This window comes from Kribbella sp. NPDC055110, assembly GCF_053607525.1.
This window is the reverse complement of sequence record NZ_JBSGTS010000011.1, coordinates 193603-250624: the sequence shown is the minus strand read 5'-3', so window position 1 is coordinate 250624 and position 57022 is coordinate 193603. Positions and strand designations below refer to the sequence as shown.

Sequence of the window (57022 nt, the reverse complement as noted above, 5' to 3'; positions counted from 1 at the left end):
AAGTACGCCGCGGAGTACGTCAAAGTCGGATCGAGGAACTCCGCGAACATCGGGTTGCTCAGGTCGTAGTGCCGGCTGATGTTCTCGCGGGCGCCGGCCCGGTCGTTCTCCTGCTCGCCCGGCTGCGACCGGGTGACCAGCCAGCGCAGCGACTGCGCCCACTTCGGCAGCAGGTGCCGGGTCTCTTCGTTGCTGAACCGCTCGGCGAACGGGACCAGCAGGTCGGCCAGGTCGGTACCCGGCTCCGGGTCCCAGTCGCCGGCCAGGTACGCCTCGCCGAACCCGGACCCGGCGTCCTGACCGAGCCGGTCCAGGAACGCCGACGTCCGGTGCACCCGCATGGCGGGGCCGCCGAGGCCGAAGGAGCGGTTGCGGTCCAGGTGGATCGTGGCCGGGAGATCCTTGGCGATCAGCCGGATCGCGGTCGCAGCGCCGTACCGACGGACCGGGTTCGACCGTGGCCGGGCCAGCGTCGGCCAGGTCTCGGTCTCCGGCGCGTGCACGGGATGCTGCACACGCGGCATCACATCCGTCATCTCTACCCCTGTATCGATCCGTCCTGGTCGCACCTTAAGGCCAACCAGCCACCCCACAGCGCGACACGGAGGCACACACGTGCCACGTCACGACAGATCAACTGCCTGAGCGGCCACCGGGTTACCGGTGTCTCACTCAGAGATACCCCCACCAGCTGCTCAGCGGCCCCGCATCGCCTGCCGGGCGCCCTTGAGACTCGTCGGCACCGGGCCCTTCGGCATCGGGATCTGCGGCCGGACCGCATCCAGCGCCTTCAGCCGCTGCAGCAGGTCGGTGATCTCGGACGGCTGCATGACGGCCGGCAGCTTCATCACGTACTTGGTCAGCTTCCGGATGTCGATCTCGCCCTCGCCCTTGCCGGCGATGATCTGGGTCACCGGCGCACCGCCGGCGACCCGGTTGTGCTTCTTGGCTTCGGCGGCGAGCAGGTTCTTCACCCGGCTCGGCTGCCCCTCGCCGACCAGGACGATGCCGGGCTTGCCGACCACCCGGTGGACGATGTCGGAGTTCTTGGTGACGGCGACCGCGGGGTCGACGTTCCAGCCGCGGCGCAGCGTCTGCAGCGCGGACGCGGCCGCACCGGCCTGGCCCTCGATCTGGCTGTACGCCGCCTTCTCGACCTTGCGGCCGAACACGATCGTGGCGGCCAGGAAGCCGAGCGCGACGCCGAGCGGGATCCACACCAGCAGCGGCCCCACCAGGAATCCGCCGAGCACGGCCAGCCCGACGATGCCGAGGAAGATCCCGGCGAGCACCAGGCCGACCAGCGGCTCGGACTTCTGGGTCAGCTTGTACGCCGAAACGATCTGCTTGAGCCTGCTGGTCTTCTCTTCGGGCGCGTCGTTCTTGGCCATCTCTACCTGTCCTGGTTGTTCAAACGTGACTCAACGGCCTGACGGTACAGCCGTCCGGCGCGGTACGAGGACCGTACCAGCGGACCGGACATGACTCCGGCGAAACCGATCTCCTGTGCCTCGGCGTCCAGCTCGACGAACTCCTCGGGCCGCACCCAGCGCTCGACCGGGTGGTGCCGCACCGAGGGCCGCAGGTACTGCGTGATCGTGATGATCTCGCAGCCGGCCGCGTGCAGGTCCTTCAGCGCCTGGCTGACCTCGTCGCGGGTCTCGCCCATGCCGAGGATCAGGTTCGACTTGGTGACCAGCCCGTAGTCGCGGGCCTGGGTGATGACGTCCAGCGAGCGCTCGTAGCGGAAACCGGGCCGGATCCGGCGGAAGATCCGCGGCACCGTCTCGACGTTGTGCGCGAACACCTCCGGCCGCGACGAGAACACCTCGGCGAGTTGCTCGGGTACGGCGTTGAAGTCCGGCGCGAGCATCTCGACACCGGTGCCCGGGTTCAGCTCGTGGATCTGGCGGATCGTCTCGGCGTACAGCCAGGCGCCGCCGTCGTCCAGGTCGTCGCGGGCGACACCGGTCACGGTCGCGTACCGCAGGCCCATGGTGCGGACCGACTCGGCGACGCGACGCGGCTCGTCGCGGTCCAGCGCCTCCGGTTTGCCGGTGTCGATCTGGCAGAAGTCACAGCGCCGGGTGCACTGGTCGCCACCGATGAGGAACGTGGCCTCACGGTCCTCCCAGCACTCGAAGATGTTCGGGCAGCCGGCTTCCTGGCACACCGTGTGCAGTCCCTCGGATTTCACGAGTTTCTGCAGTGCCTGGTATTCCGGGCCCATCTTGGCGCGGGTCTTGATCCACTCGGGTTTGCGCTCGATCGGGGTCTCCGCGTTGCGCACCTCGAGCCTGAGCAGTTTCCGTCCTTCTGGGGCGATCGTCACGCCCCCAAGGGTACGCGGCCTGACGTGGGGCTCAGGCGGGCGGGCCGTCGTCCGTCCGGAGGTAGCCGCCGTGGCGGTGGACGATCCGCCACTCACCGCGTTCGCGCCGGTAGATGTAGGTGACACGGAGCGTGTAGTCGTCGGCGGAGCCGGGGTCGAACGTCGTGTGTTCGTAGCCGACGGTGTAAGCCAGGTCACCAGCGACGCCCGCCGCGATGACGTCGTACCCGAACGAGCGGCACGGAATGATCGTCGAGACCGCCCAGCGGAAGGCCCGGGCGATCCCGTCGGCGCCGCTCGCGCATCTCCCGCCCGCGCCGAACAGGGTCACCGGATCCCGCACCGACCAGATGCCCAGCCGGGCGTCGAGGTCGCCGTGGTGCCACGCCGTTTCCCGCTCGATCTGGGCGGGCAGCGTCCGGGTCACGAAGGCGTCTAGCTCGCTCATGACCGGGCCGTCGCCGCCGGCGGGCTCTGATCGGCCGGCGTGCTCTGGTCGACCGGCGGAACGTCCCCGTGCCGGTGGACGATCTTCCACTCGCCGTCCTCACGCCGGTAGACGTGCGTTACCCGCAGCGTCGCGTCCTCGGGCGCGCCGCCTGCCCATGACCGGGTGCAGTGTTCGTAGCCAACCGTGTAGGCCAGGTCGCCGCTGACGCCGGCCGCGACGAGTTCGAAGTCGTACGCGCGGCAGTCGGAGAACTTCGACGCGACCCAGCGCGAGACCCGGGTGACGTCCTCCGTTCCGATCTTGGCCAGGCCTGATGCCGCGCCCAACAAGGTCACCGGATCCTTCGTCGACCACATGGCCAACCGCGGTGCTACGTCTCCGTTGTGGATCGCCGTCTCCGCCTTGATCTGCCTGGGCAGGGTTTCAGCGAGGAAGTCGTCGAGCTCACTCATTTCGGTCTCCTCCCGTGGTATTTCCGTCAGCGTCGGGCATGCCCTGGTTCTCCGCATCCGGCGAAGTACGCATCGGAGTACTCAATCGCCGCTACGCAAGCTCCAGGTGGCGATCTGGCTGCGGGTGGCGAACCCGAGCTTTCGAAGGATGTGCTGCACGTGGTTCTCCGCGGTGCGGTCGGAGATGACCAGGCGGTCGGCGATCTGCCGGTTGGTGAGGCCATCCGCCACCAGCCTGGCGACCTCGACCTCGCGTGGGCTCAGGCCGCCCGGCTGGACACGCTGCGCGGCCCGATCGAGGTGGGCGACCAGGTCGGCGGTCCGGGTCAGGTAGGTGCCCATGCCCAGCGTGCGGGCCTGCTGGTGGGCGTCGCGGGCGACCACACCGGCGCGGGCTCGATCACCCGGATCATCGCGGGTCAGCAGAGTGGTCGCCAGGTGGAACCGCGCCTCGGCGGCGAAGCCTGGTGCGCCCGCCCGGTCGGCCTGGTCGGCGGCGTCGGCCAGGAGTTCGATCGCCCGGTCCGACTTGCCCTGCGCCGCAGCGCCCCGCCCGAGAGTGAGATCGGCCGGACCCAGGTAGACGACGCCGTTGCCGCCGGTCACCTGTGCGCCGTTGAACTGTCCCAGGCGGTCCAGTAGGTAGGTGAGGTCGTCGGGGCGGCCGAGCTCCGCGGCGGCGAGTGAGCCGTAGACATACCCAGGCAGGGCGAACAGCGCGGGCAACCTCCAGGCTTCCGGCGGACCCGCCTGCTGGTACACGGCTCCGGCCTCGTCGGCTCGCCCGGCCCGGAGCAGCAAGAACGTCAGGTGCAGCCGGTTCATCGTCGCGAAGTGTCCGGTCGGCGGATCCCACGGGTGAATCAGGAATTCCGCCGCGGTGTCGGTCACACCGATGTGCATCGCGAGCGCGCACTCCAGCGCGAGATACCTGCCGGTGGACGACACAGGCTCGACCGTGCGCATCCGCTCGAACCCGCGTCGGCCCGCGTGCTCGGCGTCGGCGAACCGGCCCTGGGCCTGGGCCACGCAGGCAGTAACCCGGTCGAAATGCCAGCCGCCGACCGGCCCGCCGACCTGCTCGCAGACGGAACGCAAAGGGACCAGTTCCGCCGCCGCCTCGGCCAGCCGGCCGACTTGGAGCAGCGCGCCGATCCGCCAGATCTCACCCCACATCTCGGTGCGGGGGCTGTCCGTACGGCGGGCGACCGCGATCACCTCGGCCGCCAGCCGAAGCCGTTCGGGCGCGCCCGCCGGTCCCGGGCAGGCCTCCTCCCGGGCGAGCAACGCCTCGGCGAGTGCGCGGTCGTCCCCCGCCGTACGGGCGAGTTCGAGCGCTGCGCTGCTCAACGACTCGGTGCTGTCCTGCTCGCCTTCGACGAACGCGACCCGGCTGCGCTGAGCCAGCAGCCGCGCCCGCAAGCCGATCGCCCCTGTGTCGCCCAAGGCCGCGAGTGCCTCGTCGCACAGCCGTCCCGCGGCGGCGTAGAGGTCGGGTGCCGCTTCGACCACCAGCGCGGCCTCGGCCATCCGCACCGGCTGGCCTGCCCGGCGGGCCAGTTCCATCGCTGCGGACGCTGCGTCAGCGCAGGCGTTCGGGTCGCCGGCGAGATAGGCGGCGCGGCCGAGGGCGGTCAGCAGTCGGTAGCGCTCGTCGCCGGACAGCGTCGGTGGGTCGAGCGCGAGAGCGCTGCGATACAGCCGTACGCCGTCCTCGTAGGCAAGGCTCCGTACCGCGTCATCGGCCGCCCGGACTGCCCAGCTCCGAGCAGTCGCGGCGTCGCCGTACGGCGCGACCACCGCCCAGTGCCGGGCGATCTCGACGAGGTGCTCGGCCAGGTCGCCCGCGTAGTGCGCCTCGGCGGCAAGCGCCACGGCACGATGCATGGCGGCCAGGTCGGCCGTGGTCAGGGAGGCCTCGACGGCGTCCCTGGTGAGGGCGTGCACGAACCGGTGGCCGGCGCCGGTACGGGCGACCAGGCCGTACCGGATCGCCTCGTCGACGAGCGGCAGACACCCGGCGACGGGCTCGCCAAGCACAGCCGCGACGAGCCCGAGCGGGAAGTCACGGCCCACAACGGCGGCGGCCTCCAGCATCCGCCGACAACCTGCGGACACGGCGGTGAGGCGCTCTGCGACGATGTCGAGCACGGTCCGCGACGGCTGGTCCGCACGCCAGGTACCGCTCGCCATGGCCCGGGCCACCTCGCGAACGAACAGCGGATTGCCGCCGGTGATGTCGAGAACCGCGCGGGTATCGGCGGCCGCGTCCGCGGCGAGGACCCTGGCCAGCTGCTCCCGGACCTCTGCCAGGTCGAAACCGCGCAGGTCCAGGCGTTCGACCGTCGCACGCGACCGCAGTAGGCCGGGCAACACGCGGTGCAGACTGTCGGCGGGTTCGGCGTCGCGGAACGCGGCGAGCACCAGCAGGTATGACCCGTCGAGCCGGTCGGCGAGGTGGCGCAGGACAAGCAATGATCCGTCGTCGGCCCAATGGATGTCGTCGAGCACGACGAGGAGGCCACCCTGCTGTGCAGCCACTCCGCACACCGCCTCGGCGACGTCCTCGAAGATCCGGAACCGTTCCTCCAGCGACGCGATCCGTCCGGTGAGCACCTGGTCGGCGTCGATGCCGATATCGCGCAGCACCTGGCGCCACGGCCAGAACCCTGGCGCGCCCTCGGCCTCCGCACATCGCCCCCAGGCGACGGCGACGCCCGCGGCCGAGGCAGTCCCGGCCAGCTCCTGGGCGAGCCGGGTCTTACCGATACCGGGGTCGCCGGCACAGCACACCAGCCGTCCGGCTCCGGCGCGGGCCGCGTCGAGCCATCGCCGCAACGCGTCGAGCTCACGACGCCGTCCGACGATCGGTTCGACTGTCATGCCCGCGGGCGTGGTCACGCGAGCAGAGTAATCCCGCGGCTACCCTTATGGGCTATGTCCGCGAGTACCTGGATCCGGCCCGCGCCGACCCGGCGCGAGCAGCGGTACGACGTACTCCTCGGGCTCGGGATGGCGCTGGCGTCCCTGCTCGGCACCGAACTCGCCCGCGGCGGCTCGCCGACCCACGTCGGCCTCGGCATCGGCGGTGTCGAGCCGTACGTGCTCAGCGCGGCGATCGCGCTGCCGCTGTGCTTCCGGCGCCGGTGGCCGATCCCGGTGGTGCTGGTGGTCGCGGTGCTGTTCGTGCTGAACGGCGAGCGGGCGCTGTTCGGGTTCGGCGGCAACCTGGTCACCCAGGCGACGATGTTCATGGCGATCTACGCGGCGGTGGCGTGGTCCCGCGACCGGCGGCTGATGAAGGCAGCGGTCGCGGTCGTGTTCCTGGTGATGTTCGGCTGGCTGACGATCAACTTCGTCAAGGCGCTGCAGAACAACTCGATCGAAGGACCGAACCACGCGCTGTTCTCGCCGTACGTCTCGAATGTGGTGCTTGCCGTCGCGTTGAACGTCCTCTACTTCTTCGGTGCGTACTTCTGGGGCCGCACCGCGTGGGCGACCGCGCGGCAGCGGTTCGAGCTCGAACAGCAGGCGACCGAGCTGGCGGCGCAGCAGGAGGCGAACTCGCGGCGCGCGGTGATCGACGAGCGGCTGCGGATCTCCCGCGAGCTGCACGACGTCGTCGCCCACCACATCAGCAGCATCGGCATCCAGGCCGGCGGCGCCCGGCGGGTGATGGACACCGACCCGGAAGCGGCGAAGAACGCGCTGAACGTGATCGAGGAGTCCAGCCGGAGCGCGGTGAACGAGATGCGCCAGCTGCTCGGCATGCTCCGCTCGGCGGACCCCGACCTCGACGTCGGTACGCCGGATCCGAAAGAGCCGCAGGCCGGCGCGGACCGGCTGCCGGCGCTGATCGCGGAGGCGAACAGCCTGGGTCTCGAGGTCGGCTTCCACCAGATCGGATCGCCGGCCGAGCTGCCCAAGACCGTGTCGGTGTCGGTCTACCGGATCGCGCAGGAGGCGCTCGCGAACGTCCGCAAGCACTCGACGGCCCGCAGCGCCCATGTCACACTGCGTTATCTCGGCGACGCGGTCGAGCTCGAGGTACTCGACGACGGCCGCCCGAAACACGCTCCGGTGGGTAGCCGGCTCGGCCATGTCGGGATCCGCGAACGGGTCGGCCTGCTCGGCGGCGAGAGCGAGATCGGCCCGCGTCCCGTGGGAGGATTCCGCGTCCGGGTCCGGATCCCGCTGAACAATCCAATGGGAGTTGCTGGTGATTGACCCCATGCGGGTTCTGCTGGTGGACGATCAGGACCTGGTGCGCGCCGGGTTCCGGATGATCCTGTCGGTCGAGCCGGAGATCGAGGTGGTCGGCGAGGCCGCGGACGGCGAGAAGGCGATCGAGCTGGCGCTGGCGTTGCGGCCGGACGTCGTACTGATGGATGTCCAGATGCCCGGTATGGACGGGATCAGCGCGACCCAGCGGATCGTCGCGGAGGACGCCGGGAAGGTCGTCATCCTCACCACGTTCGACCGTGACGACTACCTCTTCGAGTCGCTCGGGGCCGGCGCGAGCGGCTTCCTGCTCAAGAACACCGCGCCCGAGGACCTGGTGGAGGCGATCCAGGTCGTGCACTCCGGCCACGCGCTGCTCGCGCCCGAGGTGACCCGGCGGGTGATCAAGCGGTTCGCCGGCAAGGGCGAGCGGGTGTACCGGCCGGACCTGCTCGCGGAGCTGACCGAGCGCGAACGCGAGGTGCTCGGGCTGATCGCCCGCGGCCTGACCAACACCGAGATCGCCAACCAGCTGTACGTCGGCGAGGCAACGGTCAAGACCCACGTGTCGCGCGTACTCCTGAAGCTCGGCCTCCGCGACCGCGTCCAGGCGGTCGTCTTCGCCTACGAATGCGGCCTCGTCACCCCAGGAGACGACCCCACCGCCTGACCGCAGACGCTTACGTCCGAAGAACTGTGCCTCCCACGCCACAGATCTTCGGACGCAACGGGTCCGCCGTGCGGATGACGTGGGTGATCAGCCGTGCGGGCGACGTGTGGGTAGGGCGCTTCTCGTTAGCGTTGTCAGGGTCGGGCGAACGCCCGGCCGGGGGCTGGAAGCTGATGGGAACGGTGACACATGCTGAGGGTGGCTGGGCTCACCCGGCGGTTCGGTGATCATCTGGCGCTGGACGACGTGACCTTCGACGTCGTACCGGGACGGATGACCGGATTCGTCGGGGCCAACGGGGCCGGGAAGACGACGACGATGCGGATCATCCTCGGCGTCCTGGCCGCGACGGCCGGCGAGGTGCGGTGGCAGGACCAGCCGCTGACGCAGGACGTACGCCGGGACTTCGGCTACATGCCCGAGGAACGCGGGCTGTACCCGAAGATGAAGATCCGCGACCAGCTGGTGTTCTTCGGCCGGTTGCACGGGCTCGACCCGGAGCGCGCCGCCGCGCGGACCGACAAGATCCTCGGGCGGCTCGGACTCGCCGAGCGCGCTACCGACGTACTCGAGACGCTGTCGCTGGGCAACCAGCAGCGCGTGCAGATCGCGGCCGCGCTGGTGCACGAGCCGATCGCGCTCGTGCTCGACGAGCCGTTCAGCGGCCTCGATCCGCTCGCCGTCGATGCGATGGTCGACCTGCTCCGCGAGGAGGTGACGCCCGAGGTGCCGGTGCTGTTCTCCAGCCATCAGCTCGACCTGGTCGAGCGCCTGTGCGACGACCTCGTCGTATTGTCCCGGGGCAAGGTCGTTGCCGCGGGCGCCGTGTCCGAGTTGGCGGCCGGGCCCACGTCGACGTACCGCTTGGTCGTGGACGGCGACGCCGGGTGGCTGCGTGATGTGCGAGGGATCCAGGTGCGCGATGTGGCCGGCGGTACGGCGCTGTTCGACGTACTCGACGGTGCGGTGGAGCAGAAGATCCTGCAGGAGGCGATCAGCCGCGGACCGGTGCTCGAGTTCGGGCCGGAGCGGGTGGCGCTGAGCGACGTCTTCCGGGAGGCGACCCGATGAAGACCCTGGACAGGCCGTGGGTGCTGATCGCGGAGCGCGAGATCACCACGAAGCTGCGGGACAAGACGTTCATCGGCTCGACGCTGGTGATGCTGCTGATCGTGATGGTTGCGGTGATCCTGCCCGCGATCCTCGCCGGCCAGGGCGGCCCGGACAAGATCGCGGTCATCGACGACGCAAGCCAGAAGGTCGTTCAGACGGCATCGGCGACGGCGGGCGGCGACGGGTACGAAGCGACGCGATTCGCCGACCGGCCGGCCGCCGAGAAGGCCGTCACCGACGGCAAGGTGAAGGCGGCGCTGCTGCCGGACACGGACGGGTACGTCGTACTCGGCAAGGACCGCGTCGACACTGGTGTCGAAGGCGCCCTGCGTGAGGCGGCCGCCGCGGTCGGGATGGAAACGAACGCCGGGAAGGCGGGACTGACCCCGGCGGAGCTGCACGCCGGTACGAAGGTCTCGTTGCAGCTGCTGAAACCGGGCCCGTTGCCGGATCTGGTCTCGGACTTCGTGAACATCGGGCTGGCGCTGGTCTTCTACATGACAGCGCTCGGATTCGGGATGATGATCGCGCAGAGCGTCGTACAGGAGAAGGAGAGCCGGGTCGTCGAGATCCTCGCCGCCGCGGTGCCGATCCGGTCGCTGCTGTGGGGGAAGGTGCTGGGCAACACGGTGCTGGCGCTGTCCCAGATCGTGGTGATCGCGGGTGCGTCGCTGATCGGGCTGCTCGCCACCGACCAGGCCGACATCCTCGAAGTGGTCGCGCCGGTCGCCGGGTGGTTCGTGGTGTTCTTCGTGCTCGGGTTCGTCGCGCTGGCCGGGCTGTGGGCGGTCGCCGGTTCGCTGGCGACGCGGCAGGAGGACCTCGGGTCGACCACGCTGCCGGGGCAGATGATCCTGATGATCCCGTTCTTCTTCTCGGTGTTCGCGGGGTCGTCGGCCAAGACCGTGGCGTCGTTCGTCCCGATCGCGTCGTCGATGTCGATGCCGGGCCGGATGCTCACCGAGGACGTGCCGATCTGGCAGCCGCTGGTCGCCATCGCGCTGCTGCTGGCCGCCACCGTGCTGATCGTCCGGATGGGCGCGCGGCTGTACGAGCGCACGCTGCTGCAGACCGGCCGTCGCCTCGGATACCGCGAGGCGCTTGCGCTCGAAGCGAAGTAGCTAATCGTCATGGCCGGGTCCGGCGTTACAGGTTTGGACCCGGCTGTGACGAAACCGCAATGTAGGGTCGCTGTGTGCTGTGTGTAGACCTCGACTACGGTCTCAACGCATGAACGTTGAGCTGCGCCACCTGCGGGTGGTGGTCCTGGTGGCAGAAGCGGGGTCCGTCGGTCGGGCCGCCCGTTGGCTCAAGGTCAGCCAGCCGAGCCTGACCGCGCAGCTGAAGCGGATCGAGGCAGCGTTCGGCGGTGAGCTGTTCGAACGTTCCCGTACCGGTGTGAAGCCGACACCGCTCGGCCGGTACGCCGTCGATCGCGCGCGGGCCATCCTGGTCGACGTCGACCACCTGTCGGCGACCGTGTCCGCGATGACCGCGGTCGAGTCGTCGGCGGTCCGCCTCGGCGGGTTCCCGACCGCGCCGATGTCCGGGATCGCGTCCCGGCTCCGCGCTCACGGCGAGATCGAGCAGGTCAGCATCGAGGTCGAGTGGTCCACCAGCGTGCTCCTGCAGCAGCTGGAGAGCGGGCGGCTGGACTTCGCGCTATTGCGGGAGTTTCCCGGGTTCGAGCTGCGGCTGCCGGCCGGGGTCGAATCCATCACGGTCGTCGAGTCCGAGTCGGCGTACGTCGCCTTGTCGGCGGATCACCCGGTGGCGGAGGCGACGCGGGCGCGGGGTGAGGTCGACCTGGCGTTGCTGTCGGGCGAGGAGTGGATCGGTGAGCCGCCGGACGACAGCGGGTTCCATGTGCTGTTCCGGGCGGCGTGTGAGGCGGCTGGGTTCCAGCCTCGGGTGGAGCATCATTCGGTCGACACGTCGGTGCTGATGGGGTTCGTGACCAGCGGTCAGGGCGTGGCGCTCATCTCGCCCACGTCGTACCGGATGCTTTCCGCTGACGTCACCACGCGCACTCTCGTGGGTGATCCGATTCATCGGAAGTTGGTGCTCGCTTGGAGCACTGACTCACCGCGGGCCCAGATGGCGGGCGACGTGCTCCAGATGGCGAGTGCGGCGTACGACGAGGCCATCACCGAGCATGCGCGCCGGGACCAGCACCAGCAGCGCATGCACGTCGCCTGACCCGCTCTAGGCGGGCTTGACCACCGGGCTCTCGAACGCGAGGTGGAACTCCCCGGTGTCCTCCGGGTCCTCCATCCGCTCCCGATACTGAGACCCCACCTGCTCCCGAGGCAAAACCCGCCGCTCAGCCTGCTTCTCGACAGGCCGCGTCTCCTCAACTGGTGCAGCCGCCTGGGGCTTGGGCTCGACCGGCTTGGTCTCCTCGACCGGGGTCACCGCCTCGGGCGTCGCCTGCATCGGCTGGGTCTCCTCAACCGGCGCGGCCGCCTGCGGCTCAGGCTCCACCGGCTGAGTCACCTCAACGGGCGCAACCGCCTCGGGCTTGGCCTCAGCTGGTTTGGGCTCCTCGACCGGTGCAGCCGCGGGCTCCGCCTTCACCGGCTCCATGGGCTGTGTCGCCTCCACCGGCGCGGCCGCCTCGAGCGCTTCCACCGGCTGTGTCGGCTCGTTCACCTCGGCTGCCGGGGGTGCCTGCTCTACGGCCGGCTCCTCGGCTGCTGGAGGCGGTGCGATGACCGTCTCCTCGCCGGGGTTGTTGCTTTCGGCATCTGCCTCGGGGAACTGCCGGGTGTGGTCGAACTCCTCCGCCTCGCCGACCGGGAACTGCCGCGTCTGGTCGTCGGCCTGGTTCCGCGGTTGCGCCACCTCGGGCTCGTCGAACAGGTCGTCGTACCGCGTGTGACTCTCGTACGCCGCCGGCGCCTGATAGGTGCCTCCGGCAACCGGATACACGGCCGCGACGTCCGCCTCCTGCTGCGCCTGCGCGGCTTCCTGCTCGCGCTGCAGCCGCTCGGCGTCGGCCCGCTCCCGCCGCCGGCGCTGGACGCCGCGGACGATCAGCTGGACCGCGTACACCAGCGAGATCACCCCGAGGATCGGCACCACGCCGTTCAGCGTGTACTGCTTCGACCCGTCGATCATCCCGTTGGTGACGCCGGGGACGTCGTTCAGGAAGTTCGTGGTCCGGTTCGGGATCCAGAGCCAGCAGTAGATCAGGGCGCCGAAGGAGAGGAACGCCCCCAGCGCGCCGGCACCGGAGAAGTACGACACCACGGCCCAGAAGACCAGCGCGCCGATGCCGAAGGCAAGCGCCATCCCCTTCGCGTTCAGCTCGATACCACCCGGCGCCGCAAGGACTCCGAACACGGCCGGTCCGGCCAGAGCAACGGCTACGCCGAGCAAGAACCCAAGAAATTTGGACACACCCCCAAGGTAGCGACGAACTGCGGCTACACCCCGCAGACACTTCGGCACACGCGGACAGGCAACCGTTTGCCCTACCTGAGATCCGTGGAACGCCGGCCGGCCAGTGGCCGAGGGCATCGAACAACCCCGCCCGGCCTGTAACTGCTGGGGATATCCGTTGCAGTTGTGGGTTCTCTGCTCGTACACGAGGGGAGAACCCTCAACAGCAGGGGAGAACCCCTGCGATGGTGTCCAGACGGTGGAATCGGGCCTGCCGATCGCGCCGCTGGCCGACTCGACCAGTTCGCGGGGGAGGCCACCGGCTCGCGGGTGCTTGAACAGGTTATTGCCTGTTCGAGCCCACCACTTCCTGTTCAACCACCCACGACCTGTCCGGTGAGACGGCTCTGGTGCGGCGGCTGGATGCTGAGCTGAGATTGCTGCTGGACCCTGACGCGACCGATGTCCGTGCGAAAGTCGGACCAGGCCGCGCGCCTTTCGAGAGGATGAGCTGTTGCCCACTCCGAACATTCTGCTGATCGTTTCCGACGACCACGGGTACGCCGACCGCGGTGGACTCGGGGTGCACGCCGACGTACGCACTCCGGCTCTGGACCGGCTTGCCGCGGAGGGGGTGAGCTGCACCGACGCCTACGTGACCGCGCCGATCTGCAGCCCGTCACGGGCGTCGATCATCTCCGGGCGGTACCAGCAGCGGTGGGGCGGCCAATGGTTCGACTCGGCCGCGTTCCCGCCGGACGACGTACCGACGCTTGCGGAGATCCTGCGCGACCAGGGGCACCGGACGGGGTACTTCGGCAAGGTGCACTACGGGAAAGAGGACGTGGGGGACAGGGCGTGTCCGCCGCACCACGGGTTCGAGGAGACGCTCTACGGGCTGGCAGGGCAGTCCTTCGGGCGGCTGAACTACCTGCATCACTCTGACGAGTCAGTCGAGTCGTACGGTCAGCCGGCCGCGCACCACATGGCTGTGCAGCCTCTGCTGTCAGGGGATGAGCCGGTTGAGCACGAGGGCTTCCTGACCGCCGAGTTCGGTCGCCGCGCGGCTGAGTTCATGGATGCGGATGACGAGCGGCCGTACTTCTGCATGGTGGCGTTCAACGCCGTCCACAACTTCTGCTGGCAGCTGCCGGACTCCGAACTGGAAGCACGCGGGCTCCCGGCCTTCCGCGACTGGTCACCTGACTCGGATGGCCCCTTTATGGAGTGGTACGACGACGTGATCGTGCCGAATCTGCCGCACGGGCGGGAGTACTACCTCGCCCAGCTGGAGCTGATGGACGCGGAGATCGGACGGCTGCTCGACCTGGCAGGTGACGACACGATCGTCGTGTACGTGACGGACAACGGCGGGTCGACCTGCAATTTCGGCGACAACGCGCCGCTGCGTGGGACGAAGTACACGCTGTGGGACGGCGGCATCCGCATCCCGATGCTCTGGCGCTGGCCGGACCAGCTGCCGGCAGGACGTCGTACGGACGCACTTGTCAGCACGATGGACCTGGTCCCCACGCTGGCCGCAGCGGCGGGCGCGACCGTGGCTGGTGCCGACGGCGTCGACATCCTGCCCGTACTCGCAGGGACCGCCGAGGTAGCGCACCAGAACCTGCATTGGGACTGCGGGTTCCAGTGGGCGGTGCGGTCGGGGGAGTGGAAGCTCAGCTGGGTGGCCGACGACGCCAACACCAGGCATCTGCGCGACTACGAACACGCGCCGATGGGGGAGGGCTGGTTCCTCGCGAACCTGGCCGACGACATCGGCGAGCAGACCAACCACCTGTCAGTGCAGCCGGAGATCGCCGATCGGTTGCGCTCGTTGCACGCCGAATGGCGCGCGGAGGTAGGTCTGGAGCCTCAGACGGTCAACCCGTAGGTGATCGCGGTCGGCGGTTCCTCGTGGTGGTCGATGTCCGGGCTGCGCTCGTACTCGTTCCACGCGAGGAACTCGTCGAGGTGCCGGCGTACGGCGTCGAGGACCTCGGTGGTCGTGACCTCGCGGCCGAGCTCCTTGGAGAGCGTGGTCACGTCGGCGTCCGAGATACCGCACGGGACGATCCGGTCGAACCACGCCAGGTCGTTGTTGCAGTTCAGCGCGAAGCCGTGCATGGTCACGCCCTGCGCGACCCGGATGCCGATCGCGGCGATCTTCCGCTCCCGGCCGCGGTCGTCGGCCGCGACCCAGACGCCGCTGCGGCCCTTGACCCGGCCGGTCTTCACACCGAGCTCGGCGCAGACGCCGATCAGCGCCTCCTCGAGCCGCCGGACGTAGTCCACGACGTACACGTGTGAGGCGAGCTTCACGATCGGATACCCGACCAGTTGCCCAGGGCCGTGCCAGGTGATCTTGCCGCCACGGTCCACGTCGACCACCGGCGTACCGTCGAACGGCCGCTCCTCCGGCTGAGTGCGCTTGCCCGCCGTATAGACCGGTGGGTGCTCGAGCAGGATCACCGTGTCCGAGCCGGTGCCCTCGGCAACCTCCGCGTGCAGTCGTCGCTGTTCGGCCCACGCGGTCTCGTAGTCCACCGCGTCGGCGCCGAATCCGGCTTCCACGTACCTGATAGCCCTCACGCCTTCGAGTGTAGGCGGCGCCTGGTCGGGGCCGGCGCCCTGGGCTGTGGATAACTTCGACGGGCGAGGTCGCGATCGGTGCATCCTCTTGGACATGGACCTCGCAGACCTCACCGGCTACAGCCTGCGCCGCGAGCTCGGGTCCGGACCGGCCGGCACCGTCTGGCAGGTCCGGGACCGCGCCTCGGGCCGCAACGCCGTGCTCAAACACCTCCCACACAGCGCGTACGCCGACAGCGGGCGGCTCCGCGAGGACTTCAGCATGCTGTCCCGCTTCCGGCACCCGCATGTCGCGCAACTACTCGAGTACCGCGAGACCGAGACCGGCTGGATCCTGATCACCCAGCACCTGGCCGCCGGCAGCCTCGCCGCCCTCCTCAACCGCCGCGGCCCGCTGTCCCGCGGCGAACTCGTCACCCTCCTCGCCCCGCTCGCCGACGCCCTCGCCCGCCTCCACGACTCCAACCTCGCCCACGGCTCCATCACCCCCGAAAACGTCCTCTTCGACGCCGACGGCCGCCCGGTCCTCACCGACGCCGCCCTCCGCCCCAGCGACCCCACCACCGACCAGCAGGCCCTCGCCACCCTCGCCCACTCCGTCAGCGCCCACCCCAAGCCCTTCCCGCCCGCGCTGCTCATCACCACCCCCCTCAGATCCCTCCCTCACCGCCTCCTGACCCACACCCCCGCCACCCCCATAGACCTAGCCCCCCTCACCGACGCCCCAACGCCGAGCACTCCACCCCACCCTCCAACGTCTTCGGGGGGATCTGCAGACGACGACGATGCGCCCTCCGCCTCGCGTACGCCGCTCGCCCCACCTCCAGCAGATCCACCAACGTCACCGCTCACGCAACCAAAGCGCCCGCACCCCACCGCACGTACCGCCAAAGCCCGCTCGAAGCGCGTCCGCTCCAACCGCCGGACCAAGTCCCGCCGCACCCGGTTTGTCGCCCTCACCACCCTCCGCCGACTCCCACACCCCGCGTACGGCGTCCTCGCCGCAGCCGCCCTGGCCGCGATCATCGTGCTCGCGATCGCCGTCGCCACACTCCGCACCATCGACACCCCAGCAACCGCACAACCAGACCCCACCGCCCCGCAGTCCACAGCCCAACGCACAACCGCGGCCCCGCCCACCCAGTCGCCCACGCAGTCGCCCACCACCGCCCGCCCAACGACTGCGCACCCGAAGACCACCCAACTGTCGGCGACCCGAGCCACGACCTCAGCGCCACCTTCCGAATCGACGGCATCTTCAGCAGAGCTGGCGACCTGGATCCAAACGCTCCAAGCCCTGGACGCCCAACGCGCCCAGGCCTTCTGGACCCTCGACCTCAACGCCCTCGACCGCATCTACGTCCCAGGCAGCGCCCCCTGGCGCACCGACCGCGCACTCCTGTCCGCTTACCGCAAACAGAACGTCCGCATCCAAGGACTCCGGATCACGATCGAAAGCACCGCAATCACCCGTCGCACGGCGACCACAGTCACCCTCAAAACCACCGACCACCTAACAGCCGGCCAAGCAGTCGACCACACGGGCACCACAACCCCACTCCCACCCGGCCCCTCAGCCACCAGACTGATCACCCTGACGACCACCCCACGCACCGCGGCTCCCTCACGCGGCGCAGCCCGTCAACCCACCCACACCTGGCGCATCACCACAATCACCCAACCCTGACGAGGTGCGGCGCCTGATCCTCAGCGTGCGTCCCGTGCTACGCAGCGGGTCGGGGCCGCTACCACCCGCCGGTCTGAGCTGGAGTCGCCACCAGCCGATCGCATCGCACCACTCGCCGGCAGGAGCTGGGGAACGCTACCCACCTGAACCGATCAGCAGAACGCCCCACTCCCAGCTCCCCAGACCAGCGCCGAGACCCTGGAGGTTTTCACCTCCCACGGCACCAGATCCCTCAAGGTTTCCCCCGCACCACGCGGCCCACCAACCGGCACGCCCACGCTCCGCCCCCTCACGCAGCTCGGCTCGTCAACCCACCCAGACCTGGCACATCACCACAATCACCCAACCCTGACCCACCGAACCAGGCGCGACGTCCCCCAGCTCGCCCGGTGCAGTGCGTCGAACACGTCCCGTACGAAGTAGGTATCCGCCAGCGCATCGTGAATCGCATACGAGGACTGGTCGATGCCGACGATCGCCGACATCTCGCCAACATCCGCGGTCGGCGGCAGGTTCGTCCGGCCCAACAGCTCGCTGATCACGCACACAAGCCGAAAGTCCCAAGGCACGTCCGCCGCATCCTCCGCGACCAATCCGTTGAGATACATCAGATGCAGAACATCAGTCGCATCCATCCACGGTGCGGCGCCCACCCACAACGGCTCGTCGGCGGTGAGCTCAACCATCAGCTCCGCGACGTCCCGACCGCTGCTGACCTCCACCTCGGATCCGTTCAGCGAAGGGTGGCGATGAAAGCGGCTGATCTCCAACGCCCGCTCGGTAGCGGCCGACAGATCCAGCTCGTCCAACCGGACGAACCGGTTGTACGCCGTCTCCCGCCCGTCGTCCTCGCGCCGAATGACCGCCAACTGCCAGATCTGCCGACCACCCGGCAGCCAAGGTTCCCGAACACTCGTGGTTTCCAGATCAACAAAGAGAATCGCCACCCAGCAATCCAACCAGGACGACACCGGTCACAGGCCATAAACCGGCGCGGCACCACCACCGGCTGCCATCCGTGAGCGGCTCCTGTTTCTGCGAGCTAACGCTTCTCGGCGCGCAGCGCCAGAACCCAGGGAACCGGGTCGGTGCGGGGCTCTACGGTGCGGGTAATTGTCAGGCCCGCACCGGCAAATGCATTGAGGAGGTCGGCAAGCGGTACGTGACGCATGCCGAGGCGCTGGCGAATACCGCCCTCGCCCCACCACGGCGCCGGAGGATGCCAGCCGACCGTGCGGTACGTCGGGTGCACGATGCGCCCGCCATCGGAACGGCTCTCGGTGTGGGGACCGTTGAAGCAAGGGTGCGCCCCGTAGAACACGACCACCCCACTCGGCTGCAGGACGCGAGCCGCCTCGCGCAGGACAGCGGCGAAGTCGTCGACGTCAGTGGAGAGCCACAGAATCGCGACAGTAGAGAAGACACCGTCGGCGAACGGCAGACCAGCGGCGTTGCCCTGCACCAGCGCCTCGCCATGGACCACGCGCTGCCGAGCGAGTCCCAACTGGTCCGCAGAGTATTCAAGACCAACGACGGTGCGCCCCGTACTGCGCAACGTCTGCAGATTCTGTCCCGTCCCGCAACCAAGATCCAGGCACAGACCGTCTCGCGACCCCAGCAGATCCACCAGAGGTTCACGATTGGAGTCAGCCGCGTCAGCGTTGTGCTCGTCGTACCACTCGGCGAGACCGTCGTACCGCGCAGTCGCCTTCGGTGTGACTGTCATATCGGGGTTCCCCTCTCGCGACCCTTCACCGAGATCCGGCGCCTGGCAACGGCTTCCCTCGAAGTTACCTGGAGGGCGCAGGTAATCAGTCAGCTGTCTTGACCCGACGGCGCCTACCGATGGCTGGAACCAGGCGGGTCATGCTCATCGCCCTGCCCCCAACCAACCGACCAGACGAGGCCTGGCGACTGGTCTAGTGGGGTTGGAGGCCGTCGAGGATGACGGCGAGCATGTGGGGGGCTCGGTCCTCGGGGTGGGTGGTGGCGCGCCAGAGGGCGCCGGTGAGTTGGAGGAAGTCGCCGGGGTCGGCGTCCTCGCGGATGCTGCCGTCCTTCTTGCCGGCGTCGAGTAGTTCGGTGATAGCCGCAACGACCGGCCGATAGGTCTGCTCGCTGATCTCCTTGTGCGCGGCTGGGCTGAGCGCGTCACCGAGGCCGTGCTTCCTGCGCATCGCCTCAACCAGTCCGGTCGTCCACTTTCGGAGCGCTTCGACCGGGGGCAGTTCGGCGAGCAGCTCCGGCACGGCGCCGGTGATGCGGTCGACCTCGTCCTGGTAGACGGCGAGTACGAGCGCCTCCCGGGTCGGGAAGTTCCGATACAAGGTGCCGGCGCCGACCCCCGCGCGCTGAGCCACCTGGTTCATCGACGTGCGGTCGTCCTCGGCGAACGCCTCACGGGCGGCGGCGACGATGCGTGCCCGATTCTCCCGGGCGTCCGAACGAACCATGAGCTCCTCGCTTGCTAAGTGGAGAGCTCTCCACTACGGTAAGCGGAGAGTTCTCCAATTAGCTTAAGGAGCATCATGCAATACATCAAGCTCGGCACCACCGGCCTCGACGTGTCACCGATCGCGATCGGCGCGATGACGTACGGCGAACCCGACCGCGGCCATCCCGTCTGGTCGAAGGGCGAGGAGGCGGCGCGGCCGCTGATCCGGCACGCGCTGGATGCGGGCATCAACTTCTTCGACACCGCGAACATGTACTCGAACGGGTCCAGTGAGGAGATCCTCGGTCGCGCGCTCCGGGACCACGCCGACCGCGACGGCGTCGTGATCGCGACCAAGCTCCGGCACCCGATGCGGCTCGGCCCGAACGGCCGCGGCCTGTCGCGCAAGGCGGTGATGACCGAGGTCGACCACTCGCTGCGCCGACTCGGCACCGACTACATCGACCTCTACCAGATCCACCGCAACGATCACGCGACTCCGTGGGAGGAGACGCTCGAGGCACTCAGCGATCTCGTCAAGGTCGGCAAGGTCCGGTACCTCGGCGCCTCGTCGATGCACGCCTGGGAGTTCGCCAAGGCGCTCAACCTGCAGCAACAGAACGGCTGGGCGCGATTCGTGTCGATGCAGGACCACTACAACCTGCTCGCTCGTGAGGAAGAGCGGGAGATGATCCCGCTGTGCCTGGACGAAGGTGTCGGCACGATCGTCTGGTCGCCGCTGGCTCGCGGCAGGCTCGGCCGGAGCTGGGGCGACGCCAGGTCAACGGCTCGCTCCGAGACCGACGGCGCCTACGCGGACCTGCTCTACTCGCCGGAGCAGGAGGCCTCCAACCGCGCGATCATCGAGGCGGTCGGAGAGGTCGCGCAAGAGCACGGCGTCAGCCGTGCGCAGATCGCGCTCGCATGGCTGCGCCTCCAGCCGGTTGTGACCGCACCGCTGGTCGGCGCCGGCTCGATTCAGCAGATCGACGACGCCGTGGCATCGCTGGAGGTCGAGCTCACCGACGACGACGTCCGTGCATTGGAGGTTCCGTACACGCCGCGGTACGACTGGCAGGGCATCTCCGACGAGGCCGAGATGGAGGCCATCCGCAAGCGAGTCCCTGGAATGGCGCTGGTGTGAATCGCAGTGCGGGCTAGGCGAGGGCGGCGGAGATTGCGGTGGTGATGGTGGGGTGGTGGAAGGTGAAGCCGGTGGATTGGAGGCGGGTTGGGAGGGCTCGTTTGCTGCCCAGGAGTTCCCAGGCGAACTCGCCAAGGGCGGCCTTCATGAGGAATGCGGGCACCGGCACGGCGGAGGGGCGGTGGAGGGCGGTTGCGAGGGCCTCGGTCAGTTCGAGGTTCGTGGCCGGTGTCGGCAAGGAGACGTTCACCGGGCCGCTCACGCTGTCGTTCTCGGCGACGTGCCGGACGGCGCGGATCCAGTCGGTGAGGGAGACCACCGGGAAGTACTGGGTTCCCGGCCCGAGGCGGCCGCCGAGGCCGATGCGGAAAGGGAGCGAGAGGAGCTGGAACGCCGGGGCCTTGCGGTCGAGTACGACGCCGGTGCGCAGCGAGGCGACCCGGCTGCCTGCTGCGCGGGCGGGCTCGAGCGCGCCTTCCCACAGCCGTACGACGTCGGCCAGGAAGCCCTCGCCGAGCTCGGAGTCCTCGGTCAGGATGTGATCGCCGAGGTCGGTGCCGTAGCCGCCGATCCCGCTCTGCGTGATCAGCACCGGCCGGCGGTCGAGCTGGGTTGCCACCGCGGCCAGGGTCGCGGTCGTCGCGACGCGGCTCTCCCGGATCTTCAGGCGGTACGTCGGTGTCCACGGGCGGCCGATGTTCGCGCCGGCCAGGTTGACCAGTACGTCGGGATCACCCAGGGCGGCCGGGTCGAGATCGCCCCGGGCGGGGTCCCAGCGCACCTCGTCCGGCGTCGACGGCGTACGGCGTACCAGTCGGAGGACCTGGTGGCCGTTGGCAACCAAGTCGCGGGCGAGGGCCTTGCCGAGGAAGCCGGAGGCGCCGGCCAGCACGTACTTCATCCGTTCTGCTCCTTCTCGGGTCACGACCGCGGCATCAAGACAATCGGATCAAAGACAACCGGATCAAAGACAACCGGTTCAAAGACAACGGCGCCGGTGGCCGCCTCCGGGGAGACAGGCACCGGCGCCGGGTGTCCGTTCGGATCAGACGTCGAACTGGGCCTCTTCGAGGCGCTGCTTGACCGCCGTCAGGTAGCGGGCCGCGTCGGCGCCGTCGACCAGGCGGTGGTCGTAGGTCAGCGCCAGGTACACCATCTGCCGGATCGCGATCGTCTCGCCGAGCTCGGGGTGGGTGATGACCACCGGGCGCTTCACCACCGCGCCGGTCCCGAGCATGCCGACCTGCGGCTGGTTCAGGATCGGGGTGTCGAACAGCGCGCCCCGGCTACCGGTGTTGGTGATGGTGAACGTGCCGCCCGCCATCTCGTCCGGCAGCACCTTGTTGTTGCGGGTGCGGTCGGCGAGGTCGGCGATCTTCTTCGCCAGGCCGGCGATGTTCAGGTCGCCGGCGTTGTGTACGACGGGGACCATCAGGCCGCGCTCCACGTCCACCGCGATGCCGAGGTGCTCGGCCGCGTGGTACGTGATCTCGCCCTTCTCCTCGTCGATCGAGGCGTTGAGCTTCGGGTACTGCTTCAGCGCGTCCACCGCGGCGAGCGCGAAGAACGGGAGGAAGGACAGCTTGACGCCCTCGCGGGCCTCGAACTCGGCCTTCTTCTTGTTCCGCAGCTTCGAGATCTCGGTGACGTCGACCTCGACGACCGTGGTCAGCTGGGCCGAGACCTTCAGGCTGTTGACCATGTGGGCCGCGATCGCCTTGCGGATCCGGCTCATCTTCTCGGTGGTGCCGCGCAGCGGGCTGACGACCGGGGCCTTCGCTGCTGCGGCAGGGGCCGCGGCCTGGGCTGCCGGAGCGGGTGCTGCCGCGGCTGCCTTCTTGGCCTCGGCGGCGGTGATGACGTCCTGCTTGCGGATACGGCCGCCAACGCCGGTGCCCTGTACGGCGTTCAGGTCGACGTCGTGCTCCGCCGCGAGCTTTCGGACCAGCGGGGTGACGTAGTTCGAGCTGTCGGAAGAGCCGTTCGGAGACACCGCAGGAGCCGGGGCTGCCGCGGGAGCCGGCGCAGCCGCGGCCGGAGCCGCCTGCGGCGCACGAGCCTGAGCAACCGGAGCCTGAGCAGCCGGAGCCTGAGTAGCCGGGGCCTGAGCAACCGGAGCCTGAGCTGCCGGAGCCGGGGCGGGAGCAGCAGCCGGGGCCGGAGCTGCGGCAGGAGCCGGGGCGGGAGCAGCAGGAGCCGGAGCCGCGGCGGGAGCCGAATCGGCGGGGGCGGCTGCGCCGGAGCCGACGATGGCGAGTTCGGCGCCGACCTCGACGGTTTCGTCCTCGGCGACCTTGATCTCCAGGAGCTTGCCGGCGATCGGGCTCGGGATCTCGGTGTCGACCTTGTCGGTGGAGACCTCGAGGAGCGGCTCGTCGACGGCCACGTCGTCGCCGACCTGCTTCAGCCAGCGGGTGACGGTTCCCTCGGTCACGCTCTCACCCAGCGCGGGCAGCGTCACCGACGTACCGGAAGCACCAGCAGCCGGCGCGGCCTCGGCCGCAGCAGGAGCCTCAGCAACGGGAGCAGGCGCCGGAGCAGGCGCGGCGGCCGGAGCCTCGGCAACCGGAGCCGGAGCGGACTCGACCGGAGCAGGAGCAGCGGCCGGCGCGGGGTCTGCCGCGGGCTCGGCGGGGGCCGACGGAGCGGAGCCGGCCTCGCCGGCGTCGCCGATCACGGCGAGTTCGGCGCCGACCTCGACGGTCTCGTCCTCGGCGGCCTTGATCTCGAGAAGGGTGCCGGCGACGGGGCTCGGGATTTCGGTGTCGACCTTGTCGGTCGAGACCTCCAGCAGGGGTTCGTCCACGGCAACCGTGTCACCGACCTGCTTGAGCCAGCGGGTGACGGTTCCTTCGGTGACGCTCTCCCCGAGGGCCGGCAGGGATACAGAGGTCGGCATGACGGTCGTTGCTCCTTCGTCTGATCGGTCGAGTGTCAGCCTACGGTGCCGCCGGAGCGGTCGGGATCCGGGTCACGGGCATCCTTCACGCTCCTGCAGCTCCAACTTACTGGGACGGTCCAGCAGGTTGGAGGGTGTCTTGGGAGACACCCTCTCAGTCATGGAAGTGCAAAGGTTTCCCGGCGAGTGCGAGGTGGGCCTCGCCGAGGGCTTCGTTCTGGGTCGGGTGCGCGTGGATCAGCGGTGCGACGTCGGCCGGGTACGCCTCCCAGTTGTAGATCAGCTGCGCCTCGCCGATCAGTTCGCCGACGCGCGAGCCGACCATGTGCAGCCCGACGACCGCGCCGTCGCGAGCGCGGACCAGCTTCACGAAGCCGGCAGTCTTGAGGATCTGCGACTTGCCGTTCCCGCCGAGGTTGTAGTTCAGGATCTCCACCTCGCCGTAGCGAGCGCGGGCCTGCTCCTCGGTCAGCCCGACCGACGCGACCTCGGGCTCGGAGTACGTGACGCGCGGGATGCCGGCCTCGTCGATCGGCGTCGGCGCGAGGCCCGCGAGGTGCTCGGCGACGAAGATGCCCTGCTGGAACCCGCGGTGCGCAAGCTGCAGCCCCGGCACGATGTCGCCGACGGCGTACACGCCCGGCACGCTGGTCTGCAGCGTCGAGTCGACGGTGACGAACCCGCGGTCGAGCGCGACGCCGACCTCTTCATACCCAAGGCCCGTGGTGTTGGGTCCCCGGCCGACGGCGACCAGCAGTACCTCGGCCTCGATCACCTCGCCACCGGCGACAGTCACCTGTACGCCGGAATCGGTCACCGCGACCGACTCGAACGCCGTACCGGTCTTGAACGCGATCTTCCGCTTCCGGAACGCGCGCTCCAAAGTCTTCGAGCAGTCCGCGTCCTCGGCCGGGACCAGCCGCGGCAATGCTTCGACGATCGTCACGCGGGTCCCGAACGACGTCCACGCGGACGCGAACTCGACGCCGATCACGCCGCCGCCGAGGATCACCGCGGACTCCGGGACCCGGTCGAGCGTGAGCGCGTGCTCGCTGGCGATCACTCGGTGCCCGTCGAGCTCGAGACCGGGCAGCGAACGGGAGTAGGAGCCGGAGGCAAGGATGACGTTGCGGCCGGTGTACGTCGTGTCGCCGACCTGGACCGTGGTGGGCGAGGTCAGCCGCCCCTCGCCCTCGATCACGGTGATGCCGCGGGCCTTCAACTGGCCCTGCAGTCCCTTGAACAGCCGGTCGACGACGCCGTCCTTGTACTTGTTCACGCCGCCCATGTCGACGCCCTCGAGCGTCGTCCGGACTCCGAACTGCTCGCCGTCGCGGGCCGAGTCGGCCACCTCCGCGGCGTGCAGCAGCGCCTTCGTCGGGATGCACCCGCGGTGCAGACAGGTTCCGCCGACCTTGTCCTTCTCCACCAGCGCCACGGACAGGCCGAGGGTCGCCGCGCGCAGCCCGGCGGCGTAGCCACCGCTGCCTCCACCGAGAATCACCAGGTCGTACGTCGTACCAGTTTCAGTACCGCTGTCAGTCACAGGTTCCTCCGTGGGTCCAAGGCCGTGGATCTGGTCGGGGGCGGTCCCGGATCGCGGTCCCGGCCCGGCGTCATCTTGTCACCGATCACGCCCGGATCCATCCCCGGGCCGCTCGTGGCGGGCGGGCCGGGAGCGGCTGGAACCGTTATCCAGGATTTCGGCACGGACTTGCACAGATAGTGGACACTTACTCCCATGAAGTGGTTCGGTCGCCGGCAGAAGGCCGGAACGATGCGCCGGTCGGACACTCCCGACCAGGCGCACCTGCGTGAGTTCGCCCAGACCCGCCAGGGCGTCGAGGGGTTCGTCGAGCCGCGGACGGCGGTCACGGAGTACACGATGGTGCTGGTCGCGCTCGACGGTGAGTGGACCCGCCGCCGGGTCCCGTCGGTCAAGTGGGCGCACGATTTCGCGAACAAGCTCGGCATCCCGTCGTACGACGCGGCCGTGGTCGGCTACCCGCCCCGGATGCGCGAGTACAACGCCCGTATGAAGAAGAACGGTCTCGCGTAAGCGTCAGAGGATCGGGACTCGCGCACGGACTGCTGCGACGACCGACAGCTCGACTACAGCGTGCAACGTCTCGGCGCCGGCGCCGAGCCTGGTGTGGGTCTGACCCAGGGGAGTGGTCAGGCTGCTGCGCCCGATCCCCAGCGGATCCGTGCCGACCGGCGGCACATACGCCTGGTCGCACGCCAGCAACCACGCCTGAGCGTCCGCGGCGCGAGCCCGCGTCAGCAGATCCCACTGTTCTTCTTTACCCGGCCCCGCACCCCAAGACGCCGGTACGACGATCAGCTCCGCCCCGAGCCGCCCGAGCGCGGTGAACTGGTCGGCGAACCGCAGGTCGTAGCAGGTCGCCAGCCCGATCGTCACGTCCCGCCACCCGAACGTGACGAGCTCGTTGCCCGGAGCAACTGTGTCCGATTCGCGCGACCCGAAAGCGTCGTACAGATGGATCTTCCGGTACGACGTTTCCACGCCGGGTCCCGTGACGAGGAGCGTGTTGTGCGCCCGTCCGTCCTCCGACGGCTCGAACAGGCCGGCCACCACCACGACCCCGGCGTCCGCCGCGACCTTCCGCAGACCGGTGGCGAACGGTCCGTCCAACGGCTCGGCGATCGAGCGCAGGTCGGTCCCGAAGCAGGCCGACGTGGCTTCGGGGAGAATGACCAACTCGGCTCCTCCGGCAGCCGCCTGCCGGACGGCGCCGGTCGCCGCGGCCAGGTTGGCAACCGGGTCTGGTCCGCTGCTGATCTGGGCCGCGGCCACGTGCAGGGCTGTCATCAGAACCTCCGAAGCTGTATACATTGAGTATGCAATTGAGTGGGGACTCCGGCCGTGATCGTGCCTATCAATACCTGCGGGGGACCGTACTGAGCGACCCGGCCGTGTCGGGGACGTTCATCAACGAGCAGGTCGTCGCGACCGAGGTCGGCATCTCCCGTACGCCGGTCCGCGAGGCGTTGCTGATGCTCGCCGCCGAAGACCTCGTCCAGCTCGTGCCGCATCGCGGTGCCTTCGTCGCGCCGCTGCCCGGCCGCGAGATCGCCGAGCTGATGCAGGCCCGCGGCGTGATCGAGTGCTGGGCCGCGTCGACTTCTCTTGCGGACGGCGCGGCCCCGGTCGAGGCGATGACGAGCGTCCTCGAGCAGCAGCGGGCGATCGTCGAACAAGGCGACGCGAAGGCGTTCATCGAGCTGGACAGCCAGTTCCACGCGCTCCTCGTCGCGGCCGGCGGCAACTCGGTGCTCGGCCGGCTGTACGAGAACCTGCGGTCCAAGCATGTGCTCCTCGGCGTCGTCGCCTTGCAGCGCAGCGCCACCCGAAGGCAGGACGTTCTCGCCGAGCACCAGGCCATCGTCGACGGCCTGGCCGGCGGCGATCCGGCCGCGGCCGAGAAGGCGATCCTCAGCCATCTCGGCACGACCGGCTCGATCCTCATGCAGGGCTGACGGCAAGGGACTCCTCCTGCACGGCCCGGCCGAGGCGAAGGCCGACGAGGGTGATCGAGCACGCCACAATGATGTACGCCGCGATGACGTAGCCCGTGCCCGCCTTGGCGAGGAAGTACGTGAACGCCAGCGGCGCCAGCGCACCGCCGATCACACCGGCGAACGTGTAGGCCAGCGAGCTCCCCGTGTATCGCAGCCGCGCGGTGAACTGCTCCGACACGAACGCGGCCTGCGGCCCGTACATGAGCGAGTGGAACACCAGCCCGATCACCACACCGGGCAACACGGTCGCCAGGGATGACGCCATCGCGAAGAACACCACGCTCCACACGGCTCCTCCGACCGCACCGATCGCGTAGATCGTGCGACGCCCGTACCTGTCCGAAAGCCAACCGGACCAGGGAATCATCACGACCTGCAAGGCGGAACCCACGAGTACGGCGGTCACTGCCTCGCCGCGACTCATGCCCAGCTCCTTGGTCGCGTACGTGAGAACGAATACCGCGAACATCGCATAGAGCACGTCCGGCCCCACCCGAGCCAGGATCGCCGCAATTAGCGGCCGCCGCTGCGTCCGGAGCACCTCGGACACCGGAGCGGTCGGCCGATCGCCCCGCGCCTCCAGCTCGCGGAAAACCGGCGTTTCCTCCAGCCTGGAACGGATCAGCAGACCGAAGGCGACCAGTACGGCGGACAGGAGGAAGGCGACCCGCCAACCCCAGCTGAGGAACGCGTCCTCGGACAACGCACCGGCCAGAACAGCCAGCACACCGTTCGCCAGCAGCGTCCCGAGCGGCGGCCCGACCTGCGCCGCTGAAGCCCAGAAGCCCCGCTGCCCGGCCTCGCTGAACTCGCTGCTGAGCAGCACGGCTCCACCCCACTCGCCACCCACACCAACGCCCTGTGCGAAACGGAGTACGACCAGCAGCGTCGGCGCCAACGCGCCGGCTTGGGCGTGCGTCGGCAGCAGACCGATGCAGAACGTGGCCACGCCGATCAGCAGCAGGGTCGCTACCAATACGCGTTTGCGGCCGATCACGTCGCCGAGCCGGCCGAAGAAGATGCCGCCGAGCGGGCGCGCGACGTACCCGACGGCGTACGTCGCGAACGCCTGCAGTGTCCCGGTCAGCGGATCGCTGCCGGGGAAGAACAGGTCGCCGAAGACGAGGGCGGCGGCCGAGCTGTAGACGGCGAAGTCGTACCACTCCAGCGAGGTGCCGGACAGGCTCGCGGCGAAGGCTTTGTACAGACCGCGGCGATCGGGGGGAGCGGGCGGGGCGCTGGACATCAGGGTGGACCTCCTTGAGGGAATGCCCCATACTCGTTGTATACGACGTGTTCACGCAAGCACTGATTCGAGAAAAGTTCTGGAGGAACCTGATGACGATGCGGTTCACCCTGCCCGACGGGACTGAGCGGGCGATCACGGTCCGCTACGCGTTGAACGCGGGCTACGCCGGCCGCGACACCGCGCAGGTCCAGCATCACGTGGACGAGCTGGCCGACCTCGGCGTACCGGCTCCGCGCCGCATCCCGACGCTGTACCCGCTGTCCGCGTCACTGGTCGGGCGGCCGGACGTCGTCCAGGTCGCCCACGCCAAGACGTCGGGTGAGGCGGAGTGGGCGCTGGTGGTCGGCGAGGACGAGGTCCTGCTCACGGCCGCGTGCGATCACACCGACCGGGCGCTCGAGGTGCACGGTGTTGCCTGGAGCAAGCAATCCGCGCCGGACCTGCTCGGTGATGTCGCCTGGCCGCTGACGGAGATCGAGGACGAACTCGACCGGTTCACCTTGAAGGCCTGGGTCCGCCACGGCGACACAGAGCAGTTGATCCAGGACGGCACGCTCGCCCAGCTGCTGCCGCCGTCGTACTGGCTGAAGGAACTCGGCGACCGCCTGGTCCCGGGGACCGTGCTGCTCAGTGGCACGATCCCGATGATCCCGGGCGTCGACCAGTTCGCCGACGCCTGGCGGGTCGAGCTGACGGACCCGCGCGGCCTCACGAGCCGCGTCGTTTACTCGATCGAGCAGCTCGCACCGGCCTGGGACTGACATGAAGGACCAAAAGGAGTTCTTCGCCACCGATGCCCTCGCGTGGACCGACGCCGGCGGCGGGATCACGCAGAAGGTGCTCAGTGAAGACGCCGACGGCACGCTGACGAGGCTTGCCCGCTGGGCACCCGGTACGGCGTCCGGCACCGAGGTCATCCGGCACGAGTACGTCGAGGAGGTCTATCTGCTCGAGGGTGAGCTGACCGATCTCACCCTCGGCCAGACGTTCGGCCCCGGCGACTACGCCTGCCGGCCGCCGGGGATGCCGCACGGTCCCTACGTGACGGGGACCGGCTGCATCATGCTGGAGATTCGCTACTCAGGTCGCTGAGGCGGCGAGTTCCACCAGCGTGCGGACGGCGTACCCGGTGCCGCCGGTGGGGGTGTAGCCGGACGGGCCGCCGTCGTTGAAGGCGGGGCCGGCGACATCCAGGTGGACCCAGTCGATGCCGTCAGCAACGAAGTCGCCGAGGAAGGCGGCCGCCGCGAGGGCGCCGCCCCACGGCTCGCCGGTGATGTTGGCCAGGTCGGCGACCTTGGAGTGCGACTTCAGCTTGTCGAGCATCTCGGTCGGGATCGGCAGCGGCCACATCGACTCGCCGGCCGCGATCGCCGCGTCGACGACCCGGTCGCGGGCCGTGTCGGCGTTCCCGAACGCGCCCGCCACCTTGGTGCCCAGGGCAACGACACACGCTCCGGTCAGGGTGGCCACGTCGATGATCAGGTCGGGCTGGTCGGCGGAGGCCCGGACGAGTGCGTCACCGAGCACCAGACGACCCTCGGCGTCGGTGTTCAGCACCTCGACGGTCTTGCCGCCGTACATTGTCAGTACGTCGGAGGGCCGGGCCGCCGAACCGGACGGCATGTTCTCGGCCATCGCGGCGTACGTCGTCACCTGGACGGGCAGGCCGAGCCGGGCGATGGCGATCGTCGCGCCGATCACCGCGGCGGCGCCGGCCATGTCGGACTTCATGCTCACCATGCCGGTCGACGTCTTCAGCGACAGGCCGCCGGAGTCGAACGTGATGCCCTTGCCGACGAACGCCAGGTGCGTGACCGGCTTCTTCGGCGTGTAGCTCAGACGGACCAGCCGCGGCGGGTTGCTCGAGCCCTGGCCGACGCCGAGGATGCCGCCGTACCCGCCCTTGGCGAGCGCCTTCTCGTCGAGCACCTCGACCTTGACGCCGTACTCCTTGCCGAGCTTGACCGCGTCGGCCGCGAACTCGGCCGGGTGCAGGTCCGACGGCGGCGTGTTCACCCAGTCCCGCACCTGCGCGACGGCGTCCGCGGTGACCTGGGCGCGCTCGAGGGCGGCCTTGGCGTCCTTGTTCCGGGCCAGGTCGGTCAGCACGATCAGGTTGCCGGGCGCTTCGTTCGCGGCGTCCGACGACTTGTACGCCGTGAACGCGTACCGACCCATCAGCGCGCCCTCGGCGACCGCGCGCACGCACTCAGCGTCCGGCGCCGGCAAAGCGAACGCGACCGACTGCGTGATCTTGGCCGCCCGCACCCCGGTGCCGGCCGCGGCCCGCAGGTCCTCGGTCTTCAGCACACCGTCGGGCGCCGCACCCAGACCCACCGCGATCAGCGTCGCGGACTTGCCCGGCTTGCCGAGCAGCGGCCCGGGCACCTTCGTCACCTCGCCGGCCTTGCCGGTGGCGCCGAGACCGGACAGCACCTCCACCAGCTTCCCGCCGTACGCGGCGTTCAGCGACTCGGTGCCGGCCGGCAGGGTGACGCCGCCGCCGAGTTTGACCACGCCGATGACTACGGCGTCGCTCTTGACGCCGGCGGCATCTGACTTGCTCAGGGTGATGGTGGTCACGAAATCCTCAGTCCTCCTTGACCGGCGGGCAGATGGCCGGTCGTCACGGTACGTGCGTGCTGCCTGAGCATGCTACGCGTCGGGTAGTTTCCCCTCCATGACCCAGTCTCCTGATCTGAAGAAGTCGCCACTGCACGAGCGCCACGTCGCGCTCGGCGCCAAGTTCGCCGAGTTCGGCGGCTGGGAGATGCCCCTGGAGTATTCCGGTGTCGTGGCCGAACACACCGCTGTCCGTACGTCGGTCGGTGTCTTCGACGTCAGCCACCTCGGTAAGGCGACGGTCAAGGGTCCGGGCGCTGCGGCGTACGTGAACGCGTGCCTGACCAACGACCTCGGCAAGATCGCGCCCGGTCAGGCGCAGTACACCCTGTGCTGCAACGAGAACGGGGGAGTGGTCGACGACCTGATCGCCTACCTGAACGCCGACGACGACGTGTTCCTGATCCCGAACGCGGCGAACACCGCCGAGGTGGTCCGGCTGCTCCAGGCCGACGCACCCGACGGCGTCGAGGTGACCAGCGTCCACGACGACTACGCGATCCTTGCGGTGCAGGGCGCGAACAGCGACGAGGTGGTGTCCGCGATCGGTCTCCCGACGGGCCACGACTACATGTCCTTCGCCACGGCCGATTTCGGCGGTACGCCGGTGGTCGTCTGCCGCACCGGCTATACGGGCGAGCGCGGGTTCGAACTCGTCGTACCGAACGCCGCCGCGGTGGCCGTCTTCGATGCGCTGCTGACGGCCGGCGAGCAGTACGGCATCGTCCCGGCCGGACTGGGCGCGCGGGACACGCTGCGGACCGAGATGGGATACCCGCTGCACGGCCAGGACATCTCGCCGGACATCACGCCCGTCCAGGCACGGTCCGGCTGGGCCGTCGGCTGGAAGAAGGAGCACTTCTGGGGCGACGCGGCCCTGCGCGCCGAGAAGGAACAGGGACCGACCCGGATCCTGCGCGGCCTGCGTGCCGTCGGGCGGGGTATTCCGCGGCCGCACATGTCGGTTCTGGATCAATCCGGAGCGGCACTCGGTGAAGTCACCTCCGGAACGTTCTCGCCGACGCTGAAGAAAGGCATTGCGTTGGCACTGCTGGACGCGTCGGTGAAAGAAGGCGATCAGGTAACCGTCGACATCCGAGGTCGCGGGGAAACCTTCGACGTCGTCAAACCGCCCTTCGTGACGGTGCACGTGCGCTGACAGCGGTCCGCGACTACGGCACTCGAAATGTTACATTCTGTAATATCCTGGCACAAATTGGACACTGTCGGTGTTGTGCCGACGCGCTTTGCGAAGGATTGACTGCGAACGGTGACGAAATGGGGCAAATGTTCCGTTCACCTACCGGTTCCGGTAACGATTTGTGCACTGCTGCCGGGCACTGCTGGTTTGGTGTCACGGTGTCGGGCAGGCTAGCGCGCGGCTACGGCGGAACCCCCTGTCAAGGGAATTTGACGCCAGCCCGCAAGAGAGCAAAGGTCGGCACGCCATCCACCGATATGTGCCGGATCCGCGGACCGAAATCCGGTCGACTGAACTGACGGAGTGCGAATGAGTATTGGGTCGCCCGACTCGACCGTAGGGGTCGAAGAACACCCGGCCTCGGCGGAGCCGATCCGCACGGCCGCCACTCCGCACGGCAAGTCGCCGAGCCGGATCGCCTTCGACCGGCTCCGCAAGGACAAGGTCGCGGTGATCTGCGCGTCGATCGTGCTGTTCTTCGTCCTGATCGCGGTGTTCGCGCCGCTGCTGGCCAAGCTCGAGGGTCAGGACATCGGCACCTTCAACACCCGGCAGATCGACGAGTTCGGCTACCCGACGATCGGCATCACCTCCGACCACTGGTTCGGCATCGAGCCGAAGACCGGCCGGGACAACTTCGCCCGCTGGGTGTACGGCGCCCGCCCGTCGCTGATCATCGCGTTCCTGGCGACCGTGGTCGGCACCGCGATCGGCGTCGTGATGGGTCTGCTGGCCGGCTTCCTCGGCGGCTGGGTGGACCGGGTCATCTCCTGGCTGATCGACTTCGTGCTCAGCCTGCCGTTCCTGCTCTTCGCGATCGCCCTGGTCCCGATCGTCGAGTCGCTGCGCGGCGGCTCGTTCAACCTGACGCCGGAAGACCAGGCGAACATCCGGTTCTACGTGCTGATCTTCGTCCTCGCGTTCTTCGGCTGGGCGGGCCTGGCCCGCATCATCCGCGGCGAGGTGCTCTCGCTGCGCGAGCGCGAGTTCGTGCTCGCCGCCAAGGCGATCGGCGTGCCGACCTGGCAGGTCCTGTTCAAGGAACTGCTGCCCAACCTGGTCGCCCCGATCGTGATCTCGGCCTCGCTGGCAGTCCCCGCGTACGTGACCGCGGAGGCCGGACTCTCGTTCCTCGGTGTCGGACTGGTCGAACCGAAGCCCTCCTGGGGCCAGACGATCGCCGTCGCCACCAACTGGTACAAGGCCGACCCGCTCTACCTGTGGCTGCCGGTCATCGGGATCACCGCTCTGGTGCTCGCGCTGGCCCTGCTCGGAGACGCGATCCGCGACGCCTTCGACCCCAAGACTCGCCGGTAGTACGGCGATTGCCCCAGCGGCAGAAAAGGAGAAACCCGATCATGCAGTGGAAACGGATAACCGCAGTCGCGGCGACGGTCATGTTGACCGCCGTGGCCTGTGGCAGCCCGTCCTCGAACGGCGGCAACAAGGGCGGCACGGACGCGGTGGGGGGCGCTCAGGTCAAAGCGACGGACCCCACTGCCAAAGGCCCGGCCGCTGACGTCCAGGGTGCGAAGAAGGGCGGGACGATCACCGTCCTGTCCGACGTGACGCCGTCCGGCTTCGACCCGACCGACACGTACTACGTGGACGGTAACGCGATCGAGAAGCTCTACTTCCGCTCGCTGACCCAGTTCCGCCTCGACGGCCCGGACCACAAGCCGGTCCTGGTACCGGACCTGGCCGAGGATCTCGGGACCAAGTCCGACGACGGCCTGACCTGGACCTTCAAGCTCAAGCAGGGCATCAAGTACCAGGACGGTACGCCGGTCAAGGCCGAGGACTACGCGTACGCGATCAAGCGGTCCTTCGCGCACACGCTGTACGAGAACGGCCCGACGTACCAGATGGACTACTTCCTGGACGGCAAGACCTACAAGGGTCCGTACGTCGCCGGCGGTGACGTCTACAAGGGCGTCGAGACGCCGGACGACCACACCCTGGTCATCAAGCTCGCGAAGAAGTTCGACGACATGCCGTTCTACGCGGCGTTCCCGCTGTTCGCGCCGATGCCGAAGGCGAAGGACACGCAGAAGAACTACGAGCAGCACCCGATGTCGACCGGCCCGTACATGGTCCAGTCGTACAACCCGGGCAGCGAGCTCAAGCTGGTGAAGAACCCGCAGTGGGACCCGAACACCGACCCGGTGCGGCACCAGTACGTCGACGCGTTCGACTTCAAGTTCGGTCAGGACACCATCAAGGCCCAGCGCCAGGTGCTGGTCAGCTCCGGCCCGGACGCGAACGCGGTGAACTACTCGAACCTGGACGCCACGCTGCTGCCCGAGGTCAAGGACCAGGCGCAGCTGATCACCGGCCAGTCGCCGTGCACGAACATGTACACGATGGACACCCAGAAGATCCCGCTGGACGTCCGTAAGCTGATCGCCAAGTCGTACCCGTACAACTCGTGGCGCAAGATCGCCGGTCTGACCCCGACCACCGACCCGGCAGCCTCGACGATCCTGCCGCCGGCTGTCCCGGGCTACGAGAAGTACGAGCTGCCGGGCCTGAACGGCACCGGTGACGGCGCCGAGGACGACGCGGTCGCCAAGGAGGTCAAGGACGAGCTGGCCAAGATCGGCAAGTCGAACTTCGAGCTCAGCTGGTACTACTCGATCGACGACAAGATCTCGACCCAGGCCAACCAGCTGCGCAAGCAGGTCTTCGAGAAGGCCGGCTTCAAGGTCAAGGCGATCGGTGTGCCGAAGGCGAACATCCGCAAGTTCACCGGTGCGCCGGACGCCCCGGTGAACATCGGCCGGACCCCGGCCGGCTGGTGCTCCGACTGGCCGAGCGCCACCAGCTGGTTCCCGGTGCTGTTCACCACCTCGGCGGTCGAGGCGGGCAACAGCGTCGGTCAGCTGAAGGAGCCGGCGCTGGACGCCGAGATCGAGGCCGTCCAGGCCAAGACTCCGGACGAGCAGCTGAAGGAGTGGCCGAAGATCGACAAGGAGATCCTGGAGAAGTACCTCCCGGTCCTGCCGCTCTACTACAGCTCGAGCAACATGCCGGTCGGAAAGAACATCGGCGGTGCGGTGAACGACCCGACCCAGGGTGTGTTCGAGTTCACCTCGATGTTCCTGAAGCAGCCCTGACCGACGTCCGTCTGAAGCAGTACTGATCCACTGAAAGTGGCGTGGTGCCCGGACCACAAGTCCGGGCATCACGCCGATCGGTGAGGAGACAATCCCGTGCTCTATTTCGTGGCGCGCCGTTTGATCAGCGCGCTCAGTGTGGTGCTGGCAACGTTGATCGCGACGTTCGCGCTGTTCTTCATCGCGCCGACCGATCCGGCCGCGGCCATCTGCGGTGAGCGCAACTGCACGCAGCAGCGCTATGAGGAGATCACGAAGAACCTGAACCTGGACCGGCCGAAGGTCGAGCAGTTCGTCGACTACACGGTCGGCATCTTCCTCGGACGTGACTTCACCACCTCCGGTGTCACGCAGCACTGCGCGGCGCCGTGCCTCGGCTTCTCGTTCAAGAACGACCGGCCGGTCACGGACCTGATCAACTCCCGGTTCCCGGTGACGCTGTCGCTCGTGCTCGGGTCCTCCGTCCTGGTGCTGACGCTAGGCGTGGCCATCGGCTCGATGGCCGCGAAGAGACGCGGGAGCATGGGCGACCGCGCGCTGATGACCAGCACGCTGGTGATCAGTTCCGTGCCCTACTACATCGTGGCGCTGATGGTCGCGCTCTATCTGACCATCGTCTATCCGATCCTGCCCCGGGGTGCGTGGACACCGCCCTCGGAGAATCCGGCGAAGTGGATCGCGGGTCTGTTGACTCCCTGGCTGGTGCTCGGCGTCTACAACTGCGTGTCGTACGCGCGGTACTCCCGCGGCTCGATGGTGGAGACGCTGAGCGAGGACTACATCCGGACCGCGCGGGCCAAGGGCCTGTCCGACCGGGTGGTCACCTACAAGCACGCGCTGCGCTCCGGGCTGATACCGGTCGTGACGATCTTCGGTCTGGACGTGGCGGCTAGCCTCGGCGGCGCGATCTTCACCGAGCGGATCTTCGACCTCCCCGGGCTCGGGCAGCTGGTGCTGGACAGTTTGAACAACTACGACCTGCCCGTGATCATGGGCACCGTGCTCGTCGCCTCGGTGATCATCGTCGCGATGAACTTCCTGGTGGACATCGGCTACAGCCTGATCGACCCACGAGTGAGGCTGTCATGAGCACACCCGCCCCCGAAGACAAGAAGGACGGTCCTGTGGACGCCAAGCGTGGTCCGTCGGTCGCCACTCGTGAGCGCCGGCAGGGTTCGATCAACCCGAGCGGCGAGACGCCGTACCTGGTGGTCGAGGACCTGACCGTGAAGTTCCCGACCGCCGACGGTCTGGTGAGCGCCGTGAACGGGCTCAGCTACTCGGTGCCGCTCGGCCGCACGCTGGCGATCGTCGGCGAGTCCGGTTCCGGCAAGTCGGTGTCGAGTATGGCCGTGATGGGCCTGCACGACCGCAAGCGGACCCGGATCACCGGCTCGATCCGGCTCGGCGGCGACGAACTCGTCGGCCTGTCCGAGAACGAGCTGATGAAGATCCGCGGCGACGCGATGTCGATGGTCTTCCAGGACCCGCAGTCCTCGCTGCACCCGCTGTACACGATCGGCAACCAGCTGGTCGAGGCGTACCGGGTGCACCACAAGGTCTCCAAGGACGTGGCGAAGAAGCGGTCGCTGGAGATGCTCGACCTGGTCGGCATCCCGAACCCGCAGCGCCGGTTCTCGCAGTACCCGCACGAGTTCTCCGGCGGTATGCGGCAGCGCGCGATGATCGCGATGAGCCTGATCAACGACCCCAAGCTGGTGATCGCCGACGAGCCGACCACCGCGCTGGACGTCACCGTGCAGGCGCAGATCCTGGACCTGCTGAACAACCTGCAGAAGGAGTTCGGCTCCGCGATCGTGCTGATCACCCACGACCTCGGGGTGGTCGCCGAGATGGCCGACGACGTCCTGGTGATGTACGCCGGGCGCTGCGTCGAGTACGGCACCGCCGAGGACGTCCTGGCGAACCCGCGGATGCCCTACACCTGGGGCCTGCTCGAGTCGATCCCGACCGTGTCCGCGGCGAACGAGCGGCTGCGCCCGATCAAGGGCCTGCCGCCGAGCCTGCTGAACCTGCCGGACGGCTGCTCGTTCTCCGCGCGCTGCCCGTACGTCGACCGCGTCAAGGGCGAGCTCTGCACCACCCAACTCCCGGACCTGCTGCCGGTGGACGGCGCCGGTGCGCACACTTCCCGTTGTCACCTGCACGACAAGGTCTCGATCTACGAGACCGAGATCGCGCCGAGACTGGGCTGACGAGGGGACTGAGGAAAGCCATGAGCGAAACCAAGAGTGAGACGCTGTTGCAGGTCCGCGACCTGAAGATGCACTTCCCGATCAAGGAAGCGGCCGGCCTCGGCCGGACCAAGAAGGTCGTGCAGGCCGTCGACGGCGTCAGCTTCGAGCTGAAGGCCGGCGCCAGCCTCGGCCTGGTCGGAGAGTCCGGCTGCGGTAAGTCGACCACCGGCCGGATGATCACCCGGCTGCTGACCCCGACCGCGGGCGAGATCGTGTTCAAGGGCACCGACATCGCGCAGCTGAAGGAGCGGGACCTGCGCCCGTTCCGCCGCCAGCTGCAGATCGTCTTCCAGGACCCGTACAGCTCGCTGAACCCGCGCCAGACGGTCAGCAACATCATCAGTACGCCGCTGCGCGTGCACAACCTGGTCAAGAAGGGCCAGGAACTCGCGCGGGTGCAGGAGCTGCTGGAGCGCGTCGGCCTGAACCCGGAGCACCACAACCGCTACCCGAACGAGTTCTCGGGCGGTCAGCGGCAGCGCATCGGCATCGCCCGGGCGCTCGCGGTGGAGCCCGAGGTGATCATCGCCGACGAGCCAGTGTCCGCACTCGACGTGTCGATCCAGGCCCAGGTGATGAACCTGCTCGAGGACCTGCGCAAGGACCTCGGGATCGCGTTCGTGTTCATCGCGCACGACCTCGGCGTCGTCCGGCACTTCTGTGACGAGGTCGCGGTGATGTACCTCGGCAAGATCGTCGAGCAGGGCAGCCGGGACCAGATCTACAACGCGCCGCAGCACCCGTACACGCAGGCGCTGCTGTCGGCCGCACCGGACCTGGGCACCATCCGGGGCATCCCGCCGAAGGAGCGGATCCGCCTGGTCGGCGACGTACCCTCGCCGATCGACCCGCCGAGCGGCTGCCGGTTCCGGACCCGCTGCTGGAAGGCGGAGGACATCTGCGCCACCCAGGAGCCACTGCTGGAGATCAAGCCGCAGTCGTCCGAGGGCCACATCGCCGCCTGCCACTTCGCGGAGCCGAAGGTCGACCTGATCGCCGAAACCGCGTAACCACGGAGAAATCCCCCGTCAACGGCGACGGGGGATTTCTCATGTGTGGACTACTTGTGGGTCCAGACGTAGCCCATGAAGCCGTCCATGTGCCAGCCGGCCTTCACGTACGCCGCGGCCTGGGTGGTGCGGAGGACGCGCCACCCGATGCCGTTCTTGGAGACCCGGTAGATCTTCGTCCGGTCGGCCGCGGCGGCCAGCGGGATCCGGCCGACGACGCCCTCGTACACCCACTGGCCGGACGAGGCCAGCTTGTTCCGCTCGGCGGTCGAGATCGACAGCAGGTACGACCCTCCGGACTTCAGCCGCAGCCGGTAAACCGGAACCGTGCCGCGGACCGCCGTGTTCGCGACGTATCCGGGCACCTGACCGGTGAACGTGAACCCGAGCTTCTGCGCGCTCAGGTACTCGGCCTGGTTCGACGTGTAGAAATAGCCCTTACTGCCCGAGGTTCGCATCTCGATCAGCTGGGTGCGGTACGACGTGGCCGTCACGGTGTTCTGCGCCGCGCCGGCGGTGTTCGCGACCAGCACGCCGCCGACCGCCAGCGCCGCCGTGGTCACGACGGCGCCGGCCCCGAGTACCCGGTTCCGGCGAGATCCGGGAAGCTTCCACTTCATGGTTGTCAAGCCTTTCGATCCTGGTGAAATTAGATGCTTCAGGCAACTAGCCCATCCAGGAACGTAACTCTCGCCGGGGTCTTGCAGTCTCCTTTTTCTTGGGGTTCTCAGGCGCGGCCGTGGGCCTGGCGGCTGCGGCGGCTGAGGGAGTCGATCGTGACGGCGATCAGCAGGACGCCGGCGGTGACGATGTAGCGGACATTGGAGTCCAGGCTGAGCAGGGCGAGTCCGTTGGAGATCGAGGTGATCACCAGCGCGCCGAGCAGTGCGGAGTACGCCGAACCGCGGCCGCCGAACAGGCTGGTGCCGCCGATGACAGCGGATGCGATCGCGTTCAGGTTCACGTCCGTGCCACCGCTGGCCTGGCTGACCGCTACCAGCCGGGCCGCTGCGAGGATGCCTCCCACCGCGGCGAAGGTGGTGCACGCGGCGAACACCGTCAGGTAGATCATCCGCACGTTGATACCGGCCCGCCGCGCGGCCTCGACGTTGCCGCCGACGGCGAACACGGAGCGGCCCCAGCGCGTCCGTCGTACGGCGAGGTCCGTGACCACGACCAGCGCGAGGAAGAGCAGGAACATCGACGAGACGCCGCGGTCGCCGTTCAGGACCACGACCGGGATCAGCAGCATGATCGCGAGACCTGCTGCCTTGATCGCGATCACCGAGGTCGGCGCCGCGGACAGACCGGCCGCGGCGCGGGCGGTCCGGCCCTGCCAGCGGCTCAGCGCGTAGGCCACGACGACCAAAGCGATCAGCGCGTAGGCGATCGCGGGGGAGAGGAAGCTCCGCGTCGCGAAGCCGACCAGCGCGGAGTCGTACGGCAGGTTGATCGTGCCGTCCTTGCCCAGCACGAGCAACTGGAGCCCGAGGAACCCGAGCAGGCCGGCCAGGGTGATGACGAAGCTCGGTACGCCGAAGCGCGTGTAGAGCAGACCGTAGAACAGGCCGATCAGCACACCGAGCGCGATGGCGGCAACGAGCGACAGCACGATCGGCCAGCCTTTGTTGACGAACGTGACGCCGACGACCGCGGCCGCCACGCCGCTCACCGAACCGACCGAGAGGTCGATCTCGCCCAGCAGCAGGACCAGAACGATGCCGAGAGCAATCACCCCGACAGAGGTGGTCTGCAGCGTCAGGTTCACCAGGTTGCGGCTGGACAGGAACGAGCTGTTCGCGATCTGGAAGACCGCCCAGATGATGACCAGGCCGACGACCACCGGGACCGAGCCCAGGTCACCGGACCGGAGCCGGGAGGTGAAGGCGCCGACCGCGCCGCTGATTCCCTGCCGGGCGATCAGCCGCTCGTCCTGCAGGTCGGCCGGCAGCTGCGCCGCACCGTTCTGCTCGGGCGTTGCCGGCGTACCGGCAGTGTCCTGGGGGCGGGTCCCCGATCCTTGGAGACTCATGAGGCCGGTCCCTCTTCCCGGCTCCGGCGCGCTGCGCGCTCGGAGACCGCGTTGTCGGTAGCGCCGGTGATGGCGGCGATGATGTCCTGCGTCCTGGTCTCGCTGACCACGAAGACGCCGTTGTTGCGACCGAGGCGCAGTACGGCGACCCGGTCCGCGACCGCCATCACGTCGGCCATGTTGTGGCTGATCAGGATCACGGCCAGGCCGCGTTCGCGGAGCCGCTCGACCAGGTTGAGGACCTCGGCGGTCTGAGCCACGCCGAGAGCCGCTGTCGGTTCGTCCAGCATCACGACCTTGGGCTTGCCGAGCAGGCTGCGCGCGATCGCGACGGTCTGCCGCTGGCCGCCGGACAGGCTGGCGACCGGGATCCGGACCGACGGGATCTTCGCGGACAGCTGGCGGAGCAGATCCCAGGACGAGCGTTCCATCTCGACCTCGTCGAGTGTGCCGTTCCTGTGCAGCTCACGGCCGAGGTACAGGTTCGCGACCACGTCCAGGTTGTCGCACAGCGCCAGGTCCTGGAACACGGTGGCGATGCCGAGCTGCTGTGCCTCGGCCGGGCTGCTCACCTGGACCGGCTTGCCGTCGAACACCATCGACCCGTCGTCGGCGGTGTAGACGCCGGCGATGGTCTTGACCAGCGTGGACTTGCCGGCCCCGTTGTCGCCGACCAGTGCCAGCACCTCGCCGGCGCGGACGTCGAGCTCGATGTTCTTCAGGGCCTGCACGGCCCCGAAACGCTTGGAAACCCCCTGCAATGTCAGCACCGTACCGGCGCCGACGTCGAGGGGAGTCGGGGTAACAGTCACTCGATCAGCCTCCTGGGGCTTATTTCGGGCCATGATCCTCGCCGGGAGCGCGGTTGGGGAGAGGCCCGGCACAGCCCCCCGCACCTCACTGCGGGGGGCTGCGACGAGGGGGCGGGTCAGTTGCTGCTGAGGCCTGCGGCGGCGCAGGCGGCTGCGAAGGACGCGGTGCAGATGTCGCTGACCTTGTAGATGTTGTCCTTGACCACGGTGTCCTTGATGTTCGCCTTGGTCACCGCGACCGGGTCGAGAATCGTCGACGGTACGCCGCTCTTCTCGGTGGTGGACTCGGGCTTGGCGCCGTTCGCGAGCGCCACCGCACCCTTGGCGGCGGCCTCGGCCTGCGGCTTGACCGCCTTGTAGATGGTCATCGCCTGGTCGCCGGCGACGATCCGCTGGATCGCGGCCAGTTCCGAGTCCTGCCCGGTGACCGGCGGCAGCGGCTTCACGCCACCGCCCTTGAGCGCGGCGATCGCGCCGCCGGCGGTGCCGTCGTTGGCGGCGTACACACCGACCAGGCCGTTCTTGATCGCGCTCAGCTGCCCTTCCATCCAGGCCTGCGCCTTGTCCGGGCTCCAGTCCGGCGTGTCGAACTCGGCGGCGATCTTGAAGCCGCTGGAGTCGAGCACGCTGTGCGCGCCCTTCTTGAAGTCGGCGGCGTTCGGGTCGGTCGGCGAGCCGTTGATCATCGCGATGTTGCCGGAGGTCTTGCCGGCCGCCTTCAGGTCGTCCACCAGGGTCTGCGCCTGAAGCTTGCCGACTGCCTCGTTCTCGAACGACACGTAGTAGTTGGCGTTCTCGATGAACCGGTCGTACGCGACGACCGGGACGTTCTGGCCCTTCGCGGAGGCGGCGACCGCGGCGGCGGCCTTGCCGTCGACCGGGTCGAGGACCAGCACGTTCGCGCCCTGGGTGAGCGCGGCCTCGGCCTGCTGCTGTTGCTTGGCGGCGTCCTGGTCGGCGTTGCTGTAGATCAGCTGGCAGTCGGCGCAGGCCGCCTTCAGCGCCTCGGTGAACAGCGGGCGGTCGAGCGCCTCGTACCGAGTGGTCTTCGACTCGGGCAGCAACAGCGCGATCTTCTTCGCGCCGCCTGAGCCGCTGCCCGAGCCGGAGTCGTTCGAGCCGCAGGCCACCAAGGAGGCGGCGAGGGCCGAGACGGCAAGGCCGAGGCCGACGAGACGAATTGCTGAGACGGACATATGGCAGCTCCTTGACGAGACGGCCCCGATTGGCCTGCCCGCAGTCAAGCCCTCCGCCGTCTTGACGTCAAGACTTGAATTCAAGAAATAGACATATTCGCGTTACACCCCCGACCCACCCGACCCCCGCACCCCAACTTTGAGAAGCCACCAACCAGATCTCCGGCCGAAAAACGGTTGGTGGCTTCTCAAAGTTGCGCCGGGCGGCGGGGTGGGGAGCGGGGCGGCGGGTTGGGGTGGTGGTGGAGCAGGGTTTACAGGGTGGGGGTGAGGGCGGTGGTGGTGTGGGTGAGGATGGAGGCGAGGTGGATTGCGCCGACGATGTCGGCGTCGTCGCCGAGTTCGGCGCGGCGGAGTTCGACGGTGGCCGCGGCGCTCGGGATCGCGCAGCGGTCGAGCGCTTCGCGGAGCGGGGCGTGGATCAGTTCGCCGGCCTCGGCCATCAGGCCGCCGACCACGATCGCCTCCGGGTTCAGCAGGTTCACGACGCCGGCCACGGCGACGCCGACGCGTCGGCCGGCGTCCTCGATCACGCGGCGGCAGCCGAGGTCGCCACCGAGCGCGCGGGTCACGATGTCCTTCAGCCGCAGCGGTCCGTGCGATGCGGCCAGGCTGCTGATCAGTGCCCGCGAGCCGACGAACGTGTCCAGGCAGCCGCGGTTGCCGCAGCGGCAGATCGGGCCGTTCTCGTCGATCGTGACATGCCCGATCTCGCCCGCCGTACCGGTCGAACCGCGGAACACGTCGCCGTTGATCACGATGCCCGCGCCGACGCCGTACGAGAACTTCAGGTAGCAGCCGTTCCGGACACCGCGCAGCGCGCCGGCCCGCAGTTCGCCCAGGGCGGCCAGATTCGCGGTGTTGTCGAGTGCGACCGGGGCCTGCAAGTACCCGGACATCGCCTCGGTCACGTTGACGCCGCGCCAGCCGGGCAGCACCGCGTCGGAACCCGCCTCGCCGCTGACGGAGTCGACCGGCATCGGCAGTCCGAACCCGACCGCGGAGATGTCCTCGACGCCGGAGCTGACCGTTTCGGCCAGGTCGGCGAGCAGCCGGGCGGCGCGTTCCATGCCCTCATCTGCGACGTGGTCGGCCTGCAGCGGCATGAGTTGCTGGGCGAGGATCTCGCGGGAACCGTTCGCGACCGCGACCCGCACGTCGCGCTCGCCGAACGCGATGCCGGCCAGCAGTCCGCCGCCGGACGCGAGGGAGACCAGTACGGCGCGGCGGCCGTTGCGGATGCTGCGGGACAGACCGACCATGCCGGCCTGGTCGAGTTCCTTGACCATGTTCGAGACGGTGGCGGCGGACAGCCCGGAGGCGGCGGCGATCTCGACCTGGGTGAGTGGGCCGTGCTGCCGGACGACGCCGAGAACGCGCGCACGATTGGCTTCGCGCAGCGAAGCCTGCGAGCCCGGGGCTGGGCGAGTTGCGTTCATTACATAAAGATAACGGATCGCGGGGCGTACCCGGCCGCCCACCGGTCGTGAACCACGAACATCTTCCGCAACCTCGCCGTCACTACCCCACTCGAATGCTCCGTCGGCGACAGTAGACCACTCGGGCGACGAGGTGGTGGAGGTGAGCGCTCACACGGTCAGGGCAAGCATCACAAGGGCTACCGGGAGCGCGAGTTCGACGGTCGCACCGAGCACATCGCCGGTAGTGCCACCGAGCGCGCGGCTGGCGCGACGGCTGATGAGGAGACTGGTCGCGACAGCGAGGAGGACGGCGGCTGCGGAGCCCGTCATGCGGAGTACGTCGGGTGCGCTGCCGGCGGAGGTGAGCCAGGTGAGGGCGATGGTCGCGGCGAGTACTGCGGCCGTGGCGAGCGTTGCCGTGGGTGGTCGGACGGTGGCGGCGACGAATGAGCCCAGGCCGTCGGGGCGGGCCGCGGGGATCGACGTACGGCAGGACCAGGGGAGGGTGAGGCGGCTCGCGGTGGTCGCGATCACGAGCGCCTGCCAGCCGAAGTCCGCTTGCAGGCAGGCGGTGAGGGCGGCGACGTCGAGGAGCAGTACGCCGATGATCGCGACGACACCGAACGGGCCGATGTCGCTCTGCTTCATGATCCGCAGCATGGTCTCGCGGTCCCGCCGGCTGCCCAGCGCATCGGCGAAGTCGGCGAGCCCGTCCAGGTGCAGACCACCCGAGAGCCCGGCGACAACCAGCACCCCGAGGACAGCCGCCAGCAGGTCCGCGTCCGGCTTCACCAACTGAGCAAGCACGACAACCGCGGCCGCAATCCCTCCGACCAGGACCCCAACGGCCGGGGCCAGCACCATCGCCCGCCCCCCGATCTCCCGGTCGACCCTGGACGGCACACCGGCAGGCAGCAACGTGAGGGTGCCGAACGAGAGCCGAACAGCGTCGGCCCAACCACCCCGCGCCCGTCCTTCACCTTGATCCGCCGCACCGGGCTCCTGCCCGTCGTCGTGGGAGGACTCGTCCGCGGCTCGACGGGCGTCCGAGTTTGGTTCGTTGGGCTCGGTCATGTGAGTGGGAGGGTTCGGCCGGCGACGGTCCACAACACCTGGTCGGAGGCCAGGGAGATGGTGGTGTTGAGGCGGCCCATCAGGTCGCGGAACAGGCGGGTGCCGGGGTCGGCGGGGACGATGCCGGAGCCGACGTCGTTGCTGACGGCAACCACGCGGCGGGTGGTCGCGGACCAGGCCTCCGCGAGGTCGGCGATCTGTTGCTCGACGAGGTCGGCCCGGCCGAGATCGGACCAGACGTCGGCGTTGTCCATGGTGCGGGACAGCCACAGGGTGAGGCAGTCGATCAGGAGCGGGGGACCGGGGGACTCGAGCAGTGGTACGAGGTCGATGGTTTCCGCCAGTCCCCAGCCGGCCGGGCGACGGGCTTGGTGTTTCGCGACCCGGGCCGCCCACTCGGCGTCACCGGAGTCCTCTCCGCCGGTTGCGACGTACAGGACGTCGGGCTCCGCGGACAGCAGGCGTTCGGCGGCGACGGATTTGCCGGAGCGGGCTCCGCCGAGGACGAGGGTTCGGTCAGGCATTCGTCCTCCCGGATTCGAAGACGACCGGCGCCTCGAACGCTGCCTTGCGCGCCGTACGCCGGAACGCGTTCAGGATCGGCCGTCCGAGCACCAGCACCAGCACCGCGGACAGGATCCCGCGCGGAATGTCCCACCCGAGCGATGTCGCCACCACGAACAGGAGGTACCGGTGCAGGTTGGCGGCCAGCGGGTCGCCCGGGATGAACGAGAAGTCGCTGCCGAACGTCGCGTACGGCCAGAACCAGAGGTTCATGATCACGCCGTACAGCACCCCTGAGACCAGTGAGTACGCCGCCAGCAGCAGCAACTCCAGCCGCCCGCCGACACGCGGTAGTAGCCCGGCCAGGCACCCGACCCACGCGCACGCGAACATCTGGAACGGCATCCACGGCCCGACCCCGCCGCTGATCAGCGCCCCACCCAGCAACGACACCGCCCCGAGCACGAACCCGAACCCGGCGCCGAACGCCCGTCCGGCCAGCACCAGCAGGAAGAACCCCGGCTCGAGTCCCGCCGTACCTGGGCCCAACGCCCGCAACGCAGCACCGACCGCGGCGAGCATGCCGACCAGGGCGATCACCTTGGCGTCGATCCCGGCCTCGGACAGCTCCGCGAGTACGACGGCCACCAGCAACGGCAAGAGCAACACGAACAGCCAGGGCGCGTCCGTGGTGTGGCCGATCGCGGATTCACCCGCCTGCGAGGTCTGGAAGAACAGGGGCCACGCAAACGCGAGTACGCCGACCAAGGATGCAACCACCAACGCCGCAGTACTTCGCGGCTTGAGCCGAATCAGGTGAAGAGGGGTGGATGTCGGCGCCGTCCTGCGGGACTTGAGGCGGATCAGGTTCACGAGGCCCGGTCCAGCGCCTCGGCGACCTCGCCGACCGTCAGGAACGGCAGCGGCGCCAGGATCTTCGCCACCTGCGGCGCGAACGCCGGCGACCCGGCAATCACCTCGGCCGTCTCGCCGTCACTCACCAGCTCGCCGTCGGCGAGCACCAGCACCCGCGTGGCGACTTCGGCGACCATCTCCACGTCATGCGTCGACAGCACCACCGCGTGCCCGGCAGCGGCCAGCTCGCGCAGGATCGCGACCAGCCGCCGCTTCGCGCCGTAGTCCAGTCCACGCGTCGGCTCGTCCAGCAACAGCAACGGCGGCGCGCCGCACAGTACGACGGCCAACGCCAAACACAGCCGTTGTCCCTCGGACAGGTCGCGCGGATGTACGTCCAGAGCCACATCGGGTGCCAGCCGCTCCAGCAGCGCCCGGCAACTACCTGCGGGCACCTTGAAGTCGGAGTCCGCGCTCGCGCACTCGTCCGCGACCGTGGCGGCGTACAGGAGGTCTGCGGGTTCCTGCGGGACCAGTCCGACGGCCTTGACCAGTCGCTTCGGCTTGGTACGGCGTGGGTCGACCCCTGCGGCAACCGCAGTGCCAGAGCTAGGAGTGAGGATGCCGACGAGAGAGTTCAGCAAGGTGGACTTGCCCGCGCCGTTGCGGCCCATCAACGCGACGACCTCACCGGCTTTGATACTCAGCGACACGCCACGGAGTGCAGTAACGCTGCCGTAGCTCACCACCAGGTCCTTGCACTGGGCAAGCTCCGCGCCCAGTGCTCGTCTGGTGCGTGCAGGCCGTGGAACGTCGAGCTGGGAGCGGAGAGCTGTTGCGGCGCGTCGGGCGTCCCGCACTGACAGGGGGAGCGGCGACCAGCCAGCCAGCCGTCCCAACTCCACCACAGGCGGTGCGACCGGTGCGGTCACCATGCGCTCGGCCGGCAGGCCCGTGGACACAGCAGCGGCGCCACCGGGTACTTCGATCACGCGGTCGGCGTACTGGATCACCCGCTCCAACCGGTGCTCGGCCATCACCACAGTGACGCCCAGGTCGTGCACGAGCCGCTGGAGCGCAGCCAGCACCTCCTCAGCCGCCTGCGGGTCCAGCGCTGACGTGGGCTCGTCCAGCACCAGTACGGCGGGGTGCGACGTGAGCGCTGCACCGATGGCAGTCCGCTGTCGCTGACCGCCCGACAACGACGTCAAAGCACGATCCCGTACGTCGGCCAGCCCGAGCAGATCCAGCGTCTCCTCGACGCGCCGCCGCATCACGTCCGGCGCCACACCGAGTGACTCCATGCTGTACGCCAGCTCGTCCTCGACCGTGTCGGTGACGAACCCCGCCATCGGGTCCTGCCCGACCATCCCGACCACGTCCGCGAGATCGCGCGGCCGGTACTTGCTGGTGTCCCGCCCGTCGACCAGCACCCGCCCGGCGAGCGTTCCACCGGTGAAATGCGGCACCAGGCCGTTGATTGCCCGCAGCAACGTGGACTTCCCGGACCCGGTCCGCCCGATCACCAGTGCGAGCTCGCCCTCCGGCACCGTGAAGCTCACGTCCCGCAGGGCGGGCTCCCGCGCCCCGTCGTACGTCACCGTCACCTGGTCGAACTCGATCATGCTGCCGCCTTCTTCAACGGTGGTGCGGCCAGCGCGGGAACCAATCCGATCAGTACCCCGACGACTGGCAGCACCGGCACTGGTGGGACGACCAACGGGCCGGCCAGCAGCAGACCGTTCACGCCACGGACGGCTGCGGTCACCATTGCACCTGCGGCCACGGCACCGGCCGCTACAACGAGCCACTCGGGTAGCGCCCACGGGTCGGGCCGGTAGCGCGTCCTGCCGACCCGCTGCCGTCCGACGGCCATGGCTACGACTGCCAGCAGTACACCGGCCGCCAGTGCACCGGCGGCGAGCGGGAACGCCATGGCGTCGGTCAGCAACGCGTAGACACCGAGCAGGATCCCCAGCAGTCCCAGCAGCACGCACAGCGCCGTGAGCCGACGCTGCGCACGAGGAGCCTGCGCAGTACGGCCGTAGCCGCGTGAGTCCATCGCGGCCGCCAGCTCCACCGAGCGGTCCAACGCACCCTCCAGGACCGGCATGGCCGTCGTACGGAAGGAGGCGCGGGTACGGCCGCGCAGCCGTCGCGCAGCGCGCACGCGACGGCCGTCCGTCACCAGTTGCGGCGCGAACGTGAGTGCGACCACACAGGCCACACCCATTTCGTAGAGGGCCCCTGGCAACGACTTCAGCAACCGCCGCGGACTGGCCAGTGCGTTGGCCGCACCCACACAGCAGAGCATGACGGCCAGCTGACCACCGTCGTACAGAGCCGTCACCAGAGCCTCCGCCGTGACGTCGCCGCCGAGCTTGACGCCTGCAGCCCAGTCAGGCAAGGGGATCTGCGGCAGCGTGAACAGCACCGTGTTTCCCTGCGAGCGGGTGGACAGCAGTGCCTGAAGGACCACGCGGACGCCGATGACGAGCAGGCCGAGTTTGAGGAACGCAGTGAAGCTGTGCGCCCACGGTGCGTCGCTCCGGCGGGCTGAAACGACGAAACCGGTCACGGCGAGGATCAGGACCAGCAGGACCGGGTTGCGCGTCCTGCTGGCCGCAACAGCCATACAGAGCGCCCACAACCACCAGGCCCCCGGGTGAAGGGCCCGGGGGAGTGTCAGGTGGTGTACGGCGCGCATCTACTTGGCTGCGGTACGCCGGCGGCTCAGGGCGAATCCGCCCCCGGCCAGGAGGACGACCACGACGGCCGCGATGATGATGCCCCACGGTGCGCCACTGTCGTCGGAAGAGGACGGGGTAGCCGACGGTGACGACGTGGCGGTGGAGCCCACGGCAGCGCCGATTTGCAGTGTCACGGGCGCGTCGGTGGCGGGGACCGTGATGTTCTTCACCTGATCGCCGCATCCCTTGGACGGATAGCCCGCGACGCCACAGGTCAGGCCCTTCTCGATCCGGACCGGTGCGACCGCGGCGAGGATCTTCGCGCCGTTCGACGCCGGGTCCGTCACCACGCAGGTGCCCTTGGCTTCACCCGGCGTATCACCGGCGACGGCGTCCTCCGGCGTACCCGGGTCGACGACCACGGCGACCCGCTTCTTACCGGTCTCCGCCGGGGTCTTGCCGCAGATCTGCTCGAAGTCGCCCGCGGCGCGCGGCACGCGGGGCTTGGCGCCGCCGAGAGCGAACCGCCAGCCCTCCACGGCTCCGTCAGCCGGTACGAAGGCGTCGGCGCCCTTCTGGGAGAAGGCCCACTGGCCGCTGCTCCATTGGTAGTAGCCCCAGAAGCGGTAGCCGTTCTCGGCCTGTGCGGCGGTGGCTGAAACGGTGGCAACGGCCCCAGCGAGCAGGAGACCCGCCAGCAGGCTGAGGACCAGTCGTACGGTCCGATGTGCAGTCATTGTCGATCCTCGGTCGGGCCGCAGCCCGGTGGAGGAGGTCCCGCCTGCACCGGCAGGGTAGGGGCTCCACCCGCGGACCACGGCGGGTAGTTGAGCCTGACTGCCTGCGTCACAGTGTTCCGGCTTGCCACCTGTCCGGTGGCCTACGGTTGCGGGTCAGCGCCGGATTTCGACCGGCTTCCCTGTGACGCAGGCGTGTGGTTCGACCGAAGCTTACTCTGCTGAGGAGAGGCTCATCGGGCCGTAGACCTCGCGACTGTCCTCCAGCAGGTACACCTGTCCGACGCCACGGTCGGCCAGGTCCCGCCAGACCTCACCCAGCCAGCTCTCCGCGTCACCCTGCGCCGAGAACTCGGCCCCGCCGACATCACCGGGGTCGACCACGGCACCGGTAGCGGTCTCGAACCGCCAGCTCCAGCTCACGAGTTCGGCCGCTTCTGCGGGGCGTTCTGCGCGGTCTTCGCCGGATCGCTCTCGACGATGTGGCCGAGCACCTCGTCGATCCGCTTCAGCAGACCCTCCTCCAGCGTCACACCGGCCGCCTTCACGTTCTCGGTGACCTGCTCGGGCCGGGAGGCGCCGATGATGGCCGATGAGACGTTGCTGTTCTGCAGCACCCACGCGATCGCGAGCTGCGACAGCGAGAGGCCCGCCTCGTCGGCGAGCGGCTTCAGCTCCTGGACCCGGGTGAGTACGTCGTCGGTGAGGAACCGCTTGATGAAGTTCGACCCGTTGGCGTCGGTCGCCCGGGAACCCTCCGGCGGCTGCTGACCGGGCAGGTACTTGCCGGTGAGCACGCCCTGCGCGATCGGCGAGAACACCACCTGGCCGATGCCGAGCTCCTCCGAGGCCGGGACCACCTCGGCCTCGATCACACGCCACAGCATGCTGTACTGCGGCTGGTTCGAGACGAACGGGATGCGCAGCTCACGGGCCAGCCGGTGGCCCTCCTGCAGCTGCTCCGCGGTCCACTCGGACACGCCGATGTAGAGCGCCTTGCCCTGCCGGACGACGTCGGCGAACGCCTCCATCGTCTCCTCGAGCGGCGTCTCGGTGTCGTACCGGTGCGCCTGGTAGAGGTCGACGTACTCGGTGCCGAGCCGCTTGAGCGAGCCGTTGATCGACTCGTGGATGTGCTTGCGGGACAGGCCGGTGTCGTTCGGCCCGCCCGGACCGGTCGGCCAGTACACCTTGGTGAAGATCTCCAGCGACTCGCGGCGCTCGCCGGCCAGCGCCTCGCCGAGCACCGACTCGGCCTTGGTGTTGGCGTAGGTGTCGGCGGTGTCGAACGTCGTGATGCCGGCCTCCAGGGCCGCCCGCACGCAGGCCTTCGCCTGCTCGTTCTCCACCTGGGAGCCGTGCGTCAGCCAGTTGCCGTACGAGATCTCGCTGACCTTGAGACCACTGTTGCCCAGATAGCGGAAGTCCATGCTCCGACCCTACTTGTCTCGACTCAGGACGCCATCATCTCAGGACGGCTTCTCGCCGCGCTTCACCATCGGCTTGGGCAGCCGCCACCGGCGCATCTGCATGGTCCGCCGGACCGCGTAGAACCCGAGCCCCTTGGTGGACTCGTTCGGGAACTTGATCCCGACCTGCTTCTTCAGCCCGGACGTGAGCAGGAACCAGTCAGCCGCGATCAGCAGGATCATGAACAGGAACAGCAGGTTCACCATCCCGGCCAGCCACGGGAACTGCGGCGAGAACACCACGCCCACCAGCGACACCACCAGGAGGACCGGCAGCGCGAACTCCATCACCGAGTAGCGCGCGTCGACGTAGTCCCGGGCGAACCGCCGTACCGGCCCCTTGTCGGCGGCCGGGAGGTACCGGTCGTCGCCGGTCTGCATCGCCGCCTGCATCTTGGCGCGTTCGGTCCGGACCTTGTCCCGCCGGATCGCCGAGGCCTCCTTGCGGTTCCGCGGCTTCTTGAACGCGGCCTTGCGGGCCGCCTCCGCTTCCTTGCGGCTCGGTGTCGGCCGGCCCTTGCCGCCCGGCTTGCCCTGGGGGTCGGCGGGTACGGTGGTATCTGTCTCAGACTTGGTACGACGGAACACGGGGTCAGAACCTCATTCGCAGGGCAGGTCGCGACTCGGGGTGGTCCCCGGACCTTCACACCCCTGATCCTATATGGGGACCGCATCGGGGCCTGTCCTGATGGTGTGGTGACCCATAGGGACATAGGGTGGAAGGCACGCACGCCGGGTCGTCACTCCGGCACAGAAGGGGTACGGATATCGATGAGCATCTTCAAGCGGATGTCGACGATCTTCAAGGCCAAGGCGAACTCCGCCCTGGACAAGGCCGAGGATCCTCGCGAAACCCTTGACTACTCGTATCAGAAGCAGCTCGAGCTGCTGCAGAAGGTACGGCGCGGTGTGGCCGACGTGGCCACCAGCCGGAAGCGGGTGGAACTGCAGGCGTCTCAGCTGCAGTCCCAGTCGGCCAAGCTGCAGGAGCAGGCGCAGAAGGCGCTCTCGATGGGCCGCGAGGACCTGGCCCGCGAGGCTCTGACCCGCAAGTCCGGGCTCCAGGGCCAGATCGACGACCTGACGACCCAGCACGCCCAGCTGCAGGGTGAGGAGGAGAAGCTCACGCTCGCCTCCCAGCGGCTGCAGGCCAAGGTCGAGTCCTTCCGGACCCGCAAGGAGACCATCAAGGCCACCTACACCGCGGCCGAGGCGCAGACCCGGATCAACGAGGCCTTCTCCGGCATCTCCGAGGAGATGAGCGACGTCGGTCTCGCGGTCCAGCGCGCCGAGGACAAGACCCAGCAGATGCAGGCCCGGGCCGGCGCGATCGACGAGCTGCTCGCCTCCGGCGCGCTCGACGACGCCAGCGGCACGGTCAAGGACAACATCACCCTGGAGCTGGACCGGATGTCGTCCGGCTCCGACGTGGAGAACGAGCTGGCCGCGATGAAGGCCCAGCTGTCCGGCGGCAGTGCGCCGAAGGAGCTCTCCGGTGAGGGGGCCGCACCGGCCCAGCAGCAGCCCGCCCAGCCAGTGCAGCAGCCGGCAGCCGAGCCGGCGCGACCTCAGGACGGAGATGTTCGGTGATCGTTCGCATCATGGGTGAAGGCCAGTGGCGACTGGCCGACGACAAGCTGGATGCGCTCAACGCGGTGGACGGCGACCTGGAGAAGGCCGTGTCGTCCGGCGACGAGACGGCGTACCAGAGCGCGTTCGCCGCGCTGCTGGCCTTCGTTCGCTCCGGCGAGCAGGTGCCGGACAACGAGCTGCACGACTCCGACGCCATCCTGCCCCCGTCGGACAGCTCGCTCGCCGAGATGCGTGAACTGATCAGTGGCGACGGCTTGATCGCCGGCTGATCACTTGGAGTAGCCGTTTTTGTGAGACCCCTGGGACCGAAAACCGGTCCCGGGGGTCTTTTTGCGGTACGGCGATTGCGCCGCGGTAAACACTCGTCATCAGTGCTGTTCCAGGCGGCATTCGCGTAGTACTGTCTGGGGCACGCCGTTGTGGGGGCGGCGTTGGACGAAGTCTGTGACGGGGTGTGGGTTGGTCACGGGTTTCGCTGTACACCTGTGGGGGGTGGCTGTGCGTGACTGAGTTTGTCATGTCTGAAGGGCTCGCCGAGCCAGCTGATTTGCGGCCGGCGCCGTCGGGGGAGCGTCGTCGGCCGGTCTGGGTGGTTCCGGACGAGGTACCGGCTGTGCTGCCGCGCTCGGCCCGGTTCACCGAGGCGCGCTGGGTGGCGAAGTACCGGCAGGCGTCGCTGGCGGCTGATCTCGGCGCCGGGGTGATCGGCGCCTCGCTGGCGCTGGTGGCCCGGTTCGGGGCTCAGATCAATCTCGGATATTTCGTGCTGGGGGTGCTGCTGCCGGTCGCCTGGGTGGCCTGCGTGGCGCTGCAACGCGGTTACGAGACCCGGTACTTCGGCACCGGGCCGGAGGAGTTCCGCTCGATCATCCGGGCCGCGGTGGCGCTGACCGCCATCGTGGCGATCTCGTCGTACGCGACCAAGAGCGAGGTTGCTCGAGGGTTCGTCGTACTGGCGGTGCCGATGACGTGTGTGGCGGCGATGTTCGGCCGCTGGATGCTGCACCGGCAGATCTCCTGGCGGCGGTTCGCGGGCCGGTGCATGCGCCGGGTGCTCGTTGTCGGACGCAACGACCAGGTGACCACGCTGAAGCGGCACCTGGAAGAACGGCCGGCCGACGGGTACGTCGTGGTGGCCAGCTGCCTGCCGCGGGGCGACGTCTTCGAGGAGGAGCCGGAACCGGAACGCCTCGGCCGCACCGAGATGGACATCCTGGCCGCGGTCGACCAGTACACCGTCGACGTCGTGGCGGTGGCCGCCGACCCCGAACTCGCCGGGCACACGCTGCGGAAGCTGTCGTGGGCACTCGAACAGCGCGGTGTCGAACTGATCGTCTCGCCGGGCATCGTCGAGGTCGCCGGTCCGCGGATCTCGATCCGCCCGGTCGCCGGCCTGTCGTTGCTGCACCTGGAGCGGCCGTCCGTCTCGGGCGGACCGCACCTGCTGAAGAACATCTTCGACCGGGTGGTCGGGTGCCTGATGCTGCTCGGCGTCGCGCCGATCCTGCTGGTCACCGCGTTCCTGGTGAAGCTCACCAGCCGTGGGCCGGCGCTGTTCCGGCAGACCCGGGTCGGCCGCGGCGGCAAGCAGTTCCAGATGCTGAAGTTCCGCACGATGGTGGTCGACGCCGAGGCACGCAAGGCCGAGCTGCACGCGCTGAACGAAGGCAACGGGGTCCTGTTCAAGCTCCGCGACGACCCGCGGGTGACGAAGGTCGGCCGATACCTGCGACGGTTCTCGATCGACGAACTGCCACAGCTGGTGAACGTGCTCCGGGGGGACATGTCACTGGTCGGCCCGCGTCCGCCGTTGCCCGCCGAGGTCGCGCAGTACGCGATCGACGACGCGCGCCGGATGCTCGTGAAGCCGGGTCTGACCGGCCTGTGGCAGGTCAGCGGCCGGAGCGACCTGACCTGGGAGGAGTCCATGCGGCTCGACCTGCGGTACGCCGACAACTGGTCGATCGCACTGGACCTTTTGATTCTGTGGAAGACCGCACGCGCAGTGCTGGGGAGCGACGGCGCGTACTGAGTGGTGTTGAGCGGTGTTTGTGTTCCCGAGGGGGGAATCCGTGACTGTAGTACTGGAAAGGTCGGCCGTCGCCCGATCCGAAGCCGCGACTCTGGTGATCAGGGCCGCGGCGGGGGACCAGGGGGCTTGGAGCCAGCTGGTCGACCACTATGCACGGCTCGTCTGGGCCGTCACCCGCAGCTTCCGGCTGGGCGACAGCGACTCCGCTGACGTCTCGCAGATGGTCTGGCTGCGGCTGCTCGAGCACATCAATCGCGTCGATCCCGAACGGGTCGGCGCCTGGCTGGTCGTCACCACACGCCGCGAATGCCTGCGAGTACTGGCATTCCGCAAACGCGTACTGCTGACCTACGAGGCAACGGCGTTCGAGGAGGTGGCGGGTGATCAACCGGAGCTCGACTCCGATCTGATCGCCGGCGAACGCGCGGACGACGTACGACGGGCACTCGAAAAGCTGCCGGACCGCTGGCAGCAGCTGCTCGGGATGCTGATGTCGGATCCGCCGGCGCCGTACGCCGAGATCTCGGCGACGATCGGGATCCCGATCGGCAGCATCGGCCCGATCCGCGGCCGTTGCCTGGAGAAGCTCAGACTGCTGCTTGCCTCCTGAGGCAGCAGACCCGGTCCGGGCCGCTGACGGATCATGCTCTGGCCCCCAGAGGCTCACTCAGAGGCTCACTCAGGGGCTCAGAGCATGATCCAGGCGGTCCGGACCGGTCGTTGTGCGCTGCCGGGCCACCGCAGCAGGAAGCTCACCAGTTGTGCGTCGCCAGGTCCGTCGCCGCCGCGTGCCTCGACCACGACCGGACCGGCCGGGGAGACCCACAGTTCCACCGTCAGCTCGGTGCGTTCCACGTCCAGCGTCACCCCGTGCCCGGCGAAGCGCAGTCGGCGTGCGTCGTCGGCGCCGGGCTGGTCGACGAGGCTGTCGAAGACCAGGTCGAGGACGTCGAGGCCACGCTCGTGCCGGCCGAACGCGGCGTACCCGACCGATCGGAACAGCGCGATCTGCTCGCAGGCGGCTCGCTCCGGTGGCCCGATCATCGCCTCAGCGCCCCCCGGTCGAGCCGCTCGCGGGAGTCGGCAGCTTGATCAGGCTGTCCGTGTCCTGGCTGTACGGCGCGCCCTGCCAGGTGGCCCAGTTCGCTCGCGCGCCCTGAGCGGGAACGACGAAGCTCCACGGGCCGGAGTAGACGTTCGCGTAGAACCGGTTGTTCTGCCGCAACGCAACGGCCTCCTCGATCACGGTGCCCTTGTACGGCGACCACTCGGGCGAGGTTCCCCAGTTCGCGAACAGGCCGTTGTAGCCGCAACCGCTCTGCGAGCTGCAGGTCGCCGGAAGGTGGCTCGGGTCGAGGCTGAAGAGGTTGTTGTGGACCTGGACGTTCTGGGTCTTCCACCGGCAGTCGTCGACGTACGGCGGATTCTTGATGTTGGCCTGGGTACAGGTCTGGGAGGTGACCAGGCCGGGATTGACCAGGGTGTCGGCCTGGCTGCCCTCCGCCGGCGATCCCGAGAAGCGGTCGGAGTTCTCCCACAGCACGACGCCGGACCAGTTGTCCTTGAAGATGTTGTCGGTGATGTCCAGGGTCTTGCTGGAGCCCGCGTGCAGGCGTGCGTCGCTGCCCGACTCGGAGATGTAGACGGCTCCGGTCGGGAAGTTCCCGTTGGTCGGACCTTCGACATGGCCGTTGCCGACGAAGGTGTTGCTCCGGATGACCGCGTTGTAGCTGGCCTCGTAGATCAGGCCCTCGGAGTCGTTGCCTTCGATGTAGTTGCCCTCGAACAGGAATCCGACGTTGTTGGTGTCGGCCCACAGGCCGGCGCCCTTGTTGTCGTGCACCCAGTTGTTCCGCACGATCGCCCGCGTGACTTCCCAGAACTTCCCGCCGGCGGTGCATCCGCAGCCCGGCCGGATGTGCTCCCAGTCGTCGGTGTTGTTGCGGGCGATCTCGTTGCCGTCGAGCGTGATGTTCGAGACGCCGGCGGTGGCGCTGTAGGTGCCGAAGCCGCTCTGCCCGTTGTCCGCGAGGCAGTTGTGGCGCAGCAGGTTCCGGGTGCCGATCATGACCGCGTTCCCGGCGTTGTTCCTGATCGTGTTTCCCAGCACCGTCCAGTTCGCCGACGTCTCGTGGTTCACCACGCCCTCGTCGTTGTTGGACCCGCGCCGCCCGAAGTTCTGGATGGTGAGGTTCCTGATGATGACGCCGGTCGCCGGCCCGGTGA

Annotated in this window: 55 protein-coding genes (2 of these 55 running past the window's edge); 22 read left to right on the top strand and 33 right to left on the bottom strand. The window is 68.7% G+C overall.

Going from position 1 to position 57022, the window contains the following annotated elements:
• The 6 genes from ACWF0M_RS20005 to ACWF0M_RS19980 all read right to left on the bottom strand — a co-directional run.
• Positions 1–536: the 5' portion of a class I SAM-dependent methyltransferase gene (locus ACWF0M_RS20005; RefSeq protein WP_452237180.1), read on the bottom strand. It extends 757 nt beyond the left edge of the window; 536 of the gene's 1293 nt are visible here — the first part of the coding sequence; its start codon is at positions 534–536; the stop codon falls past the left edge of the window.
• Between the two features lie 159 nt (positions 537–695).
• The gene (locus tag ACWF0M_RS20000) at positions 696–1391 is read right to left on the bottom strand and encodes a DUF4191 domain-containing protein (protein WP_452237179.1); all 696 of its coding nucleotides are present in this window, start codon (positions 1389–1391) and stop codon (positions 696–698) included.
• Between the two features lie 2 nt (positions 1392–1393).
• Positions 1394–2332: a lipoyl synthase gene (lipA, locus tag ACWF0M_RS19995; protein WP_452237178.1), complete on the bottom strand. Its 939-nt coding sequence runs from the start codon at positions 2330–2332 to the stop codon at positions 1394–1396.
• Positions 2333–2363: 31 nt separating this feature from the next.
• A complete protein-coding gene (locus tag ACWF0M_RS19990; RefSeq protein WP_452237177.1) occupies positions 2364–2780 on the bottom strand; it encodes a YybH family protein in 417 nt (138 codons plus the stop codon).
• On the bottom strand, positions 2777–3235 hold the full coding sequence (locus tag ACWF0M_RS19985; RefSeq protein WP_452237176.1) for a nuclear transport factor 2 family protein: 459 nt from the start codon (positions 3233–3235) through the stop codon (positions 2777–2779). Before ACWF0M_RS19985 ends, ACWF0M_RS19990 begins: the two co-directional genes overlap by 4 nt.
• A gap of 81 nt (positions 3236–3316) precedes the next feature.
• Positions 3317–6136 (bottom strand): helix-turn-helix transcriptional regulator, encoded by a 2820-nt coding sequence (locus tag ACWF0M_RS19980; RefSeq protein WP_452237175.1) that lies wholly within the window; start codon positions 6134–6136, stop codon positions 3317–3319.
• Between the two features lie 36 nt (positions 6137–6172).
• Here ACWF0M_RS19980 and ACWF0M_RS19975 point away from each other — a divergent pair, with 36 nt between their 5' ends.
• From ACWF0M_RS19975 to ACWF0M_RS19955, 5 genes are all read left to right on the top strand, one after another.
• Positions 6173–7462, top strand: coding sequence for a sensor histidine kinase (locus ACWF0M_RS19975; protein WP_452237174.1), 1290 nt, complete (start codon positions 6173–6175; stop codon positions 7460–7462).
• A gap of 4 nt (positions 7463–7466) precedes the next feature.
• Complete coding sequence (locus ACWF0M_RS19970; protein ID WP_452237190.1) at positions 7467–8126, top strand: response regulator; 660 nt, start codon at positions 7467–7469, stop codon at positions 8124–8126.
• A 189-nt stretch (positions 8127–8315) separates the two neighbouring features.
• Complete coding sequence (locus ACWF0M_RS19965) at positions 8316–9197, top strand: ABC transporter ATP-binding protein (RefSeq protein WP_452237173.1); 882 nt, start codon at positions 8316–8318, stop codon at positions 9195–9197.
• Entirely contained in the window at positions 9194–10360 is a 1167-nt protein-coding gene (locus ACWF0M_RS19960) for an ABC transporter permease (protein WP_452237172.1), read from the top strand. Before ACWF0M_RS19965 ends, ACWF0M_RS19960 begins: the two co-directional genes overlap by 4 nt.
• A gap of 109 nt (positions 10361–10469) precedes the next feature.
• The gene (locus ACWF0M_RS19955) at positions 10470–11438 is read left to right on the top strand and encodes a LysR family transcriptional regulator (protein WP_452237171.1); all 969 of its coding nucleotides are present in this window, start codon (positions 10470–10472) and stop codon (positions 11436–11438) included.
• A gap of 6 nt (positions 11439–11444) precedes the next feature.
• On the opposite strand, the gene ACWF0M_RS19950 is transcribed toward ACWF0M_RS19955, so the two are convergent.
• The gene (locus ACWF0M_RS19950) at positions 11445–12641 is read right to left on the bottom strand and encodes a hypothetical protein (protein ID WP_452237170.1); all 1197 of its coding nucleotides are present in this window, start codon (positions 12639–12641) and stop codon (positions 11445–11447) included.
• A 496-nt stretch (positions 12642–13137) separates the two neighbouring features.
• On the opposite strand from ACWF0M_RS19950, the gene ACWF0M_RS19945 reads away from it, so the two are divergent.
• Positions 13138–14517, top strand: a complete 1380-nt coding sequence (locus ACWF0M_RS19945; protein WP_452237169.1) for a sulfatase family protein — start codon at positions 13138–13140, stop codon at positions 14515–14517.
• Here ACWF0M_RS19945 and lipB read toward each other — a convergent pair.
• On the bottom strand, positions 14499–15215 hold the full coding sequence (gene lipB, locus ACWF0M_RS19940) for a lipoyl(octanoyl) transferase LipB (RefSeq protein ID WP_452237168.1): 717 nt from the start codon (positions 15213–15215) through the stop codon (positions 14499–14501). The two genes, ACWF0M_RS19945 and lipB, sit on opposite strands and share 19 nt — an antisense overlap.
• A gap of 94 nt (positions 15216–15309) precedes the next feature.
• On the opposite strand from lipB, the gene ACWF0M_RS19935 reads away from it, so the two are divergent.
• Positions 15310–16902, top strand: coding sequence for a protein kinase domain-containing protein (locus ACWF0M_RS19935; RefSeq protein ID WP_452237167.1), 1593 nt, complete (start codon positions 15310–15312; stop codon positions 16900–16902).
• A gap of 338 nt (positions 16903–17240) precedes the next feature.
• Here ACWF0M_RS19935 and ACWF0M_RS19930 read toward each other — a convergent pair whose 3' ends face one another.
• The 3 genes from ACWF0M_RS19930 to ACWF0M_RS19920 form a co-directional block, all read right to left on the bottom strand.
• Positions 17241–17849: a hypothetical protein gene (locus tag ACWF0M_RS19930; protein WP_452237166.1), complete on the bottom strand. Its 609-nt coding sequence runs from the start codon at positions 17847–17849 to the stop codon at positions 17241–17243.
• Between the two features lie 95 nt (positions 17850–17944).
• A complete protein-coding gene (locus ACWF0M_RS19925) occupies positions 17945–18628 on the bottom strand; it encodes a class I SAM-dependent methyltransferase (RefSeq protein WP_452237165.1) in 684 nt (227 codons plus the stop codon).
• Between the two features lie 193 nt (positions 18629–18821).
• The gene (locus ACWF0M_RS19920; RefSeq protein WP_452237164.1) at positions 18822–19355 is read right to left on the bottom strand and encodes a TetR/AcrR family transcriptional regulator; all 534 of its coding nucleotides are present in this window, start codon (positions 19353–19355) and stop codon (positions 18822–18824) included.
• A 75-nt stretch (positions 19356–19430) separates the two neighbouring features.
• Between ACWF0M_RS19920 and ACWF0M_RS19915 the strand changes: the two genes are divergently transcribed.
• A complete protein-coding gene (locus ACWF0M_RS19915) occupies positions 19431–20480 on the top strand; it encodes an aldo/keto reductase (protein ID WP_452237163.1) in 1050 nt (349 codons plus the stop codon).
• A gap of 13 nt (positions 20481–20493) precedes the next feature.
• Here ACWF0M_RS19915 and ACWF0M_RS19910 read toward each other — a convergent pair whose 3' ends face one another.
• The 3 genes from ACWF0M_RS19910 to lpdA all read right to left on the bottom strand — a co-directional run bounded on the left by ACWF0M_RS19910 (position 20494) and on the right by lpdA (position 24925).
• Positions 20494–21381: a TIGR01777 family oxidoreductase gene (locus ACWF0M_RS19910; RefSeq protein ID WP_452237162.1), complete on the bottom strand. Its 888-nt coding sequence runs from the start codon at positions 21379–21381 to the stop codon at positions 20494–20496.
• A gap of 144 nt (positions 21382–21525) precedes the next feature.
• Positions 21526–23379, bottom strand: coding sequence for a 2-oxoglutarate dehydrogenase, E2 component, dihydrolipoamide succinyltransferase (gene sucB, locus ACWF0M_RS19905; RefSeq protein WP_452237161.1), 1854 nt, complete (start codon positions 23377–23379; stop codon positions 21526–21528).
• Between the two features lie 154 nt (positions 23380–23533).
• On the bottom strand, positions 23534–24925 hold the full coding sequence (gene lpdA / locus ACWF0M_RS19900) for a dihydrolipoyl dehydrogenase (RefSeq protein ID WP_452237160.1): 1392 nt from the start codon (positions 24923–24925) through the stop codon (positions 23534–23536).
• A 195-nt stretch (positions 24926–25120) separates the two neighbouring features.
• Here lpdA and ACWF0M_RS19895 point away from each other — a divergent pair, with 195 nt between their 5' ends.
• Positions 25121–25438, top strand: a complete 318-nt coding sequence (locus ACWF0M_RS19895; RefSeq protein WP_131342419.1) for a hypothetical protein — start codon at positions 25121–25123, stop codon at positions 25436–25438.
• A 3-nt stretch (positions 25439–25441) separates the two neighbouring features.
• On the opposite strand, the gene ACWF0M_RS19890 is transcribed toward ACWF0M_RS19895, so the two are convergent.
• Positions 25442–26212, bottom strand: coding sequence for a nitrilase-related carbon-nitrogen hydrolase (locus ACWF0M_RS19890; RefSeq protein WP_452237159.1), 771 nt, complete (start codon positions 26210–26212; stop codon positions 25442–25444).
• Positions 26213–26241: 29 nt separating this feature from the next.
• Between ACWF0M_RS19890 and ACWF0M_RS19885 the strand changes: the two genes are divergently transcribed.
• Entirely contained in the window at positions 26242–26880 is a 639-nt protein-coding gene (locus ACWF0M_RS19885; RefSeq protein ID WP_452237158.1) for a GntR family transcriptional regulator, read from the top strand.
• Here the strand turns inward: ACWF0M_RS19885 and ACWF0M_RS19880 are convergent.
• Positions 26867–28168 carry an MFS transporter gene (locus tag ACWF0M_RS19880; RefSeq protein ID WP_452237157.1) on the bottom strand — a complete coding sequence of 434 codons (1302 nt, stop codon included), beginning with the start codon at positions 28166–28168 and terminating at the stop codon, positions 26867–26869. The two genes, ACWF0M_RS19885 and ACWF0M_RS19880, sit on opposite strands and share 14 nt — an antisense overlap.
• 92 nt (positions 28169–28260) lie before the next feature.
• On the opposite strand from ACWF0M_RS19880, the gene ACWF0M_RS19875 reads away from it, so the two are divergent.
• Together ACWF0M_RS19875 and ACWF0M_RS19870 are read left to right on the top strand one after the other, a co-directional pair.
• Positions 28261–28932 (top strand): DUF2848 domain-containing protein, encoded by a 672-nt coding sequence (locus tag ACWF0M_RS19875; protein WP_452237156.1) that lies wholly within the window; start codon positions 28261–28263, stop codon positions 28930–28932.
• Position 28933: 1 nt separating this feature from the next.
• Positions 28934–29263 (top strand): cupin domain-containing protein, encoded by a 330-nt coding sequence (locus tag ACWF0M_RS19870; protein ID WP_452237155.1) that lies wholly within the window; start codon positions 28934–28936, stop codon positions 29261–29263.
• Here ACWF0M_RS19870 and ACWF0M_RS19865 read toward each other — a convergent pair.
• On the bottom strand, positions 29252–30757 hold the full coding sequence (locus ACWF0M_RS19865) for a leucyl aminopeptidase (protein WP_452237154.1): 1506 nt from the start codon (positions 30755–30757) through the stop codon (positions 29252–29254). The two genes, ACWF0M_RS19870 and ACWF0M_RS19865, sit on opposite strands and share 12 nt — an antisense overlap.
• Before the next feature lie 97 nt (positions 30758–30854).
• On the opposite strand from ACWF0M_RS19865, the gene gcvT reads away from it, so the two are divergent.
• From gcvT to ACWF0M_RS19835, 6 genes are all read left to right on the top strand, one after another.
• On the top strand, positions 30855–31955 hold the full coding sequence (gene gcvT / locus ACWF0M_RS19860) for a glycine cleavage system aminomethyltransferase GcvT (protein WP_452237153.1): 1101 nt from the start codon (positions 30855–30857) through the stop codon (positions 31953–31955).
• 351 nt (positions 31956–32306) lie between these two features.
• A complete protein-coding gene (locus ACWF0M_RS19855) occupies positions 32307–33314 on the top strand; it encodes an ABC transporter permease (RefSeq protein ID WP_452237152.1) in 1008 nt (335 codons plus the stop codon).
• Positions 33315–33355: 41 nt separating this feature from the next.
• The gene (locus tag ACWF0M_RS19850; RefSeq protein WP_452237151.1) at positions 33356–35113 is read left to right on the top strand and encodes an ABC transporter substrate-binding protein; all 1758 of its coding nucleotides are present in this window, start codon (positions 33356–33358) and stop codon (positions 35111–35113) included.
• 96 nt (positions 35114–35209) lie between these two features.
• Positions 35210–36202 (top strand): ABC transporter permease, encoded by a 993-nt coding sequence (locus ACWF0M_RS19845; RefSeq protein ID WP_452237150.1) that lies wholly within the window; start codon positions 35210–35212, stop codon positions 36200–36202.
• A complete protein-coding gene (locus tag ACWF0M_RS19840) occupies positions 36199–37329 on the top strand; it encodes an ABC transporter ATP-binding protein (RefSeq protein WP_452237149.1) in 1131 nt (376 codons plus the stop codon). The genes ACWF0M_RS19845 and ACWF0M_RS19840 overlap by 4 nt, the downstream gene beginning before the upstream one ends.
• A 20-nt stretch (positions 37330–37349) precedes the next feature.
• Positions 37350–38381, top strand: a complete 1032-nt coding sequence (locus ACWF0M_RS19835) for an ABC transporter ATP-binding protein (protein WP_452237148.1) — start codon at positions 37350–37352, stop codon at positions 38379–38381.
• Between the two features lie 50 nt (positions 38382–38431).
• Here ACWF0M_RS19835 and ACWF0M_RS19830 read toward each other — a convergent pair whose 3' ends face one another.
• From ACWF0M_RS19830 to ACWF0M_RS19765, 14 genes are all read right to left on the bottom strand, one after another.
• The gene (locus tag ACWF0M_RS19830; RefSeq protein WP_452237147.1) at positions 38432–39001 is read right to left on the bottom strand and encodes a hypothetical protein; all 570 of its coding nucleotides are present in this window, start codon (positions 38999–39001) and stop codon (positions 38432–38434) included.
• Positions 39002–39108: 107 nt separating this feature from the next.
• Positions 39109–40413 carry a sugar ABC transporter permease gene (locus ACWF0M_RS19825; RefSeq protein ID WP_452237146.1) on the bottom strand — a complete coding sequence of 435 codons (1305 nt, stop codon included), beginning with the start codon at positions 40411–40413 and terminating at the stop codon, positions 39109–39111.
• Positions 40410–41225: an ATP-binding cassette domain-containing protein gene (locus ACWF0M_RS19820; protein WP_452237145.1), complete on the bottom strand. Its 816-nt coding sequence runs from the start codon at positions 41223–41225 to the stop codon at positions 40410–40412. Before ACWF0M_RS19820 ends, ACWF0M_RS19825 begins: the two co-directional genes overlap by 4 nt.
• 116 nt (positions 41226–41341) lie before the next feature.
• The gene (locus tag ACWF0M_RS19815; RefSeq protein WP_452237144.1) at positions 41342–42421 is read right to left on the bottom strand and encodes a substrate-binding domain-containing protein; all 1080 of its coding nucleotides are present in this window, start codon (positions 42419–42421) and stop codon (positions 41342–41344) included.
• Between the two features lie 254 nt (positions 42422–42675).
• Positions 42676–43860: an ROK family transcriptional regulator gene (locus ACWF0M_RS19810; protein WP_452237143.1), complete on the bottom strand. Its 1185-nt coding sequence runs from the start codon at positions 43858–43860 to the stop codon at positions 42676–42678.
• Positions 43861–44010: 150 nt separating this feature from the next.
• On the bottom strand, positions 44011–44916 hold the full coding sequence (gene cobS, locus ACWF0M_RS19805) for an adenosylcobinamide-GDP ribazoletransferase (protein WP_452237142.1): 906 nt from the start codon (positions 44914–44916) through the stop codon (positions 44011–44013).
• Entirely contained in the window at positions 44913–45440 is a 528-nt protein-coding gene (locus tag ACWF0M_RS19800) for a bifunctional adenosylcobinamide kinase/adenosylcobinamide-phosphate guanylyltransferase (RefSeq protein ID WP_452237141.1), read from the bottom strand. The genes cobS and ACWF0M_RS19800 overlap by 4 nt, the downstream gene beginning before the upstream one ends.
• Entirely contained in the window at positions 45433–46200 is a 768-nt protein-coding gene (locus ACWF0M_RS19795; RefSeq protein ID WP_452237140.1) for an ECF transporter S component, read from the bottom strand. Before ACWF0M_RS19795 ends, ACWF0M_RS19800 begins: the two co-directional genes overlap by 8 nt.
• A gap of 89 nt (positions 46201–46289) precedes the next feature.
• Positions 46290–47900 carry an ABC transporter ATP-binding protein gene (locus ACWF0M_RS19790; protein ID WP_452237139.1) on the bottom strand — a complete coding sequence of 537 codons (1611 nt, stop codon included), beginning with the start codon at positions 47898–47900 and terminating at the stop codon, positions 46290–46292.
• Complete coding sequence (locus ACWF0M_RS19785) at positions 47897–48982, bottom strand: CbiQ family ECF transporter T component (RefSeq protein ID WP_452237138.1); 1086 nt, start codon at positions 48980–48982, stop codon at positions 47897–47899. Before ACWF0M_RS19785 ends, ACWF0M_RS19790 begins: the two co-directional genes overlap by 4 nt.
• The gene (locus tag ACWF0M_RS19780) at positions 48983–49702 is read right to left on the bottom strand and encodes an SCO2322 family protein (protein WP_452237137.1); all 720 of its coding nucleotides are present in this window, start codon (positions 49700–49702) and stop codon (positions 48983–48985) included.
• Positions 49703–49915: 213 nt separating this feature from the next.
• Positions 49916–50125, bottom strand: a complete 210-nt coding sequence (locus ACWF0M_RS19775; RefSeq protein WP_452237136.1) for a hypothetical protein — start codon at positions 50123–50125, stop codon at positions 49916–49918.
• Entirely contained in the window at positions 50122–51132 is a 1011-nt protein-coding gene (locus ACWF0M_RS19770) for an aldo/keto reductase family protein (RefSeq protein WP_452237135.1), read from the bottom strand. The genes ACWF0M_RS19775 and ACWF0M_RS19770 overlap by 4 nt, the downstream gene beginning before the upstream one ends.
• A 39-nt stretch (positions 51133–51171) precedes the next feature.
• The gene (locus tag ACWF0M_RS19765) at positions 51172–51759 is read right to left on the bottom strand and encodes a DUF3043 domain-containing protein (RefSeq protein ID WP_452237134.1); all 588 of its coding nucleotides are present in this window, start codon (positions 51757–51759) and stop codon (positions 51172–51174) included.
• Positions 51760–51942: 183 nt separating this feature from the next.
• On the opposite strand from ACWF0M_RS19765, the gene ACWF0M_RS19760 reads away from it, so the two are divergent.
• The 4 genes from ACWF0M_RS19760 (at position 51943) to ACWF0M_RS19745 (ending at position 55406) form a co-directional block, all read left to right on the top strand.
• Positions 51943–52761, top strand: a complete 819-nt coding sequence (locus ACWF0M_RS19760; protein ID WP_452237133.1) for a PspA/IM30 family protein — start codon at positions 51943–51945, stop codon at positions 52759–52761.
• Positions 52758–53033 carry a PspA-associated protein PspAA gene (pspAA, locus tag ACWF0M_RS19755; RefSeq protein ID WP_452237132.1) on the top strand — a complete coding sequence of 92 codons (276 nt, stop codon included), beginning with the start codon at positions 52758–52760 and terminating at the stop codon, positions 53031–53033. Before ACWF0M_RS19760 ends, pspAA begins: the two co-directional genes overlap by 4 nt.
• Positions 53034–53266: 233 nt before the next feature.
• Positions 53267–54796: a sugar transferase gene (locus tag ACWF0M_RS19750; protein ID WP_452237131.1), complete on the top strand. Its 1530-nt coding sequence runs from the start codon at positions 53267–53269 to the stop codon at positions 54794–54796.
• Between the two features lie 40 nt (positions 54797–54836).
• Positions 54837–55406, top strand: coding sequence for an RNA polymerase sigma factor (locus ACWF0M_RS19745; RefSeq protein ID WP_452237130.1), 570 nt, complete (start codon positions 54837–54839; stop codon positions 55404–55406).
• A 77-nt stretch (positions 55407–55483) separates the two neighbouring features.
• Here the strand turns inward: ACWF0M_RS19745 and ACWF0M_RS19740 are convergent, their stop codons facing one another.
• Positions 55484–55840: a hypothetical protein gene (locus ACWF0M_RS19740; RefSeq protein WP_452237129.1), complete on the bottom strand. Its 357-nt coding sequence runs from the start codon at positions 55838–55840 to the stop codon at positions 55484–55486.
• Between the two features lie 4 nt (positions 55841–55844).
• A protein-coding gene (locus ACWF0M_RS19735) for a right-handed parallel beta-helix repeat-containing protein (RefSeq protein WP_452237128.1) crosses the window boundary here: on the bottom strand, positions 55845–57022 show its 3' portion. Its footprint extends 439 nt past the window's final position; 1178 of the gene's 1617 nt are visible here — the last part of the coding sequence; its start codon lies beyond the right edge, outside the window — the gene reads right to left on this strand; the stop codon is at positions 55845–55847.

Coding starts and splice junctions, on each gene's coding strand:
- ACWF0M_RS20000 (WP_452237179.1), bottom strand. CDS start 1,391: ATGGCCAAGAACGACGCGCCCGAAGAGAAGACCAGCAGGCTCAAGCAG.
- ACWF0M_RS19990 (WP_452237177.1), bottom strand. CDS start 2,780: ATGAGCGAGCTAGACGCCTTCGTGACCCGGACGCTGCCCGCCCAGATC.
- ACWF0M_RS19985 (WP_452237176.1), bottom strand. CDS start 3,235: ATGAGTGAGCTCGACGACTTCCTCGCTGAAACCCTGCCCAGGCAGATC.
- ACWF0M_RS19975 (WP_452237174.1), top strand. CDS start 6,173: ATGTCCGCGAGTACCTGGATCCGGCCCGCGCCGACCCGGCGCGAGCAG.
- ACWF0M_RS19970 (WP_452237190.1), top strand. CDS start 7,467: ATGCGGGTTCTGCTGGTGGACGATCAGGACCTGGTGCGCGCCGGGTTC.
- ACWF0M_RS19965 (WP_452237173.1), top strand. CDS start 8,316: ATGCTGAGGGTGGCTGGGCTCACCCGGCGGTTCGGTGATCATCTGGCG.
- ACWF0M_RS19960 (WP_452237172.1), top strand. CDS start 9,194: ATGAAGACCCTGGACAGGCCGTGGGTGCTGATCGCGGAGCGCGAGATC.
- ACWF0M_RS19955 (WP_452237171.1), top strand. CDS start 10,470: ATGAACGTTGAGCTGCGCCACCTGCGGGTGGTGGTCCTGGTGGCAGAA.
- ACWF0M_RS19935 (WP_452237167.1), top strand. CDS start 15,310: ATGGACCTCGCAGACCTCACCGGCTACAGCCTGCGCCGCGAGCTCGGG.
- ACWF0M_RS19925 (WP_452237165.1), bottom strand. CDS start 18,628: ATGACAGTCACACCGAAGGCGACTGCGCGGTACGACGGTCTCGCCGAG.
- ACWF0M_RS19920 (WP_452237164.1), bottom strand. CDS start 19,355: ATGGTTCGTTCGGACGCCCGGGAGAATCGGGCACGCATCGTCGCCGCC.
- ACWF0M_RS19915 (WP_452237163.1), top strand. CDS start 19,431: ATGCAATACATCAAGCTCGGCACCACCGGCCTCGACGTGTCACCGATC.
- ACWF0M_RS19910 (WP_452237162.1), bottom strand. CDS start 21,381: ATGAAGTACGTGCTGGCCGGCGCCTCCGGCTTCCTCGGCAAGGCCCTC.
- sucB (WP_452237161.1), bottom strand. CDS start 23,379: ATGCCGACCTCTGTATCCCTGCCGGCCCTCGGGGAGAGCGTCACCGAA.
- ACWF0M_RS19895 (WP_131342419.1), top strand. CDS start 25,121: ATGAAGTGGTTCGGTCGCCGGCAGAAGGCCGGAACGATGCGCCGGTCG.
- ACWF0M_RS19890 (WP_452237159.1), bottom strand. CDS start 26,212: ATGACAGCCCTGCACGTGGCCGCGGCCCAGATCAGCAGCGGACCAGAC.
- ACWF0M_RS19885 (WP_452237158.1), top strand. CDS start 26,242: ATGCAATTGAGTGGGGACTCCGGCCGTGATCGTGCCTATCAATACCTG.
- ACWF0M_RS19880 (WP_452237157.1), bottom strand. CDS start 28,168: ATGTCCAGCGCCCCGCCCGCTCCCCCCGATCGCCGCGGTCTGTACAAA.
- ACWF0M_RS19875 (WP_452237156.1), top strand. CDS start 28,261: ATGACGATGCGGTTCACCCTGCCCGACGGGACTGAGCGGGCGATCACG.
- ACWF0M_RS19870 (WP_452237155.1), top strand. CDS start 28,934: ATGAAGGACCAAAAGGAGTTCTTCGCCACCGATGCCCTCGCGTGGACC.
- gcvT (WP_452237153.1), top strand. CDS start 30,855: ATGACCCAGTCTCCTGATCTGAAGAAGTCGCCACTGCACGAGCGCCAC.
- ACWF0M_RS19855 (WP_452237152.1), top strand. CDS start 32,307: ATGAGTATTGGGTCGCCCGACTCGACCGTAGGGGTCGAAGAACACCCG.
- ACWF0M_RS19850 (WP_452237151.1), top strand. CDS start 33,356: ATGCAGTGGAAACGGATAACCGCAGTCGCGGCGACGGTCATGTTGACC.
- ACWF0M_RS19840 (WP_452237149.1), top strand. CDS start 36,199: ATGAGCACACCCGCCCCCGAAGACAAGAAGGACGGTCCTGTGGACGCC.
- ACWF0M_RS19835 (WP_452237148.1), top strand. CDS start 37,350: ATGAGCGAAACCAAGAGTGAGACGCTGTTGCAGGTCCGCGACCTGAAG.
- ACWF0M_RS19830 (WP_452237147.1), bottom strand. CDS start 39,001: ATGAAGTGGAAGCTTCCCGGATCTCGCCGGAACCGGGTACTCGGGGCC.
- ACWF0M_RS19825 (WP_452237146.1), bottom strand. CDS start 40,413: ATGAGTCTCCAAGGATCGGGGACCCGCCCCCAGGACACTGCCGGTACG.
- ACWF0M_RS19815 (WP_452237144.1), bottom strand. CDS start 42,421: ATGTCCGTCTCAGCAATTCGTCTCGTCGGCCTCGGCCTTGCCGTCTCG.
- ACWF0M_RS19810 (WP_452237143.1), bottom strand. CDS start 43,860: ATGAACGCAACTCGCCCAGCCCCGGGCTCGCAGGCTTCGCTGCGCGAA.
- cobS (WP_452237142.1), bottom strand. CDS start 44,916: ATGACCGAGCCCAACGAACCAAACTCGGACGCCCGTCGAGCCGCGGAC.
- ACWF0M_RS19800 (WP_452237141.1), bottom strand. CDS start 45,440: ATGCCTGACCGAACCCTCGTCCTCGGCGGAGCCCGCTCCGGCAAATCC.
- ACWF0M_RS19790 (WP_452237139.1), bottom strand. CDS start 47,900: ATGATCGAGTTCGACCAGGTGACGGTGACGTACGACGGGGCGCGGGAG.
- ACWF0M_RS19785 (WP_452237138.1), bottom strand. CDS start 48,982: ATGCGCGCCGTACACCACCTGACACTCCCCCGGGCCCTTCACCCGGGG.
- ACWF0M_RS19780 (WP_452237137.1), bottom strand. CDS start 49,702: ATGACTGCACATCGGACCGTACGACTGGTCCTCAGCCTGCTGGCGGGT.
- ACWF0M_RS19770 (WP_452237135.1), bottom strand. CDS start 51,132: ATGGACTTCCGCTATCTGGGCAACAGTGGTCTCAAGGTCAGCGAGATC.
- ACWF0M_RS19760 (WP_452237133.1), top strand. CDS start 51,943: ATGAGCATCTTCAAGCGGATGTCGACGATCTTCAAGGCCAAGGCGAAC.
- ACWF0M_RS19740 (WP_452237129.1), bottom strand. CDS start 55,840: ATGATCGGGCCACCGGAGCGAGCCGCCTGCGAGCAGATCGCGCTGTTC.